40 protein-coding genes, 1 other RNA gene and 1 pseudogene (1 of these 42 cut by a window edge) are annotated in these 42631 nt (G+C 55.1%); 19 read left to right on the plus strand and 23 right to left on the minus strand.

The genetic code is table 11. The annotated features are described in order from the left end of the window. Positions 1-27 precede the first annotated feature (27 nt). Positions 28-2295 carry an excinuclease ABC subunit UvrB gene (gene uvrB / locus QWU00_RS10645; RefSeq protein ID WP_035382438.1) on the plus strand — a complete coding sequence of 756 codons (2268 nt, stop codon included), beginning with the start codon at positions 28-30 and terminating at the stop codon, positions 2293-2295. Between the two features lie 390 nt (positions 2296-2685). Here the strand turns inward: uvrB and QWU00_RS10650 are convergent, their stop codons facing one another. After that, a complete protein-coding gene (locus QWU00_RS10650; RefSeq protein WP_035382495.1) occupies positions 2686-3765 on the minus strand; it encodes an AI-2E family transporter in 1080 nt (359 codons plus the stop codon). A 223-nt stretch (positions 3766-3988) separates the two neighbouring features. Here QWU00_RS10650 and QWU00_RS10655 point away from each other — a divergent pair, with 223 nt between their 5' ends. The 3 genes from QWU00_RS10655 to QWU00_RS10665 all read left to right on the plus strand — a co-directional run bounded on the left by QWU00_RS10655 (position 3989) and on the right by QWU00_RS10665 (position 9559). Beyond that, positions 3989-5947: an AsmA family protein gene (locus QWU00_RS10655; protein WP_052051578.1), complete on the plus strand. Its 1959-nt coding sequence runs from the start codon at positions 3989-3991 to the stop codon at positions 5945-5947. A 92-nt stretch (positions 5948-6039) separates the two neighbouring features. After that, positions 6040-6699: a 2OG-Fe(II) oxygenase family protein gene (locus QWU00_RS10660; protein WP_035382437.1), complete on the plus strand. Its 660-nt coding sequence runs from the start codon at positions 6040-6042 to the stop codon at positions 6697-6699. 103 nt (positions 6700-6802) lie between these two features. Then, a complete protein-coding gene (locus tag QWU00_RS10665; RefSeq protein WP_035382493.1) occupies positions 6803-9559 on the plus strand; it encodes a M16 family metallopeptidase in 2757 nt (918 codons plus the stop codon). A 332-nt stretch (positions 9560-9891) separates the two neighbouring features. Here QWU00_RS10665 and QWU00_RS10670 read toward each other — a convergent pair whose 3' ends face one another. Beyond that, positions 9892-10671, minus strand: a complete 780-nt coding sequence (locus tag QWU00_RS10670) for a glycosyltransferase family 2 protein (RefSeq protein WP_035382436.1) — start codon at positions 10669-10671, stop codon at positions 9892-9894. Beyond that, positions 10668-12218 (minus strand): CgeB family protein, encoded by a 1551-nt coding sequence (locus QWU00_RS10675; protein ID WP_035382435.1) that lies wholly within the window; start codon positions 12216-12218, stop codon positions 10668-10670. Before QWU00_RS10675 ends, QWU00_RS10670 begins: the two co-directional genes overlap by 4 nt. A 482-nt stretch (positions 12219-12700) precedes the next feature. On the opposite strand from QWU00_RS10675, the gene QWU00_RS10680 reads away from it, so the two are divergent. Continuing rightward, positions 12701-13084 (plus strand): hypothetical protein, encoded by a 384-nt coding sequence (locus QWU00_RS10680; RefSeq protein WP_035382488.1) that lies wholly within the window; start codon positions 12701-12703, stop codon positions 13082-13084. Between the two features lie 142 nt (positions 13085-13226). Here QWU00_RS10680 and dinB read toward each other — a convergent pair whose 3' ends face one another. Together dinB and QWU00_RS10690 are read right to left on the minus strand one after the other, a co-directional pair. Then, complete coding sequence (dinB, locus tag QWU00_RS10685) at positions 13227-14342, minus strand: DNA polymerase IV (RefSeq protein WP_035382434.1); 1116 nt, start codon at positions 14340-14342, stop codon at positions 13227-13229. Positions 14343-14781: 439 nt separating this feature from the next. Beyond that, positions 14782-15408, minus strand: a complete 627-nt coding sequence (locus tag QWU00_RS10690) for a hypothetical protein (RefSeq protein WP_231551924.1) — start codon at positions 15406-15408, stop codon at positions 14782-14784. 165 nt (positions 15409-15573) lie between these two features. Here QWU00_RS10690 and QWU00_RS10695 point away from each other — a divergent pair, with 165 nt between their 5' ends. After that, the gene (locus tag QWU00_RS10695; protein ID WP_006557141.1) at positions 15574-16647 is read left to right on the plus strand and encodes a quinone-dependent dihydroorotate dehydrogenase; all 1074 of its coding nucleotides are present in this window, start codon (positions 15574-15576) and stop codon (positions 16645-16647) included. Further along, a complete protein-coding gene (locus QWU00_RS10700; RefSeq protein WP_373317184.1) occupies positions 16647-17519 on the plus strand; it encodes a TIGR01459 family HAD-type hydrolase in 873 nt (290 codons plus the stop codon). The genes QWU00_RS10695 and QWU00_RS10700 overlap by 1 nt, the downstream gene beginning before the upstream one ends. Positions 17520-17983: 464 nt before the next feature. Here QWU00_RS10700 and QWU00_RS10705 read toward each other — a convergent pair whose 3' ends face one another. From QWU00_RS10705 to QWU00_RS10725, 5 genes and pseudogenes are all read right to left on the minus strand, one after another. Then, positions 17984-18799 (minus strand): TIGR00282 family metallophosphoesterase, encoded by an 816-nt coding sequence (locus tag QWU00_RS10705; RefSeq protein ID WP_035382433.1) that lies wholly within the window; start codon positions 18797-18799, stop codon positions 17984-17986. A 24-nt stretch (positions 18800-18823) separates the two neighbouring features. Beyond that, complete coding sequence (locus QWU00_RS10710) at positions 18824-19411, minus strand: 5-formyltetrahydrofolate cyclo-ligase (RefSeq protein WP_035382432.1); 588 nt, start codon at positions 19409-19411, stop codon at positions 18824-18826. Continuing rightward, positions 19398-19552: non-coding RNA, 6S RNA (ssrS, locus tag QWU00_RS10715), on the minus strand. The genes QWU00_RS10710 and ssrS overlap by 14 nt, the downstream gene beginning before the upstream one ends. Further along, a pseudogene (locus QWU00_RS16910) lies at positions 19544-19900 on the minus strand (cell division protein ZapA); the annotation flags it as partial. The pseudogene QWU00_RS16910 and the gene ssrS, both read right to left, overlap by 9 nt. Before the next feature lie 3 nt (positions 19901-19903). Beyond that, positions 19904-20170 carry a hypothetical protein gene (locus QWU00_RS10725; protein WP_035382430.1) on the minus strand — a complete coding sequence of 89 codons (267 nt, stop codon included), beginning with the start codon at positions 20168-20170 and terminating at the stop codon, positions 19904-19906. Between the two features lie 79 nt (positions 20171-20249). On the opposite strand from QWU00_RS10725, the gene QWU00_RS10730 reads away from it, so the two are divergent. The 4 genes from QWU00_RS10730 (at position 20250) to QWU00_RS10745 (ending at position 22890) form a co-directional block, all read left to right on the plus strand. Then, positions 20250-20774 carry a hypothetical protein gene (locus QWU00_RS10730; protein ID WP_150395595.1) on the plus strand — a complete coding sequence of 175 codons (525 nt, stop codon included), beginning with the start codon at positions 20250-20252 and terminating at the stop codon, positions 20772-20774. Continuing rightward, the gene (locus tag QWU00_RS10735; protein ID WP_006557148.1) at positions 20752-21666 is read left to right on the plus strand and encodes a class I fructose-bisphosphate aldolase; all 915 of its coding nucleotides are present in this window, start codon (positions 20752-20754) and stop codon (positions 21664-21666) included. Before QWU00_RS10730 ends, QWU00_RS10735 begins: the two co-directional genes overlap by 23 nt. Positions 21667-21714: 48 nt before the next feature. Continuing rightward, positions 21715-22320: a thiamine phosphate synthase gene (locus QWU00_RS10740; RefSeq protein ID WP_035382428.1), complete on the plus strand. Its 606-nt coding sequence runs from the start codon at positions 21715-21717 to the stop codon at positions 22318-22320. A 117-nt stretch (positions 22321-22437) separates the two neighbouring features. Further along, positions 22438-22890: a DUF2501 domain-containing protein gene (locus tag QWU00_RS10745; RefSeq protein ID WP_035382427.1), complete on the plus strand. Its 453-nt coding sequence runs from the start codon at positions 22438-22440 to the stop codon at positions 22888-22890. A 95-nt stretch (positions 22891-22985) separates the two neighbouring features. On the opposite strand, the gene QWU00_RS10750 is transcribed toward QWU00_RS10745, so the two are convergent. From QWU00_RS10750 to epmA, 3 genes are all read right to left on the minus strand, one after another. Further along, a complete protein-coding gene (locus tag QWU00_RS10750; protein WP_166443781.1) occupies positions 22986-23939 on the minus strand; it encodes a fasciclin domain-containing protein in 954 nt (317 codons plus the stop codon). A 69-nt stretch (positions 23940-24008) separates the two neighbouring features. Beyond that, positions 24009-24428, minus strand: a complete 420-nt coding sequence (locus QWU00_RS10755) for a hypothetical protein (protein ID WP_035382426.1) — start codon at positions 24426-24428, stop codon at positions 24009-24011. Positions 24429-24511: 83 nt separating this feature from the next. Then, a complete protein-coding gene (epmA, locus tag QWU00_RS10760) occupies positions 24512-25567 on the minus strand; it encodes an EF-P lysine aminoacylase EpmA (RefSeq protein ID WP_052051574.1) in 1056 nt (351 codons plus the stop codon). A 20-nt stretch (positions 25568-25587) separates the two neighbouring features. Between epmA and QWU00_RS10765 the strand changes: the two genes are divergently transcribed. Further along, the gene (locus QWU00_RS10765; RefSeq protein WP_006557154.1) at positions 25588-26637 is read left to right on the plus strand and encodes a lysine-2,3-aminomutase-like protein; all 1050 of its coding nucleotides are present in this window, start codon (positions 25588-25590) and stop codon (positions 26635-26637) included. Between the two features lie 191 nt (positions 26638-26828). Here the strand turns inward: QWU00_RS10765 and QWU00_RS10770 are convergent, their stop codons facing one another. The 4 genes from QWU00_RS10770 to QWU00_RS10785 all read right to left on the minus strand — a co-directional run bounded on the left by QWU00_RS10770 (position 26829) and on the right by QWU00_RS10785 (position 31308). After that, a complete protein-coding gene (locus QWU00_RS10770) occupies positions 26829-27335 on the minus strand; it encodes a DUF523 domain-containing protein (protein WP_035382425.1) in 507 nt (168 codons plus the stop codon). Between the two features lie 146 nt (positions 27336-27481). Then, on the minus strand, positions 27482-29302 hold the full coding sequence (gene ggt, locus QWU00_RS10775; protein ID WP_052051573.1) for a gamma-glutamyltransferase: 1821 nt from the start codon (positions 29300-29302) through the stop codon (positions 27482-27484). A 6-nt stretch (positions 29303-29308) separates the two neighbouring features. Beyond that, the gene (map, locus tag QWU00_RS10780; RefSeq protein ID WP_006557157.1) at positions 29309-30109 is read right to left on the minus strand and encodes a type I methionyl aminopeptidase; all 801 of its coding nucleotides are present in this window, start codon (positions 30107-30109) and stop codon (positions 29309-29311) included. 110 nt (positions 30110-30219) lie between these two features. Further along, positions 30220-31308 (minus strand): D-alanyl-D-alanine carboxypeptidase family protein, encoded by a 1089-nt coding sequence (locus QWU00_RS10785; RefSeq protein ID WP_231551927.1) that lies wholly within the window; start codon positions 31306-31308, stop codon positions 30220-30222. Positions 31309-31667: 359 nt separating this feature from the next. Between QWU00_RS10785 and clpS the strand changes: the two genes are divergently transcribed. Then, positions 31668-32048 (plus strand): ATP-dependent Clp protease adapter ClpS, encoded by a 381-nt coding sequence (gene clpS, locus QWU00_RS10790; RefSeq protein WP_006557160.1) that lies wholly within the window; start codon positions 31668-31670, stop codon positions 32046-32048. Between the two features lie 156 nt (positions 32049-32204). Further along, positions 32205-34562: an ATP-dependent Clp protease ATP-binding subunit ClpA gene (gene clpA / locus QWU00_RS10795; RefSeq protein WP_035382424.1), complete on the plus strand. Its 2358-nt coding sequence runs from the start codon at positions 32205-32207 to the stop codon at positions 34560-34562. A gap of 77 nt (positions 34563-34639) precedes the next feature. On the opposite strand, the gene QWU00_RS10800 is transcribed toward clpA, so the two are convergent. Next, positions 34640-35131, minus strand: coding sequence for a DUF3465 domain-containing protein (locus QWU00_RS10800; RefSeq protein ID WP_035382423.1), 492 nt, complete (start codon positions 35129-35131; stop codon positions 34640-34642). 120 nt (positions 35132-35251) lie between these two features. Beyond that, positions 35252-36148 carry a polyphosphate kinase 2 family protein gene (locus QWU00_RS10805; protein WP_035382422.1) on the minus strand — a complete coding sequence of 299 codons (897 nt, stop codon included), beginning with the start codon at positions 36146-36148 and terminating at the stop codon, positions 35252-35254. A gap of 214 nt (positions 36149-36362) precedes the next feature. On the opposite strand from QWU00_RS10805, the gene QWU00_RS10810 reads away from it, so the two are divergent. After that, on the plus strand, positions 36363-36968 hold the full coding sequence (locus tag QWU00_RS10810; protein WP_052051572.1) for a YqgE/AlgH family protein: 606 nt from the start codon (positions 36363-36365) through the stop codon (positions 36966-36968). A 78-nt stretch (positions 36969-37046) separates the two neighbouring features. On the opposite strand, the gene QWU00_RS10815 is transcribed toward QWU00_RS10810, so the two are convergent. From QWU00_RS10815 to QWU00_RS10830, 4 genes are all read right to left on the minus strand, one after another. Then, on the minus strand, positions 37047-37841 hold the full coding sequence (locus tag QWU00_RS10815; protein WP_187668624.1) for a CHAP domain-containing protein: 795 nt from the start codon (positions 37839-37841) through the stop codon (positions 37047-37049). Positions 37842-38122: 281 nt separating this feature from the next. Next, the gene (locus QWU00_RS10820) at positions 38123-38473 is read right to left on the minus strand and encodes a RidA family protein (protein WP_035382420.1); all 351 of its coding nucleotides are present in this window, start codon (positions 38471-38473) and stop codon (positions 38123-38125) included. Between the two features lie 81 nt (positions 38474-38554). After that, entirely contained in the window at positions 38555-39196 is a 642-nt protein-coding gene (locus QWU00_RS10825) for a nucleotidyltransferase family protein (protein WP_052051571.1), read from the minus strand. Then, positions 39190-40302: an XdhC family protein gene (locus QWU00_RS10830; RefSeq protein ID WP_392388298.1), complete on the minus strand. Its 1113-nt coding sequence runs from the start codon at positions 40300-40302 to the stop codon at positions 39190-39192. The genes QWU00_RS10825 and QWU00_RS10830 overlap by 7 nt, the downstream gene beginning before the upstream one ends. Positions 40303-40461: 159 nt before the next feature. Here QWU00_RS10830 and QWU00_RS10835 point away from each other — a divergent pair, with 159 nt between their 5' ends. From QWU00_RS10835 to QWU00_RS10850, 4 genes are all read left to right on the plus strand, one after another. Then, the gene (locus QWU00_RS10835) at positions 40462-40875 is read left to right on the plus strand and encodes a host attachment protein (protein WP_035382419.1); all 414 of its coding nucleotides are present in this window, start codon (positions 40462-40464) and stop codon (positions 40873-40875) included. Positions 40876-41092: 217 nt separating this feature from the next. Beyond that, positions 41093-41746 carry an MBL fold metallo-hydrolase gene (locus tag QWU00_RS10840; RefSeq protein ID WP_035382418.1) on the plus strand — a complete coding sequence of 218 codons (654 nt, stop codon included), beginning with the start codon at positions 41093-41095 and terminating at the stop codon, positions 41744-41746. A gap of 83 nt (positions 41747-41829) precedes the next feature. Beyond that, positions 41830-42264 carry a DUF192 domain-containing protein gene (locus QWU00_RS10845; RefSeq protein ID WP_262411442.1) on the plus strand — a complete coding sequence of 145 codons (435 nt, stop codon included), beginning with the start codon at positions 41830-41832 and terminating at the stop codon, positions 42262-42264. A 90-nt stretch (positions 42265-42354) separates the two neighbouring features. Further along, positions 42355-42631 carry the 5' end (the start) of an NAD-dependent epimerase/dehydratase family protein gene (locus QWU00_RS10850; protein WP_035382416.1) on the plus strand. Its footprint extends 704 nt past the window's final position, so the window shows 277 of its 981 coding nt (coding positions 1-277); it begins with the start codon at positions 42355-42357; its stop codon lies beyond the right edge, outside the window.

Genomic DNA, 42631 nt, shown 5'->3' on the forward strand with positions numbered 1-42631 from the left:
GCCGCGCTGTGCCCCATCTTGCTTTCTATGGCCACACAGTCTGCATCCCGTTCCTCTTCCTCCGCAGCGCGGGGAAAGAAACGTCCCTCCCTGAGCGAAAAGGCAGCCGCACTGCCGCCCGTGCTGTTCAAGCCGGAAAAACAGGCGGCTCGGCCTAAGCTGAAGCGGATGGAAGTGGTTTCCGAATATGAACCCGCCGGGGATCAGCCACAGGCCATCAAGGAACTGGTGAAGGGTGTTGAGGCCAATGAGCGGGATCAGGTACTGCTGGGGGTTACGGGCTCCGGCAAGACCTTCACCATGGCCAAGATGATTGAGGCCACCCAGAAGCCAACCCTCATTCTGGCTCCCAACAAGACATTGGCTGCACAGCTTTATGGGGAAATGAAGCAGTTTTTCCCGAATAATGCGGTCGAATATTTTGTCAGTTACTATGATTATTATCAGCCGGAAGCCTATGTGCCACGGTCTGACACCTATATTGAAAAAGATAGTCAGATCAATGAACAGATAGACCGGATGCGCCACGCCGCCACGCAGGCGCTGCTGGAGCGGAATGACGTGATCATTGTTGCATCCGTTTCCTGCATTTACGGTATCGGGTCGGTCGAAACCTACTCCCGCATGGTGGTAAAGCTGGAATTGGGTGGCGAGATTGATCGGGACCGATTGGTGCGCGGTCTGGTGGAACTGCAATACCGCCGGAATGATGCTGCGTTTACCCGTGGCACGTTCCGCGTGCGGGGTGAGACCATTGATGTCTTTCCGGTGCAGAATGAAGACCGCGCCTGGCGCATTTCCCTGTTTGGCGATGAAATTGACGGCATTATCGAGTTTGATCCCTTAACAGGGGAAAAAACGGCAGATCTGCAGGAAGTCACCATTTACGCCAACAGCCACTATGTGACACCTCGGCCCACGCTCAATCAGGCTATCAAAGGCATCAAGCAGGAACTGCGCGAACAGCTTGATCGTTTCACGCAGCAGGGAAAACTGCTGGAAGCAGAACGGCTGGATCAACGCACTACCTTTGATCTGGAAATGCTGGAAACCACAGGTGTGTGCAAAGGGATTGAAAACTATTCCCGTTACCTGTCTGGCCGTGAACCGGGTGATCCACCGCCAACCCTGTTTGAATATCTGCCTGAAGATGCTTTGCTGATTGTGGATGAAAGCCATGTGACCGTGCCCCAGATTGGGGGCATGGAGCGCGGGGATAACGCGCGTAAATCCACCTTGGCGGAGTTCGGCTTCCGTCTGCCCTCCTGCCTTGATAACCGGCCTCTCAATTTTGCGGAGTGGGATACCTTTCGTCCGCAGACCGTGTTTGTCAGCGCCACCCCCGGCCCGTGGGAAATGGAACGTACCGGCGGTGTATTTGCAGAGCAGGTTATCCGTCCGACGGGGCTGATTGACCCTGTTACGGATATCCGTCCGGTTGAGCATCAGGTGGATGATCTTCTGGCAGAATGTCGTCTGACCATTGCCAAAGGCGGCCGTGTTCTGGTGACAACGCTTACCAAACGCATGGCGGAAGATCTGACGGATTATCTGAATGAAGCCGGTATCCGTGTGCGCTATCTGCATTCGGATGTTGATACGCTGGAACGGATTGAAATTATCCGGGATCTGCGCGTAGGGGCGTTTGACGTTCTGATCGGGATCAACCTTCTGCGTGAGGGGCTGGATATTCCGGAATGTTCGCTGGTGGCTATTCTGGATGCGGATAAGGAAGGTTTCCTGCGGTCTCGTACCTCACTGATCCAGACCATTGGCCGTGCTGCCCGTAATGTGGAAGGCAGGGTGTTGCTGTACGCCGATAAAATGACGGATTCCCTCCGTTACGCGGTGGAAGAAACAGCCCGCAGGCGTGAAAAGCAGATGGCATGGAACGAAGTGCACGGCATTACCCCGCAAAGCGTGCGCAAAAACATCAGTGATATTGTCTCTTCTGTCTTTGAGCAGGATTACGTCACCATCGCCCCGGATGAAGATACGGGTGTGACGGAATTTGTAGGGCAGGATCTTGATGCCGCTATTGCTGGCCTTGAAAAGCGCATGCGTGAGGCAGCCGCCAATCTGGAATTTGAAACAGCAGCGCGCCTGCGTGATGAAATCAAACGGCTGGAAGCGCTGCAACTGGGGATAGAGCCTCCTCCGCAGCCAACATCTACGGCCGGGAAAAAGCCAGCCGGACGGCGCAAAAAGCAGGATCAGGTTCCGCGTCCCCTCGGGCCAGGAGGGGGAGGGTATGACCCCAAACCCAAAAAAGGCCGCACCCGAAGCCGGGGTTAGCCGAAAGGGACGGGTTTTTTAAGAAGTGGAAACGGGCTCACCAACAGGGCAGGCAATCCTGCTTGTTCTGTGAGAAAAATGCGTAACATTTCTTAAAAATATCCGAAATATTGCAAGTTTTCTGAAATGAACGGTCTGTTAATGTCAGTGGCTTCATGAGCATGAGCATGAGCATGAGCATGAGCATGAGCATGAGCATGAGCATGAGCATGAGCACTTTTCTCTTTTAAAAGTCGAAGAACAGGCAGCCTAAGAGAACAACGGATAATGTATTGAGATGATATCAAAATGCTCGTCTTTTAATTGAGAGACCTCTGGTTTCTTTTCCTCAATTTTGAGAATGATATCTGAAAGCCTCCTAACAGCAGTGTCAGGAGGCTTTCAAAGTGATCAGGCCGGGGTTTGTGGCGCGGCGGTTCTGGCTTCCGCCAGCCAGCTTTTGACCAGCGTATAGGTTACAGAGAGAATAACGGGGCCGACAAAAATCCCCACAAGCCCAAAGGCGGACAAGCCCCCAATAACGCCCAGCATGATCAGGATAAGCGGCACGTCTGCCTGTTTGCGGATAAGGTAAGGGCGCAGCACGTTATCAATCACAATGGTCAGGACGGTGATAACCAGAAGAACAATGGCGCTCAGCATGTCCTTGAAGAAAAACATCCAGATTACAGCAGGAATAAGTGTTACGCCGGGCCCCGCCTGAAGCAGGCAGGCAATAAAGGTAATGGCGGTGAGAACACTGGCCCATGGCATGCCGGTTATTTCCATCCCTGCGCCGCCTACTGCTGTTTCAACAAGGGCTGTTACCGTCACACCTATGGCCACGCCGCGGATGGTGCGGCCCGCCAGCAGGATCATGTCCTTGCCGCGTTGTTCCGCCAGAGCGTAGCCAAACTCCAGCACCAGTCTGGTGGCTGCTTCACCCTTGGCGTGGAGCGCGGCCATGATGACCAACGTCAGCAGAAACTGTAATGCAAGCATGCTGAACCCGCCCAGATAATTCAGAACCCAGCGGATAATCTGTCCGGTATCAGGCACCATGTTATCCAGCAGCTGGGGCAGGCGTGCGTTTTCAATTTTCTGCCACAGGGTAATGCTTTTGGGTCCTATCAGCGGCAGGTTGGCCAGCCAGTGTGGTTCGGCAGGCACACGGAACTTCATGGCGGTCTCCCCAAACTGCATCAATTCTGCGGAATGGGTCATGAGGGTGGTCATTGCGAGCCAGAAGGGCAGCACAAATACCAGCAACGCAATTAGCGTGGTGCAGGATACGGCCAGAGCCCGGCTACCCCAGAGCAGTTTCTGTATGCGAAGCAACAGGGGCCATGTGGTTATGCCAATAGTCATGGCCCAGATGGTAGCGGGAAGAAACGGGCGCACCACCCATAGCGAGAACAGGATCATCACGCCCGCCATCAGGGCGGCCAGAACCGCGCGGGATTCCCGCGGCGTAGGAAGGGAGGAACTCATGCGCGGGCCTGTTGGGAATAGATTAAGGGAGGAAAGAAAAATGTCATGCTGAACTGTCTGGCTTGCAGGTGCGTGCTGCACCGGGGTTGAATAGTTCTTCTTTACTCTACCTCCGCGTTGCCTCCCACCCTGTAGTTCTGTAACTCCCTGTGAACGGAAATGGCGCGGAGGTCATGCCAGTCAAGGCAGATTTCAAAACCGCGCAGGTTTGAAAAGAGAGATCATGCCAGAACAGCTAGAACTGCCACCGTCCCAACAGAAACGAAACCTGCGGTTCTGGCTCCTGTGTGCAGGCGGCGGGCTATGTGTCGTAACCGTAGCTTCCGCTGTGGCAGGGTGGATGGCAGTCTCGCATGTCAATCTGGGGCCGTTTGTCGGACGTCGCGCCACAGCCATGCTAGGTCGTCCTGTTTCTGTGGAAGCCCTTTCCGTTACGCCTGGACGGTGGGTGAAGGTGGCTCTTTCAGGCGTGAAGGTTGCCAACATCCCCGGTGGCAGTCAGCCGGATATGGTGCAGGCAGGTAAGCTGGAGGCAGAAGTGAAACTGTCCTCCCTTCTTCACGGTCCCATGGTGGTGCGGCATGTGGCGGGGGAAGGGATTCACGTTCTGGTGGAACGTACGCCTGATAAGCAGCCCAACTGGCGTTTCCAGATGCACGGTCTGCCGGGGGCACATGAGGCGGCCTCGCCAGCGCACCCGCCGACATCCGGCATTACCTCACCGTCTCAGGTGGTTCCAGATGATCGGAGCGCCTATCCCACAGCGCTTGATGTGGTTTTTCGGAACAGTGATGTTACGTACCGCACGGCCCATGGGTCCTCATTCCGGACCACGTTGAACAGCGTCAACCTTCAGACAGAAAATGCCACAACGCCTGTCAAATTCGCGGTGGATGGGGCCTATAACGGGCAGCCGGTGCAGCTTACGGTTACCATGCAGTCCTTTGACGCGTTGCGCCACACCCACACACCTTATGGCATGGGGGTGCAGGGGCAGTCGGAGGATCTGAAATTCACCTTTGATGGCACGGCTACTGATCCGATCAATGCAGATGGTTTGGCGGGCAAGATCACGGCGGATACGCCAACTTCACAGCCGCTGATGGCAATTGCAGGCATGTCCGTGCCGCAGGATATTCCTTTGCATATGGAAGGCCAGTTTACCCATGCGGGAAATTTCTGGTCCCTCACACAAGGTAAGGGGATGGTGAAAAACAATGCGCTGAGCATTGCGTTGGCTGAACTGAATGAAGGCACACGCGGTCAGCCGGATCATGTAAAAGCCGATATGGCGTTTGACCATCTCAACCTGAATGATTTTCTGGCCGCAAAAGGGGCCTCCAACCCGGCTGGCACTGACATGGTGCTTGATGTGAGCCAGAACCCGGACCCGCTGATAGACGCATATCTTTCGGCCAAAGGCGTCACCTACAATATTTACCATTTTTCCGATGCCAGCCTGACAGCCGCCGTAACCCCCGGCGTAATGGCTGTGAAAAATCTTTCTCTGGCATATCTGGGTGCAACCATGACCGCTTCCGGCCAGATTGCCGCGGCCGATCACGGAAAAGCCCACGTGCAGGGAGCAGTTGCCTTAACAAAGGTGGATATTGACAGATTCCGCCGGGCATTGGGCTTTCAGGCTGTGCCGCTACAAGGGCAGGTGGATATGCAGATGACCGCCAGCGCCACACAGCACACAGTGAATGCTGTTGTTCAGCAGGCAGATATTGCCGCCGCTGTGGCCATGACCAATGGCGCGCTTGATCGCAAGATTATCCGGGCGGCATCGGCTGATCTGCGCATGTTGTTTCATACTCCGCAGGGCACAACCCCTGTTTCCTGCCTTCTGGGCGTTGTCAGTTCTCATGGTGGGGTGGGGCAGGCCGTGCCGCTGCGCATTAAAACGGCGGAGGGAACACTCTCCGCCAATGCGCGGTTTGATCTCAACCGGCGGTGGTTTGATCTGACATTTGGAAGCCAGGGCAAAACAACAGGCCGTTTTGCCTTGGATATTCCGGTGCAGGTGAGCGGCAGTTTCAGCAATCCACATATCGGGTTGGCACGGTGGTCGGCTGATGGACGGGCCATGCTGGCCCAGAGTGAACGGCTGAACGCCCTGCCAGCCGGGGTAAAGCAGTTTGCGCAGCGCAACGCCTGTTATCGGGCCATAGCGCAGTAACGGCGTTGACGGGGAATGAGGTGAAGGCTTGTTCCCGTCGCTTATCCCTTCTACCGTGCAGATGACAACAAGTTCATATCTGGACGGAACGCATGACAACGTCTGAGACCACACTCGAGCCAGATTACGCGGCCCTGGCCGCGGCACCTGTCTGCGCGGACCCGTTCCCGCATGTGGTGGTGCCGCATTTTATCCGCCAGCAAGATCTGCCACGGCTGTTTGCCGCCATGCCGGACATTCAGGCAGGCGGCTCCTTTCCGCCTGCGTCTCTTTCCCTGTCGCCTTTGGTGAAATCTCTGGTAGAGGCCATGGAAGGGCCGAAACTAAGGCAGATGGTGGCTGAAAAACTGGGGCTCACGCTTGAAAACGCTCCGTCCATGCTTACCATCCGTGGCCGCACACGGGAGAAAGATGGTCGAATTCATACGGATTCTCTGGCAAAGCGTGTCACCATACTGCTCTATCTCAACCCGGCTGATGAGACGTGGCAGAAACAGGAAGGGTGCCTGCGTCTGCTGCGCGGGCCCCATGATATTGAAGATTACGCAAAGGAAGTGCCTCCGGTGGATGGCACGTTGCTGATTTTTCCCAATGGTCCCACCACGTGGCATGGCCACCGCCAGTTTGTGGGGCAGAGATATACCATTCAGTTGAATTACATGACGGAGGATGCGCGTGCGCGGTCTGAACTCCGTCGGCATCAGCTTTCCGCTGTGGCGAAGAAGCTCGCCATTCCGGGTTTTGGTGCCTGAATTTCAGCAGTTTCTCTTAAAATCATGATCCACCACTCAAGGTAATAGAATGACGGCTTATTCTCTTTCCTCTGGTTCTCAACACAAGGCAACGGTGCGCGGTATGGCAAGGCGGCGGAGAATGACCTCTCTCATGGTGGCGGCCACCATGCTGGCAGGTACAGCCTTGTCCTCTGTTACCTGGCTGCCCTCTGCGCATGCACAGCAGGCAGCGCCGCAGCAAGGCACTGTGCCGGGCATGCCGTCCTCCCTGGTGCCCGCGGCGTTAAGCAGCGCGCAGGTCGTGCGGGCCACACTGCCCAATGGGCTGCGGGTGGTGATTGTTCCTAACCGCCTTGCTCCCGTTGTGACAACGGAGATCAACTATCTTGTGGGCTCGGCCGAGGCTCCTGCGGGCTTTCCCGGCACGGCCCATGCGCTGGAACACATGATGTTCCGCGGCAGCAAAGGGCTGGATAAAGACCAGCTTGCAGCCATGGGGGCCAGACTGGGTGGCAGCTACAATGCTGACACAACGGAAGATGTCACCCAGTACTTCTATACGGCGCAGGCGCGCGATTTGCCTATCCTGCTGAAAATTGAAGCCCTGCGCATGAACGGCCTGACGCTGTCCGAGGCTGACTGGAGCAAGGAACGTGGCGCGATTGAGCAGGAAGTCTCGCGTGATCTGTCCAGCCCGGCCTACCGCTATCTGGAGCAGCTTCAGGCCATTCTGTTTGCTGGCACGCCTTATGAAAAAGATGCTCTTGGCACGCGACCATCTTTTGACAAAACCAACGCAACACTTCTGCGCTCCTTTTACGAAAAATGGTATGCGCCCAACAATGCTATCCTGATTATTACGGGTGACATCAATCCGGTAACAACGCTGGATCAGGTGCGTGACATCTTCGGCGCCATTCCGCGCAAGACGCTGCCAGAACGGCATAAAGTGTCGCCTGTCCCGCCATCTGCTCATACCATCGCTCTTCCCACGGATTATCCGGTAGGGTTCGCAACGCTTGCTTTCCCCATGCCGGGCCGTACAGCCCAGGATTTTGCAACAGCGGATATCCTGTCCGATGTTCTGGGGAGCCAGCGTGGCGCGCTGTATGATCTGGTGCCTCAGGGCAAAGCGCTGTTTGCCGGTTTTGAATATGCGCCCAAAAAGGAAGCCGGTTTTGGACTGGCTCTGGCGGCCTTCCCCAAAGGAGCGGATTCCACCAAGACACTGGCTGATCTGCAGGGTGTGCTCGACAAGATCCGTAAGGAAGGTGTTCCGGCTGATCTGGTGGAAGCCGCAAAACGGCGTGAGATTGCCCAACTTCAGTTCTCTGCCAATTCCGTAAGTGGGCTGGCTGCGATCTGGTCCAACGCTCTGGCTTTCCAGAATCTGGAGTCCCCCGGTGATGTGGTTGCAGCCTATCAGGCCGTGACACCTGAAGCTGTTAACCGTCTGGCTGCCACGCTTCTTGATCCGACCCACGCTGTGACAGCCGTGCTGACACCAGAAAGTTCCGGAAAACCTGTGGCCGGAAAAGGGTTTGGTGGGGCAGAATCTTTTGCCTCCACCCCGGATAAACCAGTCAAGCTGCCGGATTGGGCGGAAAAAGCCCTGACCCAGCTTGAAAAGCCGGTGCCGGCACCGTTGCCTTCCGTCAGTACTCTGCCGAATGGTCTCAAGTTGATAGTCTGGCCTTCCCATGTCAGTCACACGGTTCAGTTGAGCGGCGAAATACGCCAGTCAGCAAACCTGCAGGAGCCAGTGGGCAAGGAAGGTGTGGAGGGCATTACGGAAGCCCTGTTCTCCTACGGCACCACCGCGCATGATCGTCTGGCGTTTCAGAAGGCGTTGGATGATATTCCTGCGTGGGAAGATGCAGGCGGAAGCTTTTCCTTGCAGACGCTCACGCCTGATTTTGAAAAAGGCGTCGCTCTTCTTGCGGAAAATGAACTGCATCCGGCGTTTCCGGATAAGGCGTTTCAGGTTGTAAAAATGCAGACGGCTCAGGCGCAGGCAGGGCAATTGCTCTCTCCTGGCTATCTGTTTGGTCGGGCAGTTACAAAAGCCCTTGTTCCCGCCAAGGACCCGGAATTGCGGGAGGCCACGCCAGCTTCCATCATGAGTGTCTCGCGCGATGATGTTCTGCATTATTATCAGGCAGCGTGGCGGCCTGATCTGACCACTATTGTTGTGACGGGGGATATCACGCCAGAAAAAGCGCGTGCTGTGGTGGAAAAGGCTTTTGGTGATTGGAAAGCGACAGGTGCCAAGCCTGATCTTGATCTGCCCAAAATACCGCTCAGCAAGGCATCCCGCGCGAATGTGCCTGATAAAAGCAGCGTTCAGGATGAAGTGATTCTGGCGGAAACACTGGGGCTGCAGGTTGCTGACCCGGACCGTTTCCTGCTGAATCTGGGCAATGAAGTCTTGGGTGGGGGGCTGTTCTCCTCCCGGCTGTATCGGGATCTGCGGGTTAAAACCGGGTATGTCTATTCGGTCGGGAGCAGCTTTGACTGGAGCCGGACCCGTGGCAGCTATTCCATTGAATATGGGGCAGACCCGAATAAAGTAGGGCAGGCGCGTGTGGCTGCGGTCAAAGACCTTCAGGCCATGCAATCTGCTCCCCCGACAGACGATGAACTGTCTCTCGCTAAAGCGTCTCTTCTGCGTAGTCTGCCGTTGCGGCGGTCCAGTCTGGGGGCAATTGCCCGCCAGTATCTGAGCCTGACAGACCTTGATCTGCCACTGGATAACACGGATAAGGCGGCAGAAGTCTATTACAAGGCGAGCGGCGCAGAGGTGCAGGCGGCATTCAAAAAATGGCTGCGTCCGGAAGACCTGGCTCAAATTGTAAAAGGTCCTGCCCCAAGCTGGTAAGGCAGAAAAAGGGCGTAAAAACCCACGATTGATTTGTGTAAAGAAAGGCGGACAATCCTTCTGAGGTTTGTCCGCCTTTTTTAGCTCAGGATGCTTTGCGTATTTTTACTATTATTGTTAATAGATAAAGAGCTTTTCGAATAATATCCGTTTGATCTGTTTGGTGTCTGGTTCGTGTCTCTAGGAGAAGACAGAAAAGGCTTTCACATGGAGGGATCTAATCCCCCCCTTTTTTAAGACAATTACAACCCAGTGATATTTTGAAATGCGGAGAGTGTTTGATAGGAACTTTCTGTAATCTTTACACACTCCTGTATGCACCGGGCTGGGTTTTATTTTTCCTCCGCCTCTGGGGTGGGGTGTCTGAATTCCATCATCAGTTCCAGATCATAATGCGCGGCTAAAGCTTCCGTTGCCGTGCGGGAAGAGTGGTGAACACGATAACGGCACAAAATTTCGGGCAGATAGCCGGGTGTTAGGTCGTGATCAATAAATTTCAGCCAGAAATCATAATCTTCCCAGCCTTCTTCAATATGGGAAAAGCCGCCCACTTTTTCCCAGGCATCTTTGCGGATAAGCGCCATGACATCCACATAATTGCTCTCCCTCATTCGCTCGGGGTTCCAGATATCGGCTTTTCCAACACCCTGCCGGTTCCCAAATTCTTCTATTTGTGTGTACACGGCAGGAAATTTGCCATTAGTAAGGGCCGCATAGGTTTTTTCCAGCGCTGTAGGATAAATCAGATTATCCGCATCCATAATGAACACGGCCTCGGCTGAAGCATGGTCAAAGGCAATATTACGAGAAAAGGAAGGTCCCTGATTACGCGGGTTTGCCAGAAGCAGGGTGCGATAGAAACGATCTGTGTTGTCTTCCATCCAGCCAGAAATGACCTCAATGGACTCATCCTTGGTGGATAGATCATCCACCACAACCAGTTCAATATTTTGGTGTGTCTGGGCAGCAAGAGAGTCCAGACATTCTTCCACCACCTTTGCGTAATTGTAGTTGGTTACGCAGACAGTAATAAGGTCTTTGGGTTTCCGGCTCTTTCTTTTGTGCAGGAATACAGTATCTGGAGCAGGGTCCCAGGGTTTCAGAACGCTCATTTCAATGTGCTCCAAACGGTGGCAATATAGTTTTTCACGTCACGGCTCTTGGATTGAAAAAGATCATCATCTTCTAGAGTATTTATAATATTTTCCTGAATTTCCGCAGCCTTTTCCTGTCCCTCTTCCGACCGGATAAGCCATTCAATCAGGTTGGGCATATGGCGCGGCGTTTCTGCAAGAAAGTGTGTGCCTTCCTTGTAAAGCGGGTGAGGGAAGCACTCCTCTGTCACGACAATGGAACCGGAAGCCATCCCCTGTTTGACAATACGGTGCCATTCGAAAAAACTATTGTCATCTCTATGGATGTTGAGAGAAATTTTTGAATTTTCGGAAACGTAGCGTGGCAGGCGTGAAAGAATATCGTAAACGCCCGAAGCAGGAAGTGGGCCTTCTGCTTTTCGGTAATAGAAAAATGTCTGGTAATCTGAAAAAAAACTGGCGGAGCGGGAGAAAAATTTTTCTCTTTTGCGGGATGCGTTGCCGAAGAAACTGACATCAATACTGCGTTCATGAAATGGCCTGAACGGGGATGAGTTTTTCTGTGCGCCTTCGGGCAGCACCCGGAAGAGGGGATGTTTGCGATCTGATGAGGTAAGGAGGCAGTCTTGCATCTCAACGGGTGGGTCAAAATGAAAAACAGGGAGGCCAACATCCGAAAAAGATTTCAGATTCTGGTAGCAGAGATCCATCACGCCAGCAGACATGAAGATGTAAATGATCCCTCGTGTGAACCAGAGTGTCTGTGGCTGCTCTGTATTGAACATAATGGCATTGCGGATGATCTCATCTTTTTTCCAGGGTTCACTTCCTGAAAGAAAGAAAAACTCATGCGGTGCGCAGAAAATACAAAGGTCTGGTGCATCCTGTACGTTTGTTTTTTCCGTTAGAAGTCTGGAATTCAGTCCGCTTTCATTGAGGTAGTCATTCAGACACTCGGAAATTTCCTTAATAAAGGAATTGCCTTCTGAGTGATGAAAGACCCCGATTGTTTTAGGAGCAGGCTTCCTGAGAGATTTGGTAGATATTTCATACTGGACAGGCTTCCGGCACTCAACGCCCAAAGCATGTGCGATTGATCTTTTGGAAAAGATATCGCGGCCTTCTCCAATGCCGTAGAGCAGGGCATGGCGTAGGGGCGAGAGCGTTGTGGAAGCGACATCTCCGTTCATGTTGAGGTAATCATCGGCATTAAAAAATGGATAGTTCTTTAATCTATTAAGGGCGAGCGTAATGGAATGATAGGAATATTCTTGCAGGAGGCCTTTTTCAAAAAAATGCAGATTTTCATTATTTCTTAAATAGTGGGCAAATGGGTTTTCACCGTTTCCGAGTGTATTTTTGTATAAATTGTAGTAAATTTTTGTATTGAAATTTTCGTTTGGGTTTTTGTTTTCTTTATACCCAAATAAAACATAATGTACAATCGGATCAAGACCAGATGTTTCTACATCTGGGTTTTCTGAAGTGTAGTATTCGTAATCAAATTTTTTGGATTCTATTATCGTTTTTATATCTTTTTTATTCCAGGCAGTTAAGGTGGCCATAATGTTTCCTGCGGGTTTGGATCAAGTCTCTGTTGGAATAATGGTACAGCAAAAGCGGAGGTGTGAGAATGCGGACGAGCGCTCGAGCAGCTCCCAAACTCACGGAATGCTTTGCCCGATGAGGTTTTTGAAGGAAGGTGCAGGACGGGGGATCAAGAGTATAGAATATAGTGTTGTCATAACAATATGAACTGTGTTCATCTATAAAAATGTACAATCCCTATAAAAACTGGCGTTAAAGTATTTCAAATAATATAATCTGATTTAAAAGGCGCGCGTTTAAGGTCAATTTTTAAATGTTTTATAAACATAAACATTTAAAAATTGGGAATTGTGCTTTTTGAAACCATGCAAGAATAAAAACGTTTCGATCGTGTTTTTGTGGGTGGACAATAGCGCAGAGGATTGCTTATTTTTTACTATCATATGTGCGATTGTGAGTTGGCGGAATGACCAAGGTTGCTGTTAAGCAAAAACGAGCCGTGAAACCTCGTGGGGTTTCGGAACAGAAAGTGGTGCGGCGGACCGCTACCCGTAAAAAGGCTCCTGTTAGTGAGCCGGTGCAGGACGATGTGGTGGCGGATGCCCCACAGGTTGTAAAACCTCCGGTAGATAACGCTTTAGCAGCAAGCGCGATCGCATTTGATGGTCTGTGGTATCTTGAAACCTATCCCGATGTGAGGGCAGCCGGAATGGATCCGCTGGAGCACTTCCTTGAAAATGGTGTAAAGGAAGGGCGCAATCCTAACCCCCATTTTGATGGTCAGGCTTATTTGCAGGCTAACCCGGATATTGTGGACTTCCCGCCCGGACCTTTCATTCATTACGTATGTTATGGCTTTCAGGAAAAGCGTCCTCTGCGCTAATTCTGGCGGATGTAGCGTGCTGTTGTGGCAGCGCGCTACACTATTTTGTGCTTTGGTCTAACGTATTCCGAAGTATTTCTAGAAATTATAGTGTTTACGAATAAAAATATTATTCTAAATGGCTGTCCTTCTTCGGAAAGGCTTATTTTTCTTCCAAAGAAACATCCGCCGTATCTAAAGAACCTAGAAGCGAAAGCTGTGTTTCCGTAGTGGGGCTATCTGTCTGGTCGAGAGACGAGAGCGTAATTCCTAGTAGGCGCACCCCACGGGTAAGGGGTAAAAGCGGGTTTAAGAGTAAAACTACTATTTCTTCCAGTTGAGCAACGTCCTGAACGGGGTAGGGTAAGGATTTGCTGCGGGTGAGTTGGGTAAAATCTTCGTAGCGCAGTTTCAGGGTAACCGTTCGACCTGAAAGGTTACGCTTGGTGCAGGCCTGCCAAACGGCTTGGCCCAGATGGCCCAGGGCAGAGTGGAGATCGGTTTTGAGCCGGATATCCCGTTCAAAGGTTGTCTCCTTACCAATGGATTTACGCGGACGGTTGACCTCCACCGGCCGATTGTCTTCGCCGCGTGCAATGCCATGGTAGAAGGATGCGGCTTTTCCAAAATGTTGCACCAATGTGGAAAGAGGCTGTGCGCGTAAATCTGCTCCCGTGTAAATGCCCAGAGCATTCATGCGTGCGGCTGTCGCTGGGCCTATACCGTGAAACGCCGAAACAGGCAGATCAGCCACAAAAGCTTCTCCTGCCCCTGGGGGAATAACAAACTGCCCATTGGGTTTACGGTAGTCTGAAGCCAATTTTGCCAGAAACTTGTTATAAGAAATACCGGCGGAAGCCGTCAGGCCTGTTTCCGCCAGAATGTCAGCACGGATTTCCTGCGCAATAATGGTGGCATAGGGGCGTGGCAATAATGGTTGGGTAACGTCCAGATACGCTTCATCTAACGAGAGAGGTTGGATGAGAGCGGTATAGCGGGCAAAAATAGCGTGAATCTGGTTAGAAACCGCGCGATACACATCAAAACGGGGTGGCACAAAAACAAGGTGTGGGCATTTGCGTTTCGCCACAACCGAGGGCATGGCTGAACGGACTCCAAATGTACGCGCTTCATAACTGGCTGCGGCCACCACGCCGCGTTCCCGGCTTCGCCCTACGGCCACAGGGAGGCCTTGGAGGCGGGGGTTATCACGCTGCTCAACAGAGGCGTAAAACGCATCCATATCAATATGAATAATGCGGCGCACGGGGTGGTTCATTATCAGGAACCTAACACACCTTGCGGAAAAATATTAAGACCGGCCAAATCAGAGAAAGCCTAATGCGGCTGCGCTTTTGTTTTAGGTGCACAGGGGTAGGCTTCCATAATGTGCCCGTAGAATAAGCAGCATCGGGCGCGTATGGCAGACGCTCAGGAATGTTTATTTATTGTTTCTTTTGTCTCGGAAGGGGGACTTGCCACCAAGACGCTTCCTTATCTGCAAAGCAGATCCGGCGCGTGAGAGGGGCCAGAGACAACAGGGCCGGGCACCTTTTTCTTCCGGCATGAAGAAAGTGCGCCCGGTCCTGCCGTAGGGATAGGAAGAGGATCGTCTAGGGAAAAATAGTCAGAGTGTTTTTTGTGATTTGTGAGGTCGTAAAGTCAGAACAAAAGAACCATTCAGAGGCAGGGGATAGGGAGGCCCCCACCCGGATGGGTTAGTGGGTCACCTGGTTTGGGGTTGAAAGGGCGGTGTCATGCCGTGCTGTGCCCAAAGGCCAGCTTACATGGGTTGTGTCCATGTTGACGTCATGCCACCGGGCGAGTGAAAGGGCAGCAGCCGTTGTGGCGCGCGGGCGCACATAGGCCGATACCATTTCATGGGATGGGCGCCGGGCCAGGGTTTTGACCGCATGGTGCGAAAGCCAGTAGCCCGCACCAGCCAGACAGGCGCCAAGTGTTGTGATGGCGGAGGTCAGCCGCGCCACTAAAGAAGGAAAAGGCAGAAGCGGATGCAGCAGGGAATGGACCTCCGCATCACGCTCGTTCTGGGCAGCTTCTGTTGCCAGCAGCAAATTATATTCTGTGGGGGTAATGGCCAGTGCGCTGCCCGAACGGATATCAAGGGATGGAATTTCAAGTGCTGCCATATGGGTCAACGCATCATGAAAGGCGTTGGCAACGGCCAGAAATTCCTGCCGGAAGCAAGGGAGGAACAACCCTATCTGCCGCCCACACGATGCTGGGGGAGGGGATGAGACCGTACCGACAAGACGGCGAATGGTCCAGATTGTCAGCCGTTCGCTGCAGGCAAGATCTGTCAGGTAAACCGGTGAACGTGTCATGGCGCATCCTTGAGGGGAAAAGCCCTCATCCTCTATGCTGTGGTCAGTCTCTTTTAGATGAGAACAATTCTCATTTGCAAGATAAAAATCACATTGCATCCTCTCAACGGCGCAAAGGTGGTTTTTCCTCTTTTCTTGTGCGTCGTCATGAGGCAGTACAAAAGCATGTCTTCCCTTGCTTCTCTCTCCCTTCCGTTCCTCCGTAAACTGGAGCCGGAAACGGCGCATGACATGGCGCTTGATGCGCTCATGCTCGGCCTTTCCGTCCCCGTTAAACGGCCGGTTGATGATCCGGCTCTGGCAACCCGTGCGCTGGGTATGCGGTTTTCTAATCCTATCGGCATGGCTGCCGGGTTTGATAAAAATGCCCGCGTGCTGCGTCCGCTTGCCCAACTGGGATTCGGGTTTGTGGAAGCCGGAACGGTTACGCCGCGCCCCCAGCCCGGTAACCCTCGGCCGCGCCTGTTCCGCCTTACGGAAGATCGGGCCATCATCAACCGGATGGGTTTCAATAACCAGGGGATAGACCGCTTTGCCGTGCGTCTGGCCCGTCTGCATCGCACTCTGCCTTCCGGGCGTGGCGGTGGGGCAGGGGCACCCGTGGGGGCCAATCTGGGCATCAATAAAACCGGCGCAGATCCGGAGCGGGATTATCCTGCCCTGGTGGGGCGGGTGAAGCCGTATGTCAATTACATTGTGCTCAATGTGTCTTCTCCCAATACGCCGGGCTTGCGGGGCCTGCAGGATGCCAGCCGTCTGAAAGGTATTCTGGATGCCATTGCCCAACGCCATTCGGAACGCCCGCCACTGTTGGTGAAACTGGCGCCCGATCTGGAAAATGATGCCGTTGGCCCGATTGTTGAGGCCGCTATAGCGGGGGGTGCACAAGGACTTATTGTCACCAACACCACGTTGGCACGGCCGTCTTCCTTGCAAAGTCCATTCAAAGCGGAAAGTGGTGGCCTTTCAGGCAGGCCGCTGCGCCCGCGTGCCACGGAAATGTTGCGTCTGGTCGCGCAGGCGGCAGCCGGACGTATGGCGCTGGTGGCCTGCGGCGGCATAGAAAGCGGCGCGGATATTCTGGAACGTATCCGGCTGGGGGCTGATCTGGTGCAGGTCTATTCGGCTTTTGCCTATGAAGGACCCGCCCTCATCGCGCGTCTTAAGCGGGAAATGCTGGAGATCATGCGGCAGGACAATATTGAGATGCTTGATGATATTCGGGGAACGGCTCTGTAATGGCGGATAGCATGTACTCAATGCAAAGCCTGACTGGTCTGAAAGCTCTGGCTGATCAGTATGATGGCTACATTGTTGATCTGTGGGGCACGGTTCATGACGGCATTCAGCCATATCCTGGTGCCGTAGAGTGCTTGAAAGCGCTGCGTCAGGCTGGCAAGCGAGTGGTTATGCTGTCCAATGCGCCAAGACCGGCAGAAGTGGTCTGCAAGCAGCTTGAAGGCTTTGGCATAGGCCGTGACCTGCATGATGGTGTGATGACCAGCGGAGAGCAGGTGCGCCACTTACTGCGGGAGCGTCATGATCCATGGTTTGCGCGCCTTGGTCGCAAAGTTCTGCATGTCGGCGGTACGCATGATCTTGGGCTGTATGAGGGGCTGGACCTTGAGCGCGTAGCAGACCCGGCAGAGGCTCAGTTCATTCTCAATACGGGGCCAGATCAGGAACGGGGTGTGGAGTCGGTTGACCCTTATCTGCCGGAACTCCGTATCGGGCTTGAGCGTGGTTTGCCCATGCTCTGTGCCAATCCGGACATGGTTGTGGTCAAAGGCGGCCGCAGGATGATCTGCGCCGGGGCACTTGCCTCGTTTTATGAGCAGGAAGGCGGCAATGTACGCTGGGTTGGCAAACCCTATGGCGAGATCTATGCGCCTGTCTTCACCATGCTGAATGTGCCGCAGGGGCGTATTCTGGCACTTGGTGATGCTCTGGCGACCGATATGCGCGGTGCAGCCGTCGCCGGTATTGACGGCGCGTGGATTCTGGGAGGCATCCATCAGGAAATGCTGGGGGATGATGCTGGTCTGGCAGCGGAGGAAGCCGAAGGCGCGGGCCTGCGCCCGGTAGCAACTCTGCCGCGCCTTGTGTGGTAATCATCCCGGAGGACACGAACCCTGCGGGAAGAAGGTCACTCCAGAAAGGCAAGAAGAGGCAATGCTGCGGTTTGAATAGTCAAGCAGCTAAAGGCGATGGTTGAGGGAAAAGGGGTCCTTGAAGACTCCCGATGGGGATGAGGGCGAAAACCCAAAGCATTCAGGTTCACAAAGTCACCGTCAGACTCGCCTGATAGATTTTTCAAACAGCCTGCAAGTCTTGCGATCCATGGAATAAGAGGCAAAAGCCTCTCTGCTGTTAATGCAAAATCCCCTGCGTGTCAGAGCGCTATGATCCTTTCAAGGCCGCCTTCTTTTTACATCCGTTGCAGGAAACACGTTAGGGCCGTGAACGGATTGATTACGGTTTGAGGTGTCTGCTGTGTTCTGCCGAGCCTTGTGCTCGACAGCCTGTGGACTCTTCGTTTCAGAGGGGTGCTGGAGACATCCCTGCATGTAGCCGTTCAGAAGTCCGGTAGCGTCTGGGCTAGCAAACCGCCCTGCCGGATGGGGGCAATGCGGCGGGCGAGGCCCGTAGCATCATCCGTTTCAACCATGATGCCACACATGGTCGCTTCACCCTCTGCCGGTTGTAAGCGCTCTCCTGGCATTTTGCGCAGAAAGCGCGTCATGGCCGGTTCCTTGTTCATCCCGATCACACTGTCATAGTCACCGCACATTCCGGCGTCGGTCTGGAAGGCAGTGCCAGCGGGCAGAATGCGATGATCAGCCGTAGGGGTATGGGTATGGGTGCCCACAACTAGAGAAACGCGGCCATCCAGTACATTGCCAAACGCCCACTTCTCACTGGTGGCTTCTGCATGAATGTCCACCACAATGGCCTGTGTGGTCACACCCAGCCGATGGCGGGTGAGGAGTTCATTCACGCAACGGAAGGGGTCGTCCAGAGGGTCCATGAACAGGCGGCCCATGGCGTTGACCACCAGCGCCTTACGCCCGTCTGGCAGTTCCACCTGAACGCTGCCATGGCCCGGCGTGCCGGGTGGGTAATTGATGGGCCGAATAATGCGGGGTGTGGAACTGATATGGCCGATCAGGTCTCTACGGTCCCAGCTATGGTTGCCGAGGGTGATAACATCCACACCGCCTTCAAACAGGTCCGTGCCGATGGCGGGGGAGAGACCAAAGCCATGACTGGCGTTTTCTGCGTTCACCACAACCAGATCAAGTGCAAGGCTGGTTCGCAGGCCGGGCAGGCGGCTTAACACTACGTCTCGACCGCAGCGGCCAACAATATCTCCAAGAAACAGAATTCTCACGCGCCCGTCTTTCCGTGTGTACGTTCAGTCAAAATGCAGTCTCTCCTTTTCTGTCACAATGCAGGAGAGAGGATGGTCATAAGGTCCGGTGGGAATGTGGTCCACCTCCTGCGCCGCCAGCGCGTAGCCCACTGCATCTGCGTGAGGCAGCGTGGCGAGCGTGCGGTCATAATAGCCGCCCCCATATCCCAGCCGGTTGCCGCGTCTGTCAAACCCGACCAATGGTACCATGATGGCCTCAGGCGTCAGAACCGGGCCAATTGGCACACATGTGCCAAACCGTCCCGCCTGCATAACGCAGTCAGGTGTCCATACCCGAAATACGAGGGGATGCCCGCGTGGCGGCGTTTCGGGCAACAGGACCGTTCGGCCAGCAGCCGCCAAAGCATGGCAGACAGGCCTTACATCAAGTTCGTGCGGTAAAGGCCAGACACAGGCGATCCTTTCGGCCTCAAGCGCCAGCAGGCTTTCCGACAGTCTGCGGCACAGGAGTGGATCAAGTGCCTGATCACGGTTTTTTAGCGCCGCGAGGCAACGTGCCCGAAGCTGCTTCTTGGCTTCGGCCACCGCCGGTGGATCAGATTGTAGGGGAGAAGAGTGCGGAGCCACCATGGCCGTTGGTCTTTCAACCTCCAGGACCTGCTAGTGCAGGTGGGCGCCGGGTAATGTGACCAGGGCCACAACAGAGCCAGCTCCCTAGGAAGTGCTTATCGGCCCAGGGGATGACTCGCCTGACGTGCCGGACAGCCCCGCCTCTTCTATGTAGGCGCGCTCAAGGGTGGCTGCAATAGCTTCCGCACGTTCTGCCAGATCAATCAGGCGGGATGACGTCAAAGCCTGCTCGGCGCGCATGCGTTCCACGTCCTGTACGGCCTGATTTGTGCTTTCTGGCAGAAGCTGGTCAGAAAGATCCTGAATTTCATCAGCCATCAGCAGAGCAGCCAGAACCAGAACGTGGCTTTCCCCGGTAAAACCAAGGGCGCGTACCCGCTGGGTACGGCGTTCTACCTGCTGGGCCATGGCCTGAACGTGCCGTTCCTGGCCGTTTTCGCACCCTACGGAATAGGCATGGCCATTGATACGGATTGAAACGGTTGCCATAGGTTACTTATCTTCCGGAGTGTCAGTCTGGGCAAGGGCATCACGCACACGGCTGATCAGGGCGTCAACATTGGCGGCCAGTTCCTGCACTTCCAGCCCCTGTCGCTCCTGGCTCTGCTTTTTCTTGTCCAGCGCAAAGGAAATTCTTTGCAGGGCGCGGTCCAGACGCACAATAGGGTCTTCCTGTTCCCGCGCCCCTTCGGCCAGAACAGGCGTGCTGTCAGGTTCATTCGTTTCGGAGAAAGACTGCCCCACGGCCTGGTCCTGCATTCTTTTTTACCCTTCAATTGTTTAGGAATCACCCGCAAACGCGGCTGCGTCAAGCATGGTCATGAAAAAGGCATCACTTTTGTCCCCCTCCTTTCTCCCCCCACACCTGTTTACACTGCATGATTATGCCTCTGGTGTGGCAGTGTGGGAGACCGCAAGTGCCGCGGGTGTGCCTTTTTCAAAAAACGGGCAACCAATGGTGGGGTTTCTCTCCGCACCCGGCGCAGCGGGGTTCATGGGAGTGCGCTGGTGGCTGGCCCTGATCGGGGAGATGGAAAAACACCTTCAACACCCCTGCTTCCATATTCTGGATTGTGGAGAAAGCCCGGGCTACGCCATGGCGGCGGCAGGCTTGCAGCAACGGATTGTTCTGCAGGGCGATTCTGCCGGAACCCGTGCCGTAAAACGTTTTTATGAGGAGGCCGGAGGTCATGTTTTCATAACACGCCCGCCATCATTTGACCTTATACCCTCATTATCTGTCACAACACATCTTGCCGCGTATTTCACACGCAGTTATTGCCAAGGTAGAGTTCCGGACCTCAACAGCCCGGAAGCCAAGCCAGAGGAAGGATTTCCCAATGACGCTTACCCCCCAGGTTAAGGCTATTCTTGATCAGTACGAGAGCGATAATCCCGGAACAAAAACAAATCTCGCCCGGTTTCTGAATGCGGGTAAACTGGCTGGCACGGGGAAGCTGGTCATTCTTCCGGTTGATCAGGGTTTTGAACACGGTCCGGCACGTTCCTTCGCCGCTAATCCGGCAGCATATGACCCCCATTACCATTTTGAACTGGCAATTGAAGCTGGGTTGAGCGGTTACGCTGCCCCGCTGGGTATGCTGGAATGTGGTGCCGCCACCTATGCTGGCGAAATTCCGCTGATTCTGAAGTGCAACAGCTCGAACAGCCTTGCCACGGAAAAAGATCAGGCTGTAACGGGCACCGTGGCAGATGCGCTGCGTCTGGGCTGTGCAGGGATCGGCTTTACCATCTATCCGGGTTCTGAATACTGCTTCGAGCAGATGGAAGAACTGCGTGAACTGGCTGCTGAAGCCAAGTCTGTTGGTCTGGCTGTTATTGTGTGGAGCTACCCGCGTGGCCCACTGCTGGACAAGCCCGCAGAAACCGCTGTGGATGTGTGTGCCTATGCTGCCCATATGGCTGCACTGTGTGGGGCTCACATCATCAAGGTGAAGCCGCCGCAGGAACTGGTGGCTCTGGCTGCCAACAAGCCGGTGTATGAGCAGAACAAGATTGATATCTCCACCATGCCGGCTCGTATCCGTCATGTAGTGCAGTCTTCTTTTGCTGGCCGCCGTATCGTGATCTTCTCCGGTGGTGACAAGACCAGCGAGGAAGGCCTGCTGAACACCATTCAGGGTATCCATGATGGCGGCGGCTTTGGTTCCATCATCGGCCGGAACGTGTTCCAGCGTCCGAAGGCAGAAGCGCTTGACCTGCTGGACAAAATCATCACCATCTTTAAAAGCTGAAACACGGAAACGTGAACGCAGGATAAGGGGCCGCGAGGGAGGGCCGTTATGACGGCAAGTGATCTGTATCTCGCAACCCCCATCCTGCAGGATGGTGAGGCATTTCTGCCTGATCTGGTACGGGGGCTGGCTGCGCAGCCTCCGGCCGCTCTTCTGTTACGGCTGGCGGATGCGCCAGAAAGCAGACTCATAACGCAGATTCAGAAAATTCAACCTTTGGTGCAGGCGCAGGATATTGCCCTGATGCTGGAAGATCGTCCTGCCTTGGCCCTGAAGACAGGGTGTGATGGCGTTCACCTCTCCACCGGTTTTGCCGCCAGTTCCGTGCGTGACGTACGCAAAAGCATTGGGGATGCCCTGCAACTGGGAGTTGCCGTGGGCGCCAGCCGTGATGCGGCCATGCGCGCGGGCGAGGATGGTGCTGATTACGTGTGTTTCAGTGCGGAAGGCGCTGAGGGCACGGCACAGGATGAGGACGAGCCGGAAGACCTTACCGCGCTTGTACGGTGGTGGTGCCTCATGATGGAACTTCCCGCCGTTGTTCTTGCGCCAGAACCAAATGATGTTGCCGGTTTTGTACAGGCCGGAGCAGATTTTATCATGCCCGCAGCGACGTTCTGGGCACACCCGCAGGATTGGCCCAGTTTGGCCTGAGCGCCGCCATAGTTCGGCCATTTGTTCCCGTCATGTCTGCTGGCAGTTCTTCAGGCTGAAGGGGATGCGTATTTTCGCTTACACTCCGTACAGTCTATGGATAAGGAAGTAAGGCTCATGATTAACAAAACCACATTTGCCGCAGTGTTGATGGCTGTCGGACTGGCTGGTGCCGCCTCTGCTCAGGCCCAGAGCTGGGGCAGCATGGGTAAGGATGCGCTCTCCAGTGCCACAAGCAGCGCAACCAGCAGTGCGAAAAGTGCGGGCATGGGCATGATGAGCAACATGCTCCCCAGCCTTTCTTCCGCCAGCACCAGCAATATTACCGGTATTCTGGGTTACTGCGTGCAGAACAATGTGCTGCAGGGTGCTCAGTCCACGGCGGCGTCTTCCGTTCTGGGTAATCTGACCCAGAAGGACAGCATCACGTCTTCCAGCGGCTATAGTGCTGGTCAGAACGGCCTGTTGCAGACGGGCAATAACCAGATGTTCTCGCTGGCTAATCTGAAGGGTGAGCTGAAGAGCAAACTGTGTAACATGGTGCTGAACAAGGCACAGTCCTTTCTCTGATCCATAGTCTCTCAAGCTTTCTGAGAAAAAAGCCTGCAGGTGAAAACCGGCAGGCTTTTTTGTTGGCAGAGATTTTTACAGACCGAGAACAGCCTTTAGTGAGAAGCCGCTTCCTGTCCTTGCAGAGAAGGCGGCATGGAAAGGCTGTCCAGCCCTGCGGAAGGAGCGCGATGGCCGGGAAGGGGCTGGCTGGCAGGTGCCACAGCAAGAGGTTGCTTGTTTACCGGAGCCGCTTTCCGAGCTGTGCCGGAGTGAACCTTGATTCCATGTGGGCGCGGCGTGGGCGGTGTTGCAGGAGGTGCCACAGGTGGCAGGATCAGGGACTGGGTGAAGTAAAGCATGCCATTTGATTGCGGAATGCCCGTAACCCATAGGCGGGAAGTCATGCCTTCTCCATTACCCAGAATAATCTGGCCTGTCGGCTGATCCACCCAGGCGGAAAGGATGTGCCCGTTCAGTGTGGGCAGTCCTACGGAGTGAGTTGGAGAGGCCGTGGCGGCAGCCCGTAATTGGGGGACGCTCCATTTCCCCTTCACAATGGAATAGCTCAGAATTTCCTTGAAAAGAGCAGTATTTTCCGGGGCCGTGAGTTTGCCGCCGGTCTGGGTATTGTATTGCTCCAGCACGGCATTAGGAATGCCGAACACTGTAAAGGGGCCATCCTTTTGTAGAATGGGCAGCAGGCCGGTTATGGTCAGGCCATGCGTATAATCGGCAAGCTCAATAGAACTTTGAACGGTTTCTGAAAGAGGGCGGTCACAAAACGCAGGTGTTTCCGGGTCCGCGTAGGCAATGGCGCTATCTGGGGCGTTCTTGCTATCAGCGGCCGCAACTTTGCGGGGCTCGTAGGTTCTGGTGCCGGATATGGTGGGCATCATGTAGGCGCAGGTGCCAGTAGGTGTTTTGAAAACATCCTGCCGTGCCTTGCTCTGGCAGGCAGAAAGCCCAGTTAACCCCAGCAGGGCGGTGCCCAGCAGAAACGGCTTTAAGGCGGCTGGTGTAAAAAAAGCCGTTTTCAGATGTGCTGCCCATGCGCGGGGATGCCGCATAATCGTCTCCCATAAAATCATGCCAGAAAAAGAAATCTTAAAGGCTTATGGCAGACTGTGCCGGAATGGTCAGCACCCATCGCCCCGCATGGTCCAGGCGGAGACCACACCATTCACCAGTTCAAATGTGGTCTGGCACGTATAGGTATAGGCCGTGGTTGGAAAACCGCCGCCCCATCCCCAGCCGCCCCAGCCGGGTCCACCCCAGCCGCCGCCCCAGCCACCGTATCCTCCGCCCCAACCGCCACCCCAGCCACCATATCCCCAGCCACCCATGGGGGAGGAATAATCGGTCTGCTGGTTGACGTAAGCCAGGAAGGTATGATCGCCTGATTTGAATTCCCGTGTCGGGACACCAAAAGTGCGCACCACATCCACTGCCTGCTTTCCGATCATGGAATCGAGCATGCGGCGTTCCTTGGCTGTAGGAACCTGACAAGCAGCCAGAGAGAGCATGCCCACCAGGAAAAGGCGTTTTCTGTGTGTCATGACAAAATCCCGACAAGGTGAAACATGCCAGCCCGGCACCCAGCCGGGCCATGAGGAAAACAAACTGGTAGAACTGTTACAGACTAAACGCTTATCCACAAGACATCCTGTATCCGTGATGTTCCGCAGGCCAGCATGACAAGCCTGTCAAACCCCAGCGCTATGCCAGAGCAAGGTGGCATGTGTGGTAACGCACGAAGCAGGGCTTCGTCCATTGGCCAATCTGGTCTTTGTGGGTAGAGGCTGCGCCGGGCGGTACGGTCGGCTTCAAAACGGGTGCGTTGTTCCGTGGCGTCCGTCAGTTCTTCAAAGGCGTTCGCCAGTTCCATGCCCGCTGCATAGAGTTCAAACCGTAATGCAACCTGCGGGTTGGCGGGGTCACGGCAAGCAAGGGCGGCCTGGCTGGCGGGCCAATGGGTAAGAAAAGTGGGGCGGTGGCGGCTAATGGCTGGTTCCACCCGTTCCAGCAGCAGCCGGAAAAAAAGGTCTTCCCAGTTTTCCCCCTCTCGCAGGCTGCATCCTGCCGCAGTGGCCAGAGCCTGCGCATCTCCCTCGGTCGGCAGCAGATCAACGCCTGCATGGCGCTGAAAGGCCTCGGCCATGGTCAGGCGTTCAAAAGGCTGTGTCATGTCCAGCGCGTTACTTTGGCCATGGCGTGTGAGAGTAGGGGGCAGAACGGCTTTCACCAGGGCTTCCGTTTCATCCATCAACCCATGAAGGCCAAGGCCCGGGTGATACCATTCCAGCATGGTAAATTCCGGTGCGTGCAGGCCGCTGCGCTCGCCATTGCGCCATACCCGCGCAAACTGGAACACCGGCAGCCCGGTGGCAGCCACAATCCGCTTCATGGCGAATTCCGGGCTGGTATGAAGGAACAGGTCTTCCTGCTGGCCCTGTGGCGTTTCCCTGACGGTATGGAAAGGGTGCAGATGCACTTCCTCCCCCGGTGTGGGCACCACGTACGGGGTTTCTACTTCCATGTGGCCTCGAGCTTCCAGAAACGCCCGAACGCCACGTTGCATCATGCTCCGCCGATGCAGAAAAGGCAGCCGGTCCCGAATATGGTCAGGGTCTTCCCCGCCAGAAAAAGAGACTGAGGAAGCGGGTGCCGTGCGTTGTGTTGTTGCAGGAATGGACATGGTGAGAGTAGAGCCGTGACATGTCTCATTCGGTCAAGCCCCATCCTTCATCCCGCAGGCCCTTACGCACGCCTGATGATCTGATTGCCGTTGGTCTGGTGCCACCAGAGCAGAAGGCTGCGCTTGAAGCTGTGGCAGAGCAGTATGCCACAACCATTCCCCCCGCTTTTCTTGATCTGATTGAACAGCCGGATGACCCGATAGGCATTCAGGTCATCCCCTCGCCGGAAGAACTGCTGGTCACACCGGAAGAACGGTCAGACCCGATCGGGGATGATGCGCTCTCTCCTGTGCCCGGTATTGTGCATCGTTACGCAGATCGTGCGTTGCTCAAGCCGTTGCTGATTTGCCCGCTTTATTGCCGATTCTGTTTTCGGCGGGAGCATGTGGGGCCAGATGGCGGCGTGCTGGATGATGCCGCGCTGGAAAAAGCGTTCGAGTGGCTTCGTACTCATCCCCAAATTCAGGAAGTGATTCTGACAGGGGGAGACCCGCTCATGCTCTCTCCGCGGCGGCTGGGCCAGATTATGGCGGCCCTTTCCGCCATGCCGCATGTCACCACCATTCGGCTGCATAGCCGTGTGCCGGTAGCAGCACCTGAACGGGTGACGGATGCCCTGCTGGATGTTTTGGAGTCGGACAAGGCGGTGTGGATGGCGGTTCACGTCAATCACGCCCGAGAAATGACAGAAGCCGCGCGGGCAAGCCTGAAGCGTATTGTTCGGCGGGGCATCCCCTTGCTCGGCCAGTCTGTGCTGCTGCGGGGGGTGAATGATCGGGAAGAGGCGCTGGAAGCCCTGTTCCGCAGCATGGTGGAAGTGCGGATGCGCCCCTATTACCTGCATCAACTGGACCCGGCACCCGGTACGGCGCGGTTCCATGTGCCGGTTGAAGAAGGGCAGAAATTGCTGGCGGGTTTGCGGGGGCGTGTCACAGGCTTGGCGTGGCCCACCTACGTGCTGGATATTCCGGGTGGTTACGGCAAGGTTCCTTTGGGCCCGGATTATGTGGATGGAGCGCTACAGGTGCGTGATCCGGAGGGAAAGGCGCACACACTGGCGCGGCTATAACGACACGCCTCCTGCCCCCGCAGAATATGTGCCACATGAGTGGGGAGGCTGTTGACGGCTTTCGGCTTTCGGTGGTCTCGCGCCCTGAGGGGCTTACCTCACGTCCGTCAGAGTTTTGATATTGGCCTTCTGATTTTCAAAAAGGTCTTGAGTTCCGTGCCCGACGGGCTTGCGGCCTATGGTCCCTCCGCTCAGGAGAGAGTGGAAGCCTGCAGTCTGGTGTGCAGGGCGTCGATCTCCGTATGGGCAAAAACTTCCACCCCATGCTGGCGGAGTAAAGCGGCGGTCACACCCTCTCCGGCATGTTTGTGGCCCGTAAAACTGCCGTCATAAACAGACAGGCTGCCACAGGACGGACTACCATCTATCAAAAGCGCAAATTGACACTGGTTGGCTTGGGCCAACGCAAGGGCGGCCTGTGCACCAGCGACAAATGCGGCTGTAACATCGGCTCCCGTATTATCCATGACACGGCCTTTACCTTCAAGAACTGCCAGTCCGTTTTCCCGGTCGGCAATTTCAGCAGCAGGGCGAGGCGTGGGGAGGCCGGCGGCCCGTTCCGGACAAAGCGCAATGATGCGCCCCTCTTTCTGCCAGCGTTCAAGATGAGTATGGGCCAGCGTTTTGGCGGACCCATCGTAACGGACGGGCTGGCCCAGCAGGCATGCGCTGACCAGAATTTTAGCAGGATGTTCCATAAGCCAAGAAAACCAATGCCCGTAATCCGGAGTCAAAGGGAATAGAAAAGGCGCGCTCTTCAGGAGGAACGCGCCTTTTGCAAAAGGGAGAAACGGCCTGTTTGCAGGGCTATCCACCGAGTGAGTGGGGATGCCCCTGCACGCTGTTATTCGCCTGTGGCGCCTCCGCCGGGGTGTCTGCGGTCATATCCACCATAATAATGGGCCGAGCCTTTTTCTCCCAGTTTGGGGCCGCCAACCAGAATACCTTCCGGCATGCCCCATGGCGCATGGGGAGAGAAGGTATAGCCTTCATGCTCCAGCGTGGTTTCTACCTGGGGTGTGACAGCGCCAGCTTCCACTTCTACCGCTTCCGGCAGCCACTGCTGATGCAGGCGCGGCAGATCAATGGCCTGCTGGATATCCAGCCCATAATCCACCACTCCCAGAATAACGGACAGCACAATGGTGGGAATGCGTGAGCCACCCGGGCTGCCGATAATCAGAACAGGTTTGCCATTGCGGGAGACAATGGTGGGAGACATGGAGGAGAGAGGCGTTTTGCCCGGCGCAATGGCGTTGGCCTTGCTGCCGACAATGCCGAACATGTTGGGTGATCCCGGTTTGGCCGAGAAATCATCCATTTCATCGTTCAGGAAAAATCCGGTGTCGCCCCCAATCACTTTCGCACCAAACCAGCCGTTCAGTGTGTAGGTAGTGGAAATGGCAAATCCGTCTTTATCAATCACCGAAAAATGGGTGGTCTCGTGTTTCTCCGGTGTCGCCTCGCCTTCTTTCAGAGTGCTGGATGGTACAGCCGTATCTGTAGGAATATGGGCGCGCACCTCTGCCGCGTAAGCAGGGTCTAGCAGATGCTGCACCGGGTTTTGCACAAAAGCCGGGTCACCAAGCCCACGGCGGTCTGAATAGGCATGGCGCATGGCTTCAATTTCCCGCTGCAAAGCCGGCGCGGTGTGCAGGCCAAGCGCGTGCATGTCATACCCGGAGAGAATATCCAGAATTTCACACAGTGCGATGCCACCGCCACTGGGCGGAGGAGAGGTTTCCACCACATAGCCGCGATAATGGCAGCTTAACGGAGAAAGCTCACGAGGCTGGTAACGTTCAAAATCAGCGGCCTGAAGCAGACCACCATTTTTTTGCGATGCCTGAACCAGCGTTTTGGCTATCGGACCTTTATAGAATGCGTCTGCTCCCTGCTGAGCCACGAGTTCCAGAGAACGGGCCAGATTGGTTTGAACCAGCCTGTCCCCTACCTGAAGGGGTGACCCATCGGGCCGAAGAAAAATGGCGCGGGCTTCAGGGCTGGCGCGGAAAGCATCCGTGGAGGTATTGAGCAGGGCAACATCACCCTCTCCAAGCACAAAGCCATCTCGTGCCAGTTTGATAGCTGGCTCCATGACAACCTTGCGGGACAACCGCCCCCATTTGCGGTGAATATGATCCAGACCTGCCACCGTGCCGGGCACAGCCACGGCTTTCCAGCCCGTAATGGAAAGGTCAGGGATCACGTTGCCCTTGGCGTCCAGATACATATCGGCTGAAGCTGCCAGCGGCGCTTTTTCACGAAAATCGATGAAGATGGACGGTTTGCCCGGCTGCCGCAGAAGCATGAAGCCACCGCCGCCAATATTCCCCGCCGCAGGATACACAACGGCAAGTGCATATCCCATGGCAACGGCCGCATCAGCCGCATTGCCGCCCTTGGCCAAAATCTGCGCCCCGACATCCGATGCCAGTTTCTGTGCAGAAACCGCCATGCCATGCTTGCCCGGCGTAGGAGCCAGCGGAGGGAGGCCGTCTGGCTGGTCCTTGCCATAAGCCAGCGGGTCCGGTGCGGATGAACTGGCAGGTGCGGCAAGGGATACCGTGGAAAAACCAGCCGTACCGCAGGCGAGAAAAACCATGGCGGCAAAACGCAGACGTAAAGGCAGGCCAGGCGAGGATCGACGGGGCGGAAGCATCATGCGTGATCAGCCTTCAACAGGGTAGGGTGGGCAAGTATATCCAGCCGGGGAGAGTGTGAAAATCTCATATCCCGTTTCTGTTACCCCCAGCATATGCTCAAACTGTGCTGAAAGAGAACGGTCACGTGTTACTGCCGTCCAGCCATCATCCAGAATTTTTACGTCCGGGCGGCCGATATTGAGCATGGGTTCGATGGTAAACACCATACCAGCCTTCAGTTTCAAACCCTCACCCGGCCGACCGTAATGCAGCACGTTGGGTTCCGCGTGGAAGGTACGGCCAATGCCATGCCCGCAGAAATCCTGCACAATCGAATAACGGTTTTTCTCGGCCAGAGTCTGGATGGCATGCCCCACGTCGCCCAGCGTGGCACCGGGGCGCACAACCTCTATGCCACGCATGAGGCAGTCATAGGTGGTTTTTATTAGTTTGGCGGCTTTTACCGGCACCTTGCCAACGGTGTACATGCGGCTGTTGTCACCATACCAGCCATCAACAATGGAGGTGACATCAATATTGACGATATCACCGTCCTGCAGGCGCTTTTCGCTAGGGATGCCGTGGCACACCACGTGGTTGATGGAAATGCAGCTTGCCTTGGGGTAGCCCCGATAATTCAGCGGAGCCGGAATAGCGCCATGATCCAGCGTGTATTCGTGAATAAGGCGGTCAAGTTCCTCGGTGGTGACACCCGGCTTGACGTAAGGGGTGATCATATCCAGCGTGGCGGCAGCCAGACGGCCCGCAGCGCGAAGGCCTTCAAAATCTTCTTCAGTATGCAGGACAATGCCGCTTCTGCCGGCCATGCTTATGCTCCGTGATTTTTGCAGATCTTAATTTAGAGATATGCAAAATGGAGTGAGGCGGCAGTAAAGGCAACCCGCTTCCGGTCTGGAAACGGGTTGTGGAAAAGAATTCAGGTATGATTACGGGTGGAATGAGCCCGATGAACATGCTTGGTGGTGGTCGCCGTTGCCGGATGAACCTTGGCCCCAATCAGCCGGACATGATGGCCACCTGAAACAGGCGTTGCGCGCACATGCCGGGTATGACGGCTCAATGGCGCTTCTGCCACTTCAAGCGGTGCGTGTCCGTGGCGGGCTGAAGCCGCCGCCAGCATGATCACCCGTCCGCCACGGCGATGAGCCGGTACTACGTTGCGTGCCAGAACCAGCGGACGCGCAACCGGGGCAACCCCTTCGGCATCAAAGCCCCGGTCAAGCTGATCTGCCATCACAAGGGTGCGCTGCGGGTTGGAAGATGCGCCCATCACCACCCCAACAAGCCGCACATCATTCCGGATGGCCGAGGTCACCAGATTGCGGCCTGCTTCCTGCGTGTAGCCGGTCTTCATGCCGTCCGCGCCGACATAGGCCTTCAGCATGGGGTTATGGTTGGGGATCATGCGGCCATGAAAGCGGAAAGCGGCCACGGAGAAATAATGATAATCTTCCGGAAAGTCCGTCACGATATGGCGTGCCAGAATGGCCAGATCCCGCGCGGTGGTCATCTGATCTGGGTCAGGCAGGCCGGAAGCGTTGCGGAATGTGGTGTTGTTCATGCCAAGCGCACGTGCCTGCTGGGTCATCATGGCGGCAAATTGTGGTTCGCTTCCGCCGCCCAGAAATTCACCCAGCGCACAGGCGGCATCATTGGCGGATTTGGTGACCAGCGCCAGCATGGCCTGCTCAACAGTCAGGCGGGTGCCGGGAACCAAACCAAGCTTGGAGGGTTCCATTGTCGCGGCATGAATGGAAACGGGAACAGTCTGATCGAGCGTGATGGTGCCCGCCCGCAGGGCAGAAAACGCCATGTAAAGCGTCATCAGTTTTGTCAGGCTGGCAGGGTAGCGGCGCAGATCCGGATCGGTCTGGGAAAGAACGGCTCCCGTTTTGGCGTCCATTACAATGGAGCTGATCTGCCCGGCATATTGGGCGTGGGCTGCGCGCTGGCTGGCAAAGGTGGTCAACGCCACACCGGCCAGCAGGCCAACCCATTTACGCATGGCAGGACGTCGTTTACGGCGAGAAGGCTCCAGACCTTGTGTTGGAGTGTCTGTTTTGCATCCTGTTGCGTAAATGTCTGCCACTGCGCGATCCCACCTGCTTTATTCTCAGGATAATTCAGTCTGGTACTTCAGATTGCAAGACCGCGTCGATAAAAAAACTGGAGAATCCTGACCTTGGCGCGGTGTTCTTGTACTTGGTGTTAGCCTGTTATGTGGCATAAATGTGGCAATCTTTACGGTAGCGGCTTGAAATCAGGGCGTTTCGCGTGCAAAGGCCTCTTCCATCCCTGCGCCGAATTCCAATATGATAGCGCATGTCTTTCCCTCTTAAAATTCGGAAGCGGAGTTCTGGCCTGATGGCATCCCGTTCTTTTTCAGTCCTGCATGCGGGTAATGGGCCGTCTCGACGTAATGGCGGCGGCGCGGAGTCGGATGATGACGGCAGTGATGCTGGGGTCGTGGTGCGGGCCAAGCCTAAAACCCGTAAACCCGCCATGTACAAAGTTCTGATGCTCAATGACGATTACACGCCCATGGAATTTGTGGTGCATGTGCTTGAACGCTTCTTCAACAAGAATCGGGATGAAGCCACCAGTATCATGCTGAACGTGCACAAGCGCGGTGTTGGCGTGTGCGGCGTGTTCACATACGAGGTTGCAGAAACAAAAGTGACGCAGGTTATGGACCTTGCGCGCCAGAATCAGCACCCGTTACAATGTACGATTGAAAAGGATTAAGGCGAGTAAACGAAAAAAAGTCGCCCATAGCGTCTTTTTTATGCGGTTCTGACTCGCAATTCCGCTCAAAGCAGCCAAATATGATTCTGAGGGAACCAGACGTCTCATTGGACACAGTGTTACGGTCTGGGAAACTGGGGAAAGGAGCGTCTCGTCATGTTGTCACGCAATCTTGAGCAGACGCTGCATAAGGCACTTATTCTGGCCGGTGAACGGCATCACGAATATGCGACGCTTGAGCATCTGCTGCTTGCCCTGGTCGATGATGCGGATGCCGTTACGGTGTTCCGGGCATGCGGCGTTGATCTGGAACGCCTGCGGACCGATCTGACCGGTTTTCTTGATAAGGATCTGGCGGGTCTGGCGTCTGACCGCCCGACAGAACCCAAACCTACAGCGGCTTTCCAGCGCGTTATTCAGCGTGCGGCCATACATGTGCAGTCTACCGGGCGTGATGAAGTGACGGGTGCGAACGTACTTGTTGCCTTGTTTGCTGAACGGGAAAGCCATGCCGTGTACTTCCTGCAACTGCAGGATATGACGCGGCTGGATGCTGTGAATTTTCTCTCCCACGGGATTGCCAAGGCTCCTGATCGTTCCACGCGCCGTCCGGTTACTGGCACGGGTACCAATTCCGGTTCAGGGTCGGACAAGAACGAAGATGGAGAGCGCGGCGAAACACGGACGCAGAAAAATCAGGATGCGTTGTCCACCTATTGCATCAACCTGAATGCAAAGGCGGAAGCGGGCAAAATTGATCCTTTGATCGGGCGCGATACGGAAGTTGAACGCACCATTCAGATCCTGTGCCGCCGTACCAAGAATAACCCGCTTTATGTGGGGGATCCCGGGGTGGGTAAAACCGCCATTGCGGAAGGGCTTGCCCGCCGCATTGTGGAAGGCAATGTGCCTGAAGTGCTGCTGAAAGCGACCATCTACTCGCTGGATATGGGCGCGTTGCTGGCAGGCACCCGCTATCGCGGTGACTTTGAAGAACGCCTGAAAGCCGTTGTGACAGAACTGGATCAGGACCCGCATGGTATCCTGTTCATTGATGAAATTCATACGGTGATCGGGGCCGGGGCAACATCAGGTGGGGCCATGGATGCCTCCAACCTGCTGAAACCTGCTCTGGCGGCTGGCACGCTGCGGTGCATCGGGTCCACCACATATAAGGAATTCCGCCAGCATTTTGAAAAGGACCGCGCCCTTGTGCGCCGGTTCCAGAAAATTGATGTGCCGGAACCCACTGTGGATGATGCGGTGAAAATCCTGCGTGGCCTGAAAAGCAGCTACGAAAAGCACCACAAGGTCCGTTACACGGAAGAAGCCATTCGTGGGGCAGTGGAACTGTCTGCCAAATACATTCATGATCGGAAACTGCCGGATAAGGCAATTGACGTGATTGATGAAGTTGGGGCGTCCCGTATGCTTCTGCCTGAAGGCAAGCGGCGTAAAACCGTGAACCTGAAGGATGTGGAAGACATCATCGCCCGGATTGCGCGCATTCCGCCCAAGAGCATTTCTGCTGACGATAAAGAAGTGCTGCGGGCTCTGGAACGTGACTTGAAAGGGATGGTGTTCGGGCAAGATCAGGCAATTGAAACCCTGTCTGCCGCCATCAAGCTGTCTCGTGCTGGTCTGCGTGATCCAGAAAAGCCGATTGGCAACTATCTGTTCTCTGGCCCCACTGGGGTCGGGAAAACGGAAGTGGCCCGTCAGTTGGCGTCCACACTCGGTATCGAACTGATCCGTTTCGACATGTCGGAATATATGGAGCGTCACTCCATTTCCCGTCTGCTGGGGGCTCCTCCGGGATATGTCGGGTTTGATCAGGGTGGTTTGCTGACCGATGCCATTGACCAGCATCCGCATGCCGTGCTGCTTCTGGATGAAATCGAAAAGGCTCATCCAGATCTGTATAACGTGCTGCTGCAGGTGATGGATCATGGCAGACTGACCGACCATAACGGCAAGACGGTCGATTTCAGGAACGTTATCCTGATCATGACCACAAATGCCGGGGCGGCTGATCTGAGCAAGGAAGCCATCGGGTTTGGGCGTATCGCGCGTGATGGTGAAGATGAAGAAGCCATCAAGCGGCTGTTCACACCGGAATTCCGTAACCGTCTGGATGCGATCATTCCGTTCGCTAACCTGACGCCGGAAACGGTGGGCCGTGTGGTCGAAAAGTTTGTGTTGCAGCTTGAAGCACAGCTTGCTGACCGTAACGTGACGATCGAACTGTCTTCCGCAGCCAAGGAATGGCTGGCCGAACGTGGGTATGACAGACTGTATGGCGCGCGGCCGTTGGGCCGGGTCATTCAGGAATCGCTCAAGAAGCCTCTGGCGGAAGAACTGCTGTTTGGCAAACTTGTCAAAGGCGGTGCAGTGAAGATCGGCCTGAAGAACGGCGCTCTGACGTTCGATATTGTGGAAAGTAAAGCGCTTGGTACTCCGGCATCTGATGAAGATGAACGGGGCAGTGAGAAGGAAGAAGAAGCGGCGGGCTAAACGGCTTCTTCTGACGCAAAAACTGGAAACGGCCAGTCAGAGAGTTCTGACTGGCCGTTTTTTATGCCGATAGCATTTTACTCGTAGCGATGACCATTGACGGTTACATACCCCGACACATGCCAGGCGCGTCCTGTCCCATGATGGGTCCAGTCCACTCCCTGTTTCCGGAAAGAATCGTAATAATAACGGCCCACCACTTCTACCTGATCCCCTTTGTTGACCCATGGCCAGGCCGGGGCATTCATCTCGTCCAGGCCGGAGACAATTCGGATGGAAATATTCGGGGCAACGGCCACATAGAAATAACCATGCCACCCACTGCGTGTCCGTCTTGCCTTGGGGGAGAGGGCAATAACCGTGCCGCAGATATGTACTGGCACATCAGCCTTGGGCCCACCATTTTCAAAGGCTTGCTGTTTCGCCATGAAATCACGGTTGTCACAGCTAGCGGGAACAGTCTGATAAGCCTCGGAGCTTCTTGCAAAAGAAGCAGGTGTTGCCAGAGGTAACCCCAGACTTAAAAGAGCCGCAGCCAATAAGGCGCGGGGGAGGGCAGATGTAGCCATTAACAAAAAAACCTTCTTTCAAAACAGTCAGGAGCCAGACAGAACGTGACCAGAGAATGGTAACTGCCAACTGCCTCGCTCACTCCTGCGGTTACAGACCTTTTTATGCATGAAGTGCGTTTAGGGATGCTCGCTTAAGAGGCGCGTACGGTAATCATCCAGAAATTTAGCAACTTCCGGTGCAGGCTTGGGGGCTTGCTGTTGCAGGTTCTGCAGCGCACGGATAATGGCTCCAATCACTACCAGACGTGCATACCATTTGTGATTGGAAGGGACGACAATCCAAGGCGCGTAAGGGCGAGCAGTTTCAGAAATGGCATTCTGATAAGCCTTCTGATAGTCATCCCAATATTCGCGTTCACGCAGGTCCGCAGGCGAGAATTTCCAACGTTTGTCGGGAATATCCAGTCGGGCCAGAAGGCGTTCTCTTTGCTCTTCGCGTGAAATATTCAGAAAGAACTTTAGAACGATGGTTCCCTGCCGGGCCAGATAATGTTCCAGATGGCGGATGTCACTGTACCGCCCTTGCCAGAATTCCGGGGAGTTGATCTCGCCACTTAAATGTTCATGCTGCAAAAGATCTGGGTGAACCCGCGTAACCAGAACATCTTCATACTGGCTCCGGTTGAAAATTACGATGCGCCCTACCTGCGGGGCAGCCAGATGAATACGCCACAGGAAACCGTGTAAAAGTTCTGTCGGACCAGGCTGCTTGAAGGAACTAACGGAAACGCCCTGTGGATTTACGCCGGACATAACGTGTTTGATGGTGCCATCCTTCCCGGCGGCATCCATACCTTGCAGGATGATTAAAACGGAGTGGGTCTGATTGGCGTAGAGCAGATCCTGAAGTTCCAGAAGGCGTTTTTTTACTGTTTTCAGAAGTTTGGCACCCTCAGCCTTGGTCAGGCCCAGATCGCCATCATCATCAGGATTGTGGTCTTTCAGATCAAATTTATCGCCGTTTGTAATGTGGTAGCTGTCCAGCGCACGCAGAAATTTGGCGAGCTTGTTCATGCTGTTCCTTCCCTGTTCTGAAGCAATGCTAAGCCTGAACCCGATGTTTGTAAAAAGATCAGCAAGGAGGTCTGTGCCATGCTAGGCGGGACGCTCAAAGGGAGGGGAAACAGGAAAAGCGGTCCCTTCTGTCTGGGCTAAAAAATGTCGAGAATTACGCAGGAAACAGGGGCAAAAACTTGCCAAACTGCAAGGTTCACCTCATATCGGAAGTATGGCTTTCAAGCATATCTCCCTTCTTCAACAGTCAATACAACCAGGTCATTCATTAACTGGGCTTCTTCTGGTGGCATCCCCGGCTTTGGGCGATACACCGTTTGCGCGGACAGTCATTTACGTGTGTGCTCATGCTCATGAGGGCGGAGCCATGGGATTAGTGGTCAATCGGCGCCTCCCCAAACCGGGGTTGGACGATGTTCTGGAGCAACTGGAAATAGGCCCCATTCCGCCGCTGCGCCGCATTGGGGTATGTGCAGGTGGGCCGGTAGATGAAACACGCGGGTTCGTGCTGCACTCTTCAGACTGGAAAAGCGAAGGAAGCTTGTCTGTTACTGGCGGTGTTACCCTTACTGCCAGTCTGGATGTGTTGAAGGATATTGCAGAAGGAAGTGGCCCAGAAGATGCCCTGCTGGCCATGGGGCATGCCAGTTGGGGGACGGGGCAGTTGGAAGAGGAAATCTTCCGGCATGATGCCTGGTTGCTGGCACCCCCATCACGTGAGATCGTGTTTGGGCAGGATTACGGCGCTAAATGGCGTCAGGCTCTGGCTGCGATTGATATAGATCCTGTGCGGCTGACCGGGCAGACGGGTCACGCCTGAGCAGGCTCAAATAAAAAACACCGCCCGAAGAGAAACGGACGGTGTTTTGTAACGTTCTGAATGAAGAACTTGGAAACGTCAGTTCTGGCTATCGAAGGTAATACCGTCTTCTTCTGCGCCGCTGGTGATGGGGCGGGCGGTAGCAGGAGCCTGTGCAAGCTGAGTGGCGCCAGCCTGTGTGTTCATCTTATGGGCCCAAGCGGTCATCACGTCATTGGCGTGGTTGCTGCCACTTGGACGGCGCCCATAGATAAAGCCGTATGTGGGATAAATGGAGCCAAACCCACCAGAGCGGTTGTTTAGAGCAACACGAACGGCTGACCAGTCATTGTTGGGAGAAACGTCAATGACCTGCACATTCCGGCTAATGCCATTTTGGGCCCAGTGGGACTGATCAATAACAATGGTGCGGCTATCAACAATATTCCGCACGACAGCCACATGGCCAAGCGGCATACGGCGCGTGCTGCGGAAATTCAGCACGCTGCCCGGTTCCGGTGCAGAGCCCCGTTCATACACACCAGCCGCATTGTGCCACCAGTCACGGGCATTGCCATGCAACATAACGTCTGAAGCAGTCTGAGCATACGCCACGCACTGAATGACATGCCCGGTAGCGTAACCACCCCGATGCCAGTGTCTGCCTGCTGCCGGGTGCCAACGGCCTGCTGCATAACGTCCGGCAGAGCCATGATAGGACGCAGCAGTGAATGTCATTTTGTGGGGAGCAGCATGCCGGTGTGCTGCGTGCCGGCTTTTAGCGGTCGCCGGCTGTATAAAGGCGGATAAGGACAGAAGCGAAACAACGGCCATTTTCAGTTTAAAAGCACCAGGCCGTCCATCTCGCATCTCAGCGTACCTTTCCTGCATCACGGGCTTAAGAGTTGTCTTCGCTTAGGTATAAACATCTGTGCAGGTCAGGCAAGCGCTCAATGCGGAGCAAAAACACTCTTTTTCGGGTTTGCACAAGGAGGGGTGGTTTGGAAGTAAAAATAGGAATAAAATCCTATAGTAAGCCATGAATCTGCCAAAATTCCGTCTCTGTGGAAGTGTAAACCATAAAAAACAGAGTGTGGCTCCGGCAGGAGGGAGTCGCAAAACTGTGGCGCAGATACCACGTGGTGCGTCCTGCCCCGCGCCGAAGCAAAGCAGGCTTATTTTGTTGTAATCAGCATGATTTCAACCAGCACGCGTGGGTCGGTCATGGCGGCCTGTACGCAGGCGCGGGCAGGGGCATGGTTTTCCGGCAGCCACGCTGTCCAGACTTTGTTCATGGCGTTGCGATCATTGATGTCTTTCAGCCAGATCTGAGCCTGCAACAGGCGGGTGTTGTCTGTGCCGTGCTGTTCCAGCAGGGCGTCAATCTGCTCCAGAACGTCTTTGGTCTGGCCTTCAATGTCCAGATCAAGATTCCGGGCGACCACGCCCTGCGTGAAAATAAAACCATGATATTCCACCACGGAGGACAGAATGGGGCTGGGGTTTGTGCGTAGAATCTTGCTCATGAAAAATCTCTTGTTTTTGCAGTGACAGAGGCAGCACAGTGCTGCTCCGTTGGGGCAGTGTCTCGGGTAAGCGCGTGGCGGTCAACCAGACTGTGCGGGAAGGCGAGCATAGACCGCCAATCGTTCAGGCGTATCAAAATCGACGAGCTCTTCAAGCGGGGCAGGCACAAGATGCACTTTCTGACCGAGCGCCTGAAGAAGGGCGCGTCCGCCTTTATCGCCCCGTATTTGCTTCAGTGCTGCAAATTCCGTGCTGCTCCACACAACCGGGTTTCCGGGGCGCCCCCCTCGGTCGGGTGCCGTCGCAGCAGCTTGGTGACGTCTGTGTTCCGCTAACAGCGCGTTCAGTAGCCCGGTGGAAACAAGGGGCATATCCGCAAGACACACCAGAACGGACGAAGCCTTCAAAGCCTCTGCAGCTTCAATTCCGGCGCGGAGAGAAGCTGAAAGCCCATCAGCCGCATCGTGCGCGAGACATAAATGCAGTTTCTGTTCGTTTTGGAACGTGTTGCTCAGGTGGGCGGAAAGTTCAGGTTTGTCTGGTGGCACAACCACAACAACCTGCTCCGCATTGCTGTGCAGGGCCGTTGAGACCGTTCTGGCCAGCATGGTCTGGCCTGCGGCATCGTGTGCCAGCAGCTTGTGGTCTGGTGCCGTGCGGGAGGATCGTCCTGCTGCCAGCACCAGCGCTATGGGCCGGAAGGCGGTGTTAGGCTTTACCATCCGGGGCGCTCGGCAAGGGCGGCTCCGCGACGGATCGCAACAATTTCCGCAAGGATGGAAAGAGCAATTTCTTCCGCCCCTATAGCCCCAATGGCCAACCCGACAGGACCATGAATACGTTTTAGATCCTGCTCAGAAAATCCTGCTTCTTTCAGCCGTTTCATGCGGCTGGCCTGCGTTTTGCGAGACCCCAGCGCCCCGATGTAAAATGCAGGACCACGCAAAGCGGCTTCCAGAGTAGGGTCGTCCAGCTTGGCATCATGGGTCAGGGTGACAATGGCGGTCATGCCATCCACGCCGAGCGCGTCCAGTGCGTCATCCGGCCATTCGGTAATGAGTGTTTCCCCCGGAACAAAGCCGGGGAAGCGCTCCGGAGTAGCTAAGGCTGTGCGTGGGTCTATTACCAATGGGGAAAGCCCGGTCATGAGGGCCATCTGTGCCAGATGCTGCGCAATATGAACCGCACCGACAATCAACAGACGCGGCGGGGGTGTAAGGGGTTGAAGAAACCAGTCCGCTCCATTTTCTTCTGAAACAGTCTGGCATGTGCCATGGCGCAGGCACTCTTCTACTGCATAGGCCAAGGCATCAGGGTGGAGGCTGCGGTGATGTGTGTCCAAAAGCCGGTGGTGTTGCGCATCCAGTGAGCGCATCATTACTGCCGGTTTACGTGTAGCCAGAAAGGCGCAGGCCTGTTCCAGAAGGTGAAGCGGGAAGGTGCCCGTCGGGCAGGACGGGCTGCTAACGGCTTCTACCAGCACATCCAGCTTGCCACCGCAGGCCAGCCCAACATCCCATGCCCGTTCGCTGCTGACACCATAAGAAAGAATCTCCGCAGGTGCGCCATCCATAATGGCCTGCGCGGTGGTTATCACATCCGTTTCCACGCAGCCGCCACTAACAGACCCTTCCACGCGGCCTGTCTCGCTGATGGCCATGAAGCTACCCGCAGGGCGCGGGGAGCTGCCCCATGTGCCGACCACCGTCGCCAGCGCAACTTTCTGGCCTGCCAGCACCCAGGTCAGAGCGTGGTCAAGTGGGGTCATGACCTGCGGGCGGGACGTGAGGGGCAGCACGGGCAGGTGGGGTTGAGGCTGGACGGTCATTTCTCCAGTTTATAACAAATGCGTGTTTCCTGCACACAACTGAAACAAGGGGCAGGCCTGCTTGGATCAGAGGTTCTCCAGTGCGTGCCCCCTTGATACCTCAGGAAAGAACACTACGTTACAACAGAGTGTTATTTAAGAAAGTAAGGATGCTATAAAATGGCAGAGTCAAGAGACGGTCGCGTAATCTACGTTGTGGCAGATGGCGGCAAGGTTCGTTTTCTGCATGATGCACAGGGTGAATTCAGAGATGTGCAGGATTTTGATGCGCATGATCATGAAGGCACGCCCGGCAAAGTTCCTTCCGGCTCCACGCCGGCGGATAACGCGAAAGACGCGTTTGCCCGTGTTGTGGCAGACCGCATCAATGCGCTTGTAAACAAGGGCGGGCAGATTGACGGGTTCGTGCTGGCAGCTCCCGCCCCCGTTCTGCATGAAATCCGCACGCATCTCAGCAAGCCTGCAGAAGCCAAACTGATCAAGAGCTTCCCCAAGGATCTCACAAACATTCCCGCGCATGATCTGCGGAGCCACTTTGATATTCCGGCTACCGGGTGGCAGCTTCCTGCCTAAGGGGCTTCGGCATATATTAAGTGTGTCACAAAACTGCCAGAGCTTTGCATCTGGCAGTTTTTTTATGGACGCCGTGCGGGAAGCACGCCAGTAAACGCAGCGAATGTGCCTTTCGAATAGTTTGGCGCGTGAAAGCCTATAGGATTATGCCTGCGTTCTGACTCTGTGGGTTGTAAAATTAAGGAGGAGAACAGTTTTGCACCAAGCCTATTCTGGCATGCAGTTGCAGGTAGTCCCAGTAACGCCGTTTCGTCAGAACTGTTCTGTGTTGTGGAATGAAGCAACCCGTCATGCCGTGGTAGTGGACCCTGGTGGGGATGCGGGTGTGCTAGGCCAATTCATTCGGCAGAACGGTCTGAATGTTGAGGCCATTCTGCTGACACATGGCCATCTTGATCATGCAGGCGGTGTGGCTGCCTTGTCCCGTTTGCTGGCTAAACAACAAAAAGCCCCACCTGTCATCATCGGCCCTACGGCAGAGGATGGTTTTCTTTTGTCCTCCATTGAAAACCAGGCACGTCATTTTGGCTTGGAAGGGTTGGAAAACGCCAAAGTGGATCGTTACGTTGTAGAAGGTGAACAGATACAGGCAGCCGGACGGACGTTTGATGTCATTCATGTGCCCGGCCACACCCCCGGCCATGTGGTATTTGTTGATAAAGCAGCAAAATTTGCCTTTGCGGGGGATACCTTATTTCGGGGCACAATTGGGCGGACAGACTTCCCTTACGGGGACGGAGATCTTCTTGTAAGGTCTATCAAAGAAAAACTGCTTCCCTTGGGGGATGATATTGTGATTATGCCGGGGCATGGCGGCTCAAGTACCTTGGGTGCTGAACGTATGAACAATCCGTTTCTCTGTGCCGGTTGATTAGGAGTTCGTGAGTGAGACAGGGTATTCTTGGTGTGGTGGCGGCCTGCCTTCTGGCAGGTGGGGTATTGGGTGCCACCGCCATGGCCAGCACGGAAGATATGAGCGAACCAACGCAGGCCCAGCCTGTTTTGCCGCGTGAAAATCTGGCAATTGTGTCTGCCAGCGGTCGGCATGTGTTTTCAGTGGAGTTGGCACGTACGCCACGCCAGCAGCAGGTGGGAGAAATGTTCCGCACTACTCTGCCAGATACCAGTGGCATGTTGTTCCTTTGGGCAGCCCCCCAGCAGAGTGATATGTGGATGGAAAACACGCTTGTTCCGCTGGATATCGTCTTCATAGCGCCCGATCATCGTATTCAGGCGATTGCGGAAAATGCTGTTCCACGCAGCCTGGCTCATATCAGCAGTCATGGTCCGGTATCGGCTACGCTTGAACTGGCTGGTGGGGTAACGGCGCGGCTGGGTATAACCGTAGGGGACAAGGTGGAAGCCCCGTCCTTGGAGAAAAAATCCTGACACCACCTTTTCCCCGACCGTTTGAGACAGTTCGGAAAAAGGTAGAGGATATACACAACCCCACTTTTGGGGGTGTATTGAGGCAAGAACGTGACGATTTTTGTAACAGGGGCGGCTGGCTTTGTTGGCTACCATGTCAGTCAGGCGCTTCTGGCAAGAGGGGAACGGGTTATCGGGGTAGATAACCTGAACACCTATTATAGCCCTGCATTGAAACAGGCGCGTCTGGCCCGTTTGCAGCAGCAGCCACAGTTTGTTTTTCATCAGCTTGAATTGTCAGACATGGCAGCCCTTGCTCAGCTTGCTGTGCAGGAGCCCTCCATCACGGGTGTGTTGCATTTTGCAGCGCAGGCAGGCGTTCGGTATT

The sequence above is a fragment of the Acetobacter tropicalis genome, assembly GCF_030644465.1.
GTDB lineage: Bacteria > Pseudomonadota > Alphaproteobacteria > Acetobacterales > Acetobacteraceae > Acetobacter > Acetobacter tropicalis.

Excerpts from the sequence above, each read along its gene's own strand:
- QWU00_RS10820 (WP_035382420.1), bottom strand. The coding sequence starts at position 38,473 with ATGAGCAAGATTCTACGCACAAACCCCAGCCCCATTCTGTCCTCCGTG.
- clpA (WP_035382424.1), top strand. The coding sequence starts at position 32,205 with ATGTTGTCACGCAATCTTGAGCAGACGCTGCATAAGGCACTTATTCTG.
- QWU00_RS10835 (WP_035382419.1), top strand. The coding sequence starts at position 40,462 with ATGGCAGAGTCAAGAGACGGTCGCGTAATCTACGTTGTGGCAGATGGC.
- QWU00_RS10755 (WP_035382426.1), bottom strand. The coding sequence starts at position 24,428 with ATGACACACAGAAAACGCCTTTTCCTGGTGGGCATGCTCTCTCTGGCT.
- clpS (WP_006557160.1), top strand. The coding sequence starts at position 31,668 with ATGGCATCCCGTTCTTTTTCAGTCCTGCATGCGGGTAATGGGCCGTCT.
- QWU00_RS10695 (WP_006557141.1), top strand. The coding sequence starts at position 15,574 with ATGTCTTCCCTTGCTTCTCTCTCCCTTCCGTTCCTCCGTAAACTGGAG.
- QWU00_RS10785 (WP_231551927.1), bottom strand. The coding sequence starts at position 31,308 with ATGCGTAAATGGGTTGGCCTGCTGGCCGGTGTGGCGTTGACCACCTTT.
- dinB (WP_035382434.1), bottom strand. The coding sequence starts at position 14,342 with ATGAACCACCCCGTGCGCCGCATTATTCATATTGATATGGATGCGTTT.
- QWU00_RS10840 (WP_035382418.1), top strand. The coding sequence starts at position 41,093 with ATGCAGTTGCAGGTAGTCCCAGTAACGCCGTTTCGTCAGAACTGTTCT.
- QWU00_RS10800 (WP_035382423.1), bottom strand. The coding sequence starts at position 35,131 with ATGGCTACATCTGCCCTCCCCCGCGCCTTATTGGCTGCGGCTCTTTTA.
- QWU00_RS10670 (WP_035382436.1), bottom strand. The coding sequence starts at position 10,671 with ATGAGCGTTCTGAAACCCTGGGACCCTGCTCCAGATACTGTATTCCTG.
- QWU00_RS10810 (WP_052051572.1), top strand. The coding sequence starts at position 36,363 with ATGGCTTTCAAGCATATCTCCCTTCTTCAACAGTCAATACAACCAGGT.
- QWU00_RS10675 (WP_035382435.1), bottom strand. The coding sequence starts at position 12,218 with ATGGCCACCTTAACTGCCTGGAATAAAAAAGATATAAAAACGATAATA.
- QWU00_RS10825 (WP_052051571.1), bottom strand. The coding sequence starts at position 39,196 with ATGGTAAAGCCTAACACCGCCTTCCGGCCCATAGCGCTGGTGCTGGCA.
- epmA (WP_052051574.1), bottom strand. The coding sequence starts at position 25,567 with ATGTCCATTCCTGCAACAACACAACGCACGGCACCCGCTTCCTCAGTC.
- QWU00_RS10845 (WP_262411442.1), top strand. The coding sequence starts at position 41,830 with ATGGCCAGCACGGAAGATATGAGCGAACCAACGCAGGCCCAGCCTGTT.
- QWU00_RS10655 (WP_052051578.1), top strand. The coding sequence starts at position 3,989 with ATGCCAGAACAGCTAGAACTGCCACCGTCCCAACAGAAACGAAACCTG.
- QWU00_RS10750 (WP_166443781.1), bottom strand. The coding sequence starts at position 23,939 with ATGCGGCATCCCCGCGCATGGGCAGCACATCTGAAAACGGCTTTTTTT.
- QWU00_RS10735 (WP_006557148.1), top strand. The coding sequence starts at position 20,752 with ATGACGCTTACCCCCCAGGTTAAGGCTATTCTTGATCAGTACGAGAGC.
- QWU00_RS10650 (WP_035382495.1), bottom strand. The coding sequence starts at position 3,765 with ATGAGTTCCTCCCTTCCTACGCCGCGGGAATCCCGCGCGGTTCTGGCC.
- QWU00_RS10665 (WP_035382493.1), top strand. The coding sequence starts at position 6,803 with ATGGCAAGGCGGCGGAGAATGACCTCTCTCATGGTGGCGGCCACCATG.
- QWU00_RS10765 (WP_006557154.1), top strand. The coding sequence starts at position 25,588 with ATGTCTCATTCGGTCAAGCCCCATCCTTCATCCCGCAGGCCCTTACGC.
- QWU00_RS10690 (WP_231551924.1), bottom strand. The coding sequence starts at position 15,408 with ATGACACGTTCACCGGTTTACCTGACAGATCTTGCCTGCAGCGAACGG.
- QWU00_RS10740 (WP_035382428.1), top strand. The coding sequence starts at position 21,715 with ATGACGGCAAGTGATCTGTATCTCGCAACCCCCATCCTGCAGGATGGT.
- QWU00_RS10725 (WP_035382430.1), bottom strand. The coding sequence starts at position 20,170 with ATGCAGGACCAGGCCGTGGGGCAGTCTTTCTCCGAAACGAATGAACCT.
- QWU00_RS10745 (WP_035382427.1), top strand. The coding sequence starts at position 22,438 with ATGATTAACAAAACCACATTTGCCGCAGTGTTGATGGCTGTCGGACTG.
- map (WP_006557157.1), bottom strand. The coding sequence starts at position 30,109 with ATGGCCGGCAGAAGCGGCATTGTCCTGCATACTGAAGAAGATTTTGAA.
- QWU00_RS10660 (WP_035382437.1), top strand. The coding sequence starts at position 6,040 with ATGACAACGTCTGAGACCACACTCGAGCCAGATTACGCGGCCCTGGCC.
- QWU00_RS10805 (WP_035382422.1), bottom strand. The coding sequence starts at position 36,148 with ATGAACAAGCTCGCCAAATTTCTGCGTGCGCTGGACAGCTACCACATT.
- QWU00_RS10830 (WP_392388298.1), bottom strand. The coding sequence starts at position 40,302 with ATGACCGTCCAGCCTCAACCCCACCTGCCCGTGCTGCCCCTCACGTCC.
- uvrB (WP_035382438.1), top strand. The coding sequence starts at position 28 with ATGGCCACACAGTCTGCATCCCGTTCCTCTTCCTCCGCAGCGCGGGGA.
- ggt (WP_052051573.1), bottom strand. The coding sequence starts at position 29,302 with ATGATGCTTCCGCCCCGTCGATCCTCGCCTGGCCTGCCTTTACGTCTG.
- QWU00_RS10710 (WP_035382432.1), bottom strand. The coding sequence starts at position 19,411 with ATGGTGGCTCCGCACTCTTCTCCCCTACAATCTGATCCACCGGCGGTG.
- QWU00_RS10700 (WP_373317184.1), top strand. The coding sequence starts at position 16,647 with ATGGCGGATAGCATGTACTCAATGCAAAGCCTGACTGGTCTGAAAGCT.
- QWU00_RS10770 (WP_035382425.1), bottom strand. The coding sequence starts at position 27,335 with ATGGAACATCCTGCTAAAATTCTGGTCAGCGCATGCCTGCTGGGCCAG.